This window comes from Paraburkholderia sp., assembly GCF_004298475.1.
Classification (GTDB): Bacteria; Pseudomonadota; Gammaproteobacteria; order Burkholderiales; family Burkholderiaceae; genus Paraburkholderia; species Paraburkholderia denitrificans.
On sequence record NZ_SCRP01000002.1, the window covers coordinates 172,865 to 230,535 of the forward strand.

Sequence of the window (57,671 nt, forward strand, 5' to 3'; positions counted from 1 at the left end):
CCGGCGTGCCGCTTATTGCAACACAAGGCTTCCACGACAGGGCGAGCCAATCAGGAGGCAGAACGAGGCCATGCGCGGCCGGACACGATCCGGCCCGCCGCACGGCCCGGCAACCTGCCGGGCACGCGGCACCCGGTCTCGCCAGCAAATAAAGCCCGACAAGGGCAGCACCACGGAAGGCGCATGGGCATCGGCTGTAGGTTACGTGCCCATGCGCCGGCTGTGGCGACTGCGGCGGTTGTGACGCGCCGCAAGCTGGGTCTGTCGCGTGTTTTGCGTTCTCAGCGGTAAACGATCACCGGAATTTTTGTATGCGTGAGCACGCGCTGCGTCTCGCTGCCGATCAACAGGCTGCCGAGTCCCCGGCGTCCGTGCGACGCCATGAAGATCACGTCGCAGCCGCCCGCTTCGGCCGCTTCGATGATGCCGAGATACGGCGACGGATGAACGCTCGTACGGCTTTCGCAGACGACACCCGCGCTACGCGCCGTGTTCTCGATTTCCTGCAGATGCGCGCGCGCCTCCCGCTCGGCGCGGGTCTGGAAATCGCCGGGTTGCTCGATCACGACGTCCGCGTACGGTGCATACGGATATTGCGGCAGACACGCGTAGGCCGTGACTCGTGCCCCAACGGTGCGCGCCAGGTCGATCGCGCCGTCGACCGCCTTCTTCGACAGATCCGAACCGTCGGTAGGAACGAGAATGTGCTTGAACATGGCGCCCTCCGTTGTGCGCAACGGCCAGTCGCGGCGATCCGGGCATTCCGGGTGTTCGGCATCCGGATCCCGTCAGATCGATTGTAGTGCGCTAAAAACGGGCGCAAGGCGCACATGCGGGTCTCCACGCATATCGGAAACGCGCATGCGGGCGCTCGAACGAAGCCGTCACTCCCCGCCCCAGTACCGCGGATGACCGTACGTATGCTTGAGAAGATCGAGAAAGAGGCGCACACGCAAGGGCAAATGCCGCCGCTGCGGAAACACCGCATGGATGCCGACGGGCGGCGCGGCAAACCCATCGAGCACGGCAACGAGCCGCCCCGCTGCGATGTCCTCACCGACTTCCCACCACGAGCGCCACGCCAGTCCGTGGCCGTCGAGACACCATTCGTGCAGCACTGCACCGTCCGTGCATTCCATCGTGCCCGTCACGCGCATCGACACCACCTTCCCCTCTTGCTGAAAAGTCCAGCCGCGCTGCTGGTTCGCGCCGCTCGCACCGAGCGCGAGACAGTTGTGGCGCGTGAGATCGGCGAGCGTTTCGGGCGCGCCGCGGCGCGCGAGGTAATCCGGCGAAGCGACGCACACGCGGCGGTTCTCGCCGAGCTTGAGCGAAACGAGCGACGAGTCCGGCAGCTCGCCGAGGCGCACGGCGCAATCGAAACCCTCGTTGACGAGATCGACCAGGCGATCGGAGAGATCGAGCGTGATCGAGACGTCGGGATGCGCGCTCGTGAAGGCCGGTACGAGCGGCGCGACGTGACGCCGTCCGAAGCCCGCCGGCGCCGACACGCGCACGTGCCCGCTCGCCTTCACGCGCCCCGCCGAAACGCTCGCTTCGGCGTTCTGCATGTCGTTGATGATGCGCTGGCAGTCCTCGAGGAACGCGGAGCCTTCGAACGTCAGCGTGATGCGGCGCGTCGTGCGTACGAGCAGCTTGACGCCGAGCCGCTCTTCGAGCGCATCGATACGGCGTCCGATGATGGCGGGCGCGACCCCTTCGGCTTGCGCGGCGGCGGAGAGGCTGCCCTTGGCCGCGACGGCGGCGAAAGTTTCGATCTGCTTGAAGCGGTCCATCGGCGGGTAATGAGACGTGAATATGTGAATGAATCGGGTGGTAAAGGCCGTGCGAATGGCCAGATTAGGTGGGCAAAAGTAAAAGATCAAGTGATCGGCGCGCCCTTTTTCAGTGATAGAGCGCATCCATACAATTCAGAACGCCCCCTGAAGATGGAGGATCCGACGATGCCCGCCACAACGGAAAAAAGTGCTGCAAAAAGCGTCGCACGAAGCGCGACCCGATTCCCGACAGCCGTGATTTGCGACGCCTGCGGCACGCTGTTCGACGTGCATTCGGTCGTCGCCGCCACCGAGCAGGTGTTCCCCGGCCACGGCGATGCGCTCTCACAGCTCTGGCGTCTCAAGCAAATCGAATACACGCAGTTGAACACGCTGTCCGATCCGGCTGGCGCACGCTATCGCCCGTTCCGGATCAGCCGCCAGCGACTGCCCGTCGAAGAACTCGGCGTCGCCTCGCACGACACCGGAAGCGGCGTGGCCGAACTCGCCGACTTTCTCGACACCGCAGCGCTGCCCGAACGGACCCCGGCGCGCCCCCGAGCGGGCGCATGACGATCCTGCCCCACCGGGCGACGCACACAAACCCAAGCATTCATAAACCGACCGACCAAGGAGTAAATATGGCTAACACGTTGCAACTGCCGCAAGGCATGCAGATTTCGGCTGACATCAAGCCCGGCTTCGAAACGATCCTCACGCCCGCGGCGCTCGAACTCGTCGCGAAGCTGCACCGCGCATTCGAGCCGCGCAGGCAGGAACTGCTGAAGGCGCGCGCCGAGCGTACGAAGCGTCTCGACGCGGGCGAACGCCCCGATTTCCTCGCGCAAACGAAGGCCATCCGCGAAGCCGACTGGAAGGTCGCGGCGCTGCCGAAGGATCTGGAATGCCGCCGCGTGGAAATCACGGGCCCGGTCGAGCGCAAGATGATCATCAACGCGCTGAACTCGGGCGCCGATGCCTACATGACCGACTTCGAGGATTCGAACGCGCCGAACTGGGACAACCAGATCACCGGCCAGATCAACCTCAAGGACGCGGTGCGCCGCACGATTTCGCTGGAGCAGAACGGCAAGTCGTACAAGCTCAACGACAAGGTCGCGACGCTGATCGTGCGCCCGCGCGGCTGGCACCTCGACGAGAAGCACGTCACGGTCGACGGGCAGCGCGTGTCGGGCGGCATTTTCGACTTCGCGCTCTATCTGTTCCACAACGCACAGGAACTGATCGCGCGCGGCAGCGGCCCGTATTTCTATCTGCCGAAGATGGAAAGCCACCTCGAAGCGCGCCTGTGGAACGACATCTTCGTCGCCGCGCAGGAAGCCGTGGGCATTGCGCGCGGCACGATTCGCGCGACGGTGCTCGTCGAGACGATTCTCGCGGCGTTCGAGATGGACGAAATCCTGTATGAGCTGCGCGAGCATAGCTCCGGCCTGAATGCGGGCCGCTGGGACTACATCTTCTCGGCGATCAAGAAGTTCAAGAACGACAAGGACTTCTGCCTCGCGGACCGCGCCCAGATCACGATGACGGTGCCGTTCATGCGCGCCTACGCACTCGAACTGCTCAAGACCTGCCACCGCCGCAACGCACCGGCGATCGGCGGCATGAGCGCGCTGATTCCGATCAAGAACGACGCGGCTGCGAACGACAAGGCGATGGCCGGCGTGCGCTCGGACAAGGCGCGCGATGCCACCGACGGCTACGACGGCGGCTGGGTCGCCCACCCGGGCCTCGTGCCGATCGCGATGGAAGAGTTCGTGAAGGTGCTCGGCGACAAGCCGAACCAGATCGCAAAGCAGCGCGCCGATGTGAGCATCGCGGGCAAGGATCTGCTCGACTTCCGCCCGGAAGCGCCGATCACCGAAGCGGGCCTGCGCGGCAACATCAACGTCGGCATCCACTACCTCGGTTCGTGGCTCGCGGGCAATGGCTGCGTGCCGATCCACAACCTCATGGAAGATGCCGCGACCGCCGAAATCTCGCGCTCGCAGGTGTGGCAATGGATCCGCTCGCCGAAGGGCAAGCTCGAAGACGGCCGCAAGGTCACCGCCGAACTCGTGCGCAACCTGATCCCGCAGGAGCTGGACAAAGTGAAGGCCGTGGTGGGCGGCGACACGAAGCCGTACGAGCGCGCGGCGCAGATCTTCGAGCAGATGTCGACATCGGAGAATTTCGTCGAATTCCTGACGCTGCCGCTCTACGAAGAAATCTGATGACCGGCTGATCGCCACGCGCGATCACGGCAGAAAAAAAGGCCCGGCGGATTTTCGCCGGGCCTTCGTATTTTTCGGTGCGTTAGCGCATCTGGCGCTCAGGTCGGTCTACGGGTTGGCCTACCGGTCGGCCTTCAGGTTGGCCCACCGGTCGCCCCTCAAGCCGCATCGAGCCGCTCGTGCGAGACGAGCACGCCGTCGATATCGGCATAAATCCAGTCGCCCGTGCGCACAGCCGCGCCCGGCATGCGCACCGTCACTTCACGTTCGCCAACGCCGCGCCGGAAACTGCGCTGCGGATGCGTCGCGAGCGCGACAATGCCCACATCGAGCGCATTCAGTTCGAGCGTATCGCGCACGCAGCCGTTGACCACGATACCCGCCCAGCCGTTGTTCTGCACCAGTTCGCCGAGCTTGCCGCCAACCAGCGCGCAACGCAGGCTGCCGCCGCCATCGATGACGAGCACGCGGCCCTCGCCCGGCGTCTCAAGCGTTGCACGCACGAGCGAGTTGTCTTCGAAGACCTTCAGCGTGAGCGCCGGGCCGCTGAAGGACGGCAAGCGGCCAAACCGGCGAAAGACGGGATCGAGTACGTGCAGCGTACCGGCTGCGAGCCGGTCTTCGTGTGCGTCGCAGAGATCGGCGGTGGCGATATTCATGGTGTCTCCATTCGGATACGTTCGATACATTGGGATAGGGTGAATCGTCCGTATTATGCCTGCCCATATGGCAGTTCGGACGCCTCTGCCGAACAGCCATCGCATGTCATCGCAGCCCATGCACCCGTGCGCCTGCAGCCGGATTGCACCTAAAATGAGCGCGAGCCGTCCACCTGGCGCGCATCTGCGCGCGCGTCCCTTCCACCATGCCCTTGCAACCGCCGCTGCACGCCAACCCGCACGCCACTCCGCACGCCGACCCGCGCGCGGAATTCGCCGATATTCCTCCGGAGTTCGAGCCCACGCCCGCACATCCCGTGCGTGTGCGCTCGCGTCCGATGGGAACCGGCGTGCGGATCTCGCAGCACACGCACGCCTGGGCGCAGCTCGCGTATGCATCGCGCGGCGTGCTGCGCATGATGACGCCCGGCACGACCTGGATGGTGCCGCCATCGCGTGCAATCTGGGTTCCGCCTTACGTGACGCATGAAGTGGTGATCGTCGAGGATGCTTTCCTGCGCACGCTCTATGTCGACGAATCTGTGATTCCGCCTGGGCTCGACGCATGCCGCGTGGTGGAAGTCTCGGGGCTCCTGCGCGAAACGATCGCCGCATTCGATGAACGCCGCATCGCACCCGCGCGTGAACGGCTGCTCGGCGCGCTCGCGCTCGACGAGATCACGCGCTCCGCACCGTTGCCGCTCTCGGTGCCGATGCCCGAGGAAAAGCGCCTGCGCTCGCTGTGCGAGGCGCTGCTCGCCGATCCGGCCGGACCGGGTTCGCTCGAATATTGGGCCGCGCAGGTCGGTGCGAGCACGCGCACGATCGCGCGCCTGTTCCGGCAGGAACTCGGCGTGAGTTTTTCTCAGTGGCGCCAGCAAGCCATTCTCGCGCGAGCGATTCCGCTGCTCAATCAGGGGCGGCCGATGGCGATCGTCGCGCAGGAACTCGGCTACCAGAGCCAGAGTGCGTTTTCGGCGATGTTCCGGCGTGCTTTCGGGGAGAGTCCGCGTGCGTTCATCGCGCGCGGCACGGACGATCGTGTGGAAGAAGGCACGGAAGACTCGGTGCTGCGCGATGCGAGGGACGCCGCTCGCGATGCGTCCGACAAAACAGACAAAACAGACAAAACAGACGAAACAGACGAAACGGACGAAACGGACGAAACGGACGAAACGGACGAATAGACATCGCACAACTTATCGACGCAACGACTGAACGCAACGTCGATCCTGCGTCGCAAGCCGCAACCGAACCGTGTGGATGGCGACGCACTCAGACCGGCCGCGTCATGTGCCGTATCGAGCCGAGCCTCGCGAGCCTGGGTCCTGCCACGCGATAACCCATGCGCAGATAGAGCCGCGCAGCGGGGTTATCGATGAACACGCGCAACTGCAATTCGCGCAGCCCGCGCTCACGTGCCCAGCGATGCGACATGTCGAGCAGGAAAGTGCCCGCGCCGTGGCCGCGATAGCCCTCGGCGATCTGCACGTCGCGAATGTGCAGCGAGTCCCCCTCTTCGGTGATGCGCAGCACGCCGATCGCCTGGCCATCGAGTTCGAGAATGAAGTTCTCCGACTCGCGGTAGCTCGCAAGAAACAGATCGCCGCGCCAGATGAGATGGTGCCGCCGATAGTAGCCCCCCATGTTGTTGCGCGTGAGCGCCTCGGCGAACTCGAAATCGTCCATGGAGGCCTGGCGCAACTGGAAACGCGATGGGATGTCGTTCGGTGCGAACATGGGATGCAAGCGGTGCGCGGGGTTGAATCTCGCGGGGTTAAATCTTGATTACGCTACGATACCGCGCACGCGCCGGCAATGACAGATTGTCCGTATGGCCAGACGAAAGGGAAACCGCAGGGAAACGGAAGTCCAAAGGAAAAAAGCCCACTGGAAAATCCCAGTGGGCTTCGTTCGTCTGGCTGGCGGAGCGGACGGGACTCGAACCCGCGACCCCCGGCGTGACAGGCCGGTATTCTAACCAACTGAACTACCGCTCCAGTCCTGCTGCTACCGGCGGGCGTCGGTTGATTCCCGCTGGCTGCGTCGCCGTCCTGCGATGGCGCCGCTGTTGTCTTTGGCGTCCCCTAGGGGATTCGAACCCCTGTACTCACCGTGAAAGGGTGATGTCCTAGGCCTCTAGACGAAGGGGACAACACGGGCTTACGCCCTTACTGCTTCAACTAAAAAGCCCGCTCAAGTTATAGCCTGAACGGGCTTCATCTGGCGGAGCGGACGGGACTCGAACCCGCGACCCCCGGCGTGACAGGCCGGTATTCTAACCAACTGAACTACCGCTCCAGTTCGACATACACAGATGGGTGTCGGCTGATTCCCACCTGCTGCTTCACCGATCTCATCGACGACGCTTATGTCTGGCGTCCCCTAGGGGATTCGAACCCCTGTACTCACCGTGAAAGGGTGATGTCCTAGGCCTCTAGACGAAGGGGACATGATCTTTTCAGATAATGCCTTGCTGCACTTTACTGCTATTTTCCTGCATTCCGCTATTTAATCTGCTTAACAGCGAAAAACAAGATTTTAACTTCTTTACCGCATTATGTGAAGATTTTTTTCTTCACATCCGCTTTCGCGGAGAAAATCTTACTCTGCTCTGTTGGTGGAGGTAAGCGGGATCGAACCGCTGACCTCTTGCATGCCATGCAAGCGCTCTCCCAGCTGAGCTATACCCCCTTGCAGAACAGAAGCGAAATTATAAGGAGCAATTTCGCTTTTGTAAAGAGCTTTTGGATCGTTTCTGGCGACGTTCTTGAAACTTCCGTTCTTGAAACTTCGCCGATCCAGCCACTCCGTCGTGAACTTTGCAACCCGCTCATTGAGCATGTTCACGCTCCGTTTTCAACGGAGCGTGAATACTACAAGAACTCCTGCGCCAGCGCTAGTGCCGGCGCCGAAAATCTTGAAAAAAGATCAAGCCGATTTCGCGAGACCCCGCTCGATGCGACTCACCACCACATCACGGGTGAAGAGCGAGAGCACCGCATCGATGCCGGGCGTATGCGTCGTACCCACCACGAACAGGCGCACCGGCATCGCCAGTTGCGGCATCTTCAGCTTGTGAGCGGCAAGCGTCGCCTTCATCGCAGCCGAAATGCCCTCCTTCGTCCACTCAGCCGCCTTGAACGCGCCAGCGAGGTCGGCGAGCGCCGGACGCACGGCGTCCGTGACGTGCTGCGCGAGCGCCCCGTCTTCGGGCTGCGGCTCGCGATAGAACATCTGTGCGCTCTCAGCGATCTCCTTGATCGTGTTCGCGCGGTCCTTCAGAAGCGTGATCGCGCCTTCGAGCGACGGCCCCTGCGCGAGCGACGCATCATCGATGCCGAGCGCCCCGAAGAACGGCTTCGCGAGTTGCGCGACACGCGCGCTATCGGCTTCCTTCAGGTAGTGGTTGTTGAGCCAGTCGAGCTTGTTCTGGTCGTACTGCGCCGGCGACTTGCCGAGGTGCTCGAGATCGAACCACTCGACAAACTGGTCGCGCGAAAACACTTCGGCGTCGCCGTGCGACCAGCCAAGCCGCGCGAGATAGTTCAGCACCGCTTCCGGCAGATAGCCCGAATCGCGATAGCCCATCACGCTCATCGCGCCGTGGCGCTTGCTCATCTTCTCGCCCTGCTCGTTGAGCACGGTCGGCAGGTGCGCGTAGACCGGCGGCTCGGCGCCAAGTGCACGCAGGATGTTGATCTGGCGCGGCGTGTTGTTCACATGGTCGTCGCCGCGGATCACGTGCGTGATCTTCATGTCGAGGTCGTCGACCACGACGCAGAAGTTGTACGTCGGCGTGCCGTCCGGACGCGCGATCACGAGGTCGTCGAGCTCCTCGTTCGAGATCTCGACGCGGCCCTTCACGGCATCGTCCCACGCAACGACGCCCGACAGCGGGTTACGGAAGCGCAGCACCGGCTTCACGCCCTCCGGCGGCGCCGGCAGGACCTTGCCCGGCTCGGGACGCCACGTGCCGTCGTAGCGCGGCTTCTCGCCCGCAGCGCGCTGGCGCTCGCGCAGCGCGTCCAGTTCTTCCGTCGACATGTAGCACGGATACACGAGGCCCTGCTCGGCCATCTGCGCGAGCACTTCGCGATAACGGTCCATGCGCTGCATCTGGTAGAACGGGCCTTCGTCGATATCGAGGCCAAGCCACGCCATGCCTTCGATGATCGCGTCGACCGCTTCGGACGTCGATCGCTCGACGTCGGTGTCCTCGATCCGCAGCACGAATACGCCCTTGTTGTGGCGCGCGAACGCCCACGGATAGAGCGCGGAGCGGATGTTGCCGAGGTGGATGAAGCCGGTCGGGCTCGGCGCGAAGCGGGTACGGACAGGAGTCGTGGTCATGTGCAATTACTCGGAGACGGTACGGCCGCGCGACTGCGGTCGGCGACGGTCGGCGGGGTTCGCCAACGGCGCGGCGCGACCCAACGCGACACGCGTGCGAACGAAGAACCGGGAAAATTCGAGACCGGATTATACCCGCCGCAGGCGCCTTCGGCCCGGCCTCGGGGCGCGCACACGCCCGGCGCGTGGGGCACGGGCCGCTTTGCCGCACATCGCCACCGTGCTCGTATCCTGGGCCGATGCGTGGAGCGCCCCGTGAACCCATACCTATGCCGACACAACGCGTTACAAGCGCATTTTGAAAACCGGCGCGGCAATGCCTTATGATGTCGGCGCGCCGCATCCATCGCCCGGCGCCGCGGGAAACGCCAGGCGCTGCCCACGCGACCAGATTGCGGCCCACGGACCGTTCGCGGCGTGTGATCCGGGTGTGATCCTGTGATTGCGCGCCCTAACGACAGCCTGTCCGGTGCCGGTTGGAGAACCCGTTTGAAGCCGTTATCGCCCTCTTTGAGCCGCCGCAGCTTTACACTCGCGGCAGCGTCCACTGTCCTTGCAGCCTGTACGACCGCAGTCACCGAAACCGCCAAAGTCGCTCCGCCCGTGAGCGAGACGACGGCCCCGCCGCCAGGCGGCGTAACAAGCGCCGTGCCGCCCGTCGCGCGACCGGCTCGCCCGGTCCGCATCGGCCTCGCGCTCGGCGGCGGCGCAGCGCGCGGATTTGCGCATATCGGTGTGATCAAGGCGCTGGAAGCGCGCAATATCCACGTCGATGTGGTTTCGGGGACGAGCGCGGGTTCGGTGGTCGCGGCGCTCTACGCCTCGGGCATGAATGGTTTCGCCCTCAACAAGCTCGCGCTGAAGATGGACGAAGCGTCGATCAGCGACTGGGCCATGCCGTTCAGCACGCGCGGCTTCCTGCACGGCGTCGCCCTGCAGAATTACCTGAACACGACCCTGCGCAACCGCCCGATCGAAAAGATGGCGAAGCCGCTCGGCATTGTCGCCACCGATTTGCACAGCGGCGAGGCGATCCTGTTCCAGCGCGGCAATACCGGCACGGCAGTGCGCGCGTCGTGCAGCCTGCCGTCGATTTTCGAGCCGGTAAAGATCGGCGGCCACGAGTATGTCGACGGCGGCCTCGTGAGTCCCGTGCCGGCTGCGTTTGCGCGCAAGATGGGCGCCGACTTCGTGATCGCGGTGGATATCTCGTCACGCCCGGAAACGGCCCCGACCGTCAGTCAGTTCGACGTGCTGATGCAGACCTTCACGATCATGGGCCAGTCGATCAAGAACTACGAACTTGAGAAATACGCGGACGTGGTGATTCGTCCGGCCCTCAACGCGATGTCGGGCAGCGATTTCGGCCAGCGTAACGCGGCCATTCTCGCGGGTGAGGAAGCGGTAGCGAGGATGATGCCGGAGCTGGAGCGCAAGATGGCCGCCGTCCACGCCTCGTTTGCCTGAGAGAACGCGGGCTACGGCCCGCGCCAACGCAAAAATGGAAAAAGCCTGCTTCAGATGAAGCAGGCTTTTCGAAAACTCAAGCCGCCTGGTTGGGCTTGGCTGCCGCTTGGTTGCCGCTTAGTTGCCGCCAGAATTGCCGCTGAGCTGAACGCTCACGCGCTGCTTGAGGTCCTGCTGCTGTTGCGGCGTGAACGACGCTTCGATGCGGCGGGCGCCGGTGAAGCGCTTTTCCCAATAGCCGTCGTCGAGATCGTCAACGCGGATCGTGCTGCCGGTGGACGGCGAATGCACGAACTTGTTGTCGCCGATATAGATGCCGACGTGCGAGAAGGTGCGGCGCATCGTGTTGAAGAACACGAGATCGCCCGGCTTGAGATTTCTCATGCTGACTTTCTCGCCAACACGGCTCATCTCTTCTGCGCGGCGCGGCAGCGACATGCCGAGCGTGTCCTGGAACACGTAGCGCACGAAGCCGCTACAGTCGAGGCCCGAATCCGGGGTGCTGCCACCCCAGCGATAACGGACGCCGATCATGTTCAGTGCGCCCACAACGACGTCGCCCGCCTTGCCGGCCATGCCGGAGAGGAACGATCGGGCGCCGCTGCCAGCCGTAGCCGGGGTCGCGTGTTCAGTGGAGAGGGATTGCGTAGCCTGGGCGTTCGCCGCAATGCTGGGCGAACCGGAGACATCCTGGGTAGAGCTGCCTACTTCGTCGGCGAAAGCGCCGGGCGCCGCGGCCACCAGTATGCCGATGAACATCCCGGCGACGACGCGCGCGCAAGCCTGGGTCAAGGATCGGTACTGCATTGTTCGGTAGAAAATGCCCACGAAACAGGGGGTTAGAAAAAAACTCTGGACGATACTAGCCAGTAAGTATTTGCGTGTCAAAACAAATAGAAAAAAACAATCGCAATAACCACATCATTGGCGCAGGTTTCTGCGCATTCGTCATCGCGACAGCGCCGCTTTCAATAACTTCTGCGTGTAAGGATGAGCCGGCTCGCCGAAGATCCGATCGACGTCCCCTGCCTCCACAATCGCCCCGTTTTGCATCACTGCGACCCGGTGCGCCATCGCGCCGATCACCTCGAGATCGTGGCTGATGAACACATAGCCGAGGTTGTATTTTCGTTGCAAATCCGTCAACAATCGCAACACCTGTTGCTGAATCGAAACGTCGAGCGCGCTGGTCGGCTCATCGAGCACGATCACGCGCGGCTCGAGCACAAGCGTGCGGGCGATGGCGATACGCTGGCGCTGCCCGTCCGAGAATTCGTGTGGATAGCGTTGCAATGCCGTGCGGTCGAGCCCGACTTCGCGCAACGTCGCAACGATGCGTTTGCGGCGCTCCTCGCCGCCAAGATCGGGCCGATGCAGCGCGAGCCCTTCGCCGACGATGCGCTCGATGGTCTGCCGAGGCGAAAGCGAACTGAATGGATCCTGAAAGACAACCTGCAGATGCGAGCGCAACGAAAGTTTTTCGCGCCCCAGATAACTTTTGAGCAGTTTGCCCTGGAACTCAATCTGGCCTGCGGCAGTTCGTTGCAGGCCCAACATTGCCATCGCAAGGGTCGACTTGCCGGACCCGGACTCGCCGACGATGCCGAGCGTCTCGCCCTGGCGCACCGAAACGGTTGCGTCGTTCACGGCCCGAAAGCGTCCCTTGTGCCACCAGCCCTTGAAGCCGGGCAACCGGGTCGGGAAGTCCACGACGACGCCCTTCGCCTCCAGCAGCACCGGCGCGATGGGCAGCACGGGCACGACGTTGCGCTCGGGCCGGCTCGCGATCAGCCGCTGCGTGTACGGATGTTGTGGCGCTTCGAAAATCTGCTCGACGGTGCCGGTCTCCACGAGCTTGCCGTGCTCCATCACCGCGACACGCTGTGCAAAGCGGCGCACGAGGTTCAGATCATGCGTGATGAGCAGCACCGACATGCCGCCGCCGGGTTTCTCCGCTTCTTCACGCTGCAGTTCGAGCAGCAATTCGACGATCTGGCCGCGAATCGTCACGTCGAGCGCCGTGGTCGGTTCGTCTGCGAGCAAGAGGCGCGGCCGGCACGCGAGCGCCATGGCAATCATCACGCGCTGGCGCTGGCCGCCCGACAACTGGTGCGGGTAATCGAAAATGCGCCTGCGCGGCTCCGGAATGCCCGTGCGTTCGAGCAACCCGATCGCGCGCCCGTAAGCCTCCTTCTTCGTCACGCCGTCGTGCAGCACGATCGTCTCCGCGATCTGCTCGCCGATCGTATAGAGCGGATTGAGCGCCGACATCGGCTCCTGGAAGATCATCGCAATGTCGCTGCCGCGCAGCCCGCGCATCGCGCGCTCGCTCTTCACGAGCAGATCTTCGCCGTCGAAGCGGATCGACCCCGTCACCTGCGCGTCGCGCAGCAGCCGAAGGATCGCGAGCGCCGTCACGGTCTTGCCCGACCCCGATTCGCCGACCAGCGCCACACGTTGATCGCGTCCGATCTCCAACGCGATGTCGTCGACGGCGACCGTGTCGTTAAACCGCACGCTCAAGCCCTCGATCGCGAGCAGCGGCGTGCCGGATTCCTGCCCAGGCGCGCTCACTGATTGCCTCCGGCCTTCATCGCATCGGAGATGCGCGTGTCGAGCGCATTGCGCAGCGCGTCGCCCATGAACGTGAGCAGCAGCAGCGTCACGACCAGCACGCCGAACGTCGACATCGAAATCCACCACGCGTCCAGATTGCCCTTGCCCTGCGCAAGCAGTTCACCGAGGCTCGGTGTCGGCGGCGGCACGCCGAGGCCGAGAAAATCGAGGCTCGTGAGCGCGAGGATCGAGCCGCTCATGCGAAACGGCAGGAACGTGATGACCGGCGTGAGGCTGTTGGGCAGCACGTGGCGCCAGATGATCTGCCAGTTCGAGAGGCCCATCGCGCGTGCTGCGAGCACGTAATCCTGATTGCGGTTGCGCAGGAATTCGGCGCGCACGTAGTCGGAGAGTCCGATCCAGCCGAACAGCGACAACAAAATGATCAGCAGGATGAAACCCGGCTCGAAAATCGACGCGAAGATGATCAGCAGATACAGCTCGGGCATCGCGCTCCAGATTTCGATGAGCCGCTGCCCGACGATATCGACCTTGCCGCCGAAGTACCCCTGCACGGCGCCCGCGAGCACGCCGATGATCGTGCCGATCGCGGTCAGCACGAGCGCGAACTCCACCGAGACGCGAAAACCGTAGACCAGCCGCGCGAAAAGGTCGCGGCCGCTCGCGTCGGTGCCGAGCCAGTTCTGCCGCGACGGCGGCGCCGGATTCGGCACCTTCGAGAAGTAGTTGAGCGTGTCGTAGTAGTACGGATTCGGCGGATAGATCGCGAAGTTGCCGGGCGCATCGAAGCGATGGCGGATATACGGATCGAGATAATCGGCGGGGGTCGGGAAATCGCCGCCGAACGTGGTCTCGGGATACGCCTTGAAGAGCGGGAAATACAGGTGAGCGTCGTAGCGCACGACCAGTGGCTTGTCGTTGCTCCAGAGCGGGCCCGCGAGGCTCGCCGCGAACGCGACGAGAAACACGATCAGGCTCCAGTAGCCGAGCCGCTGCTGCCGAAAACGCGCCCAGACGCGCGAGGCCGGCGTGGGTGACTTGAAAGCGCGCACGGACTCGGTGCGCAATGCCGATTCTGCGCCGGAACGGACTCGGTTCAACTCAGCGCTCCAGTTGTTCGAATTGGATGCGGGGATCGACCCACACGTAGCAGAGATCGGAGATCAGTTTCGTCAGCAGTCCGATCAATGTGAAGAGATAAAGCGTGCCGAGCACGACGGGATAGTCGCGCCGCACCACCGACTCGTACGAAAGCAGCCCGAGGCCGTCGAGCGAAAAGAGCGTCTCGATCAGCAGGCTGCCCGTGAAGAACGCGCCGATAAACGCCGCGGGAAACCCCACCACGAGCGGCAGCAACGCATTGCGGAAGACGTGCTTCCAGAGCACGGTGCGCTCGGAGAGGCCTTTCGCGCGCGCGGTGAGCACATATTGACGGCGGATCTCTTCGAGGAACGCGTTCTTCGTGAGCATGGTCGTCACGGCAAAACTGCCGACCACCGACGCCGTCACGGGCAGCGTGATGTGCCACAGGTAGTCGAGGATCTTGCCGCCCCACGACAGCGTGTCCCAGTTGTCGGACGTGAGGTTGCGCAACGGAAACAACTGCAGGAATGTGCCGCCGCCAAACAGCACGAGCAGCAGCACGCCGAGCACGAAACCCGGAATCGCATAGCCGATCAGCACGACGAGGCTCGTGACGAGATCGAAGCGCGAGCCGTTGCGCACCGCTTTCGCGATGCCCAACGGCACCGATATCAGATACGTGAGGAAGAAGGTCCATAACCCGATGCTGATCGACACCGGCAGCTTCGAAACGATCAGCGACCACACGCTCTGGTGATGGAAATAGCTCTGCCCGAGATCGAAGCGAGCGAAACGCCGGAGCATCAGGAAATAGCGTTCGAGCGGGGGCTTGTCGAAGCCGTAGAGCGCCTTGAGCTGCGCGATCTGCTGCGCATCGACGCCCGAGTGCGCGCGCATGCCGAACGGCATGCCCTGCTCGGCGCCGCGGCGCAGTTCCCGCACCGCCTGCTCGACGGGGCCGCCCGGCACAAACTGAATCACGGCGAAGGTCAGCGTCAATACGCCGAACAGCGTCGGGATCATCAGCAGCAAGCGTTTGACGATATAGCTCCACATGCTCCTGGCGTCCGTGAGTGATGACTGCGTGGCAAGGCCGCGTCAGGGCGCGACGCTCTGGTGCGGCTTGAACCACCATGTCGAGGTGATCCAGTCGATCGCGCCGTAATAAAGCGGCAGCTTCGCCGGGTAAGCCAGCGTGTTCCGGAACGCGACGCGGTGCGTCGTGTTGTACCACTGCGGTACGACATAGTAGCCGCGCATGAGCACCCGGTCGAGCGCGTGCGCGGCGTCGAGCAGTTGATCGAGCGTTTGCGCCTGCGTGAGCGCCTTGAGAATCGCATCGACGGCCGGCGATTTCACGCCGATCAGATTGCCCGAGCCCGGCTCGTCGGCGGCCTTGCTGCCGAAGCGGTCGACCTGCTCCGCGCCCGGCACCTGCACGTCGGGAAAGCGGATCGTCGTCATGTCGAAGTCGAAGGCGTCGAGCCGCTTTTGATAAAGCGCAAAGTCGACCGCACGATAGTTCACGCGAATCCCGAGCCGCACGAGCGCCTGCGTGTACTGCGCCATGATCGGCGCCCATTGCGCCGAAGCGCTCGTGTCGTCGAGCACTTCGAACTCGAACGGCTCGCCTTGCGCGTTGCGCAGCGCGCCGTCGCGATAGGTCCAGCCCGCTGCCGCAAGCAGGCCGCGCGCCTTGAGCAGGTTCGTGCGCAACGAACCGGGCGGATCGGTGTTCGGCTGCATCGGCGGCGGGCCGAACACGGCTGGATCGAGGTCTTTGCGCCACGGTTCGAGCAAGGCCAGTTCGCCCGATGAGGGCAGCCCCTTCGCCTGCAACCCGGTATTCGCGAACCAGCTATCGAGCCGCGTGTACTGGCTGTAGAACAGCATGCGGTTAAGCCACTGGAAATCCAGCGCGAGATCGAGTGCCTGCCTCACGCGCACGTCCTGGAAAATCGGCTTGCGCAGGTTGATGACGAAGCCTTGCATGCCCGTGCCGTTGTGCTGCGGGAACTCGCGCTTGATAAGCTCGCCGCTGTCGAAGCGCTTGCCGACGTCGCGCCGCACCCAGTTGCGCGCGACGTTTTCGACCAGCGCATCGTATTCGCCGGCCTTGAACGCTTCGAGACGCGCGACGTCGTCGGAATAGAGCTTGTAGGTGATGCGCTCGAAGTTGTTCGTGCCGACGCGCACCGGCAAGTCCTTGCCCCAATAGTGCGGATCGAGCTTGTAGGTGATCGTGCGGCCATTCGAGTGGTGCTCGATCACATACGGCCCGCTGCCGATCGGCTCCTCGAACGCAATCTGATCGAACGCAATGCGGCTGCCGTCGGCGCGCATCCCCCACTTCTGGGAGAACACCGGCATGCCGCCGGCGATCAGCGGCAGTTCGCGATTGCGGGTGCGAAACTCGAAGCGGATCGTCGCTGGATCGACCACTACGGCGCGCGTGATTTCGCTGAAATTCGCCTGCACCGATGGCGAAGCCTGCCGGCTCTTGAGCGTGTCGAGCGAGAATTTGACGTCGGCGGCCGTGACCGGATCGCCGTTCGAAAAACGCGCGCGCGGATTCAGATGGAACGTCACCGAAAGCCGGTCGGGCGCGATGCGAATGTCGTCGGCAAGCAGGCCGTATGCGGATGCCACCTCGTCCATGCTGCCTGCTGTCAGGCTCTCGAACATCAAGCCGAGGCCGGGCGCCGCGTTGCCGCGCATCGTGAAGGGATTGAACTTGTCGAAGCTCGTGAGGCGATCCGGATTCGCGAGCACGAGCGTACCGCCCTTCGGCGCATCCGGATTCACATAGTCGAAGTGCCTGAAACCGGGCGGATATTTCGGCTCGCCGAATTGCGCAATCGCATACGCGGCGTGCGCGAACGGCATCGCCGCGAATGAAAACGCGAGCGCCAGACAACAGGCCGCCCCCCTCTTCGCCCACGCGCAAAGCCGCGTCGCAACCGTTTGCCCGCGCTGCGCGCGCGCTGCCCTTGCGGGCGTTCCTGTCGTCATGGGTGGCGATTTGTCCAGTCAGCGGTGTCTTGTGAGAGAATTCTACCCAAACCGCGCGGCACGGCACTCGGGGCGCGCGACGCATTGACCTGATTAGGAGAATCCATGGGCTTCCTCGCTGGCAAACGCATCCTGCTGACCGGGCTGCTGTCGAACCGCTCGATCGCATATGGCATCGCGCAAGCCTGCAAACGCGAAGGTGCAGAGTTGGCGTTCACGTACGTCGGCGAGCGTTTCAAGGACCGCATCACAGAATTTGCGAACGAGTTTGACAGCAACCTCGTGTTCCCTTGCGACGTCGCCGACGACGCGCAGATCGAAGCCCTCTTCGTTGATCTGAAGCAGCACTGGGATACGCTCGACGGCCTCGTCCACGCGATCGGCTTTGCGCCGCGCGAGGCGATTGCGGGCGATTTTCTCGACGGCATGACGCGCGAAAATTTCCGCATCGCGCACGACATTTCGGCGTACAGCTTCCCCGCGCTCGCGAAGGCTGCGGAGCCGATGCTCGCCAACAACGCATCGCTCGTCACCCTGACCTACCTCGGCGCCGAACGCGCGATTCCGAACTACAACACGATGGGTCTCGCGAAGGCCTCGCTCGAAGCAAGCGTGCGCTATCTCGCGGTTTCGCTCGGCCCGAAGGATATCCGTGTGAACGGCGTTTCAGCCGGTCCGATCAAGACGCTCGCGGCGAGCGGCATCAAGAGCTTTGGCAAGCTTCTCGGCTTTGTCGAGGCGAACGCGCCGCTGCAGCGTAATGTGACGATCGAACAGGTTGGCAACTCGACTGCGTTCCTGCTTTCCGATCTCGCGAGCGGCATAAGCGCCGAGATCATGCACGTCGACGGTGGCTTTCACGCCGTGGTCGGCGTCATGGCCGGTCTCGGCGAATAACGTATTGCCGACGCACCGCCCGCGCTTCGTTGCGCGGGCAACTTGCAAGACACAAAAAAGCCGCCCTCCAGGGCGGCTTTTCTTTTGCGGCGCTTTTGCGTCACCAGGCGCCGCGCACGACGCGCTTAGTGCCAGCGGCCGTGATCGTGATCATGATCGCCCCAGCGGCCACGATCTTCACCGCGGCCATGATGGCGATACCAATCGTCGCGGCCCCAGTAGCGGCGACCATCCCAATAGCGGTCTCCGTGCCAGCCAATGATGACTGCCGGCCCCGGTGCGACATAAACCGGCGCGGGCTGATAGACGACGGGCGGCGGCGCGTAAACCGGCGCCGGCGCGACATAAACCGGGGCAGGAACGCCGATATTGACACCAACATTCACGCCAGCCATGGCTGCACCCGACGCACCGATAGCCACACCCCCGACAAGCATTGCAAGAACACGTGCGAACTTCATGGACTCACCTTTTTGCGAATGATTTTGTTGCATGCAATATAGCGCAGCCTCGGGCAGCGAACATTTCACGTTTGTAATAACTGATGCACAGAGCGCCTCTGGGCAAGCCGTCGTAACGTCTCGTTACAAGGGTGTGGGCGGAGCCACACCTCAGTGCCCGCGCAGCATGGCGTGAAACGCATTAACAACTTTCCCGGCATTCACTGCCCATGCGCCGAAACTGCGCGCTACTGCAACGCCCGGCAGCATAACATCGCTCACGATGCCCTGGAGGCAAGTCTCGCAACGTTTGCGAGCTGAAGTTGTCACACTCCACAATCGGCCATTCGGGATTTCTACAACGGCGCGCCAGGCGAAACGGTACATCGCCGCACATCGCTGCGCAGTCCTGACATTTCCGCCAGTCACGGATTGATTTCGCGAAACCACATTTTCCCGCCGAAAAACAAAAACCCCGCAAGTCCGAGAACTTGCGGGGTTTCGCCACCATATGACTGGCGGAGACGGAGGGATTCGAACCCTCGATCCAGGTTTTGGCCCAGATGCTCCCTTAGCAGGGGAGTGCCTTCGACCTCTCGGCCACGTCTCCCGAAAACTTCGCTCGCGCCAGGGAGGCAGCGCGACGAAGCCAAGATGATAGCGGGTTAGCGCGTCGCGGTCAATTTGTGGGATGTATTTTTTTGCAGGATTTCAGCCGGTAAGCAGTCAACCGCGCAGTCAACCGCGCGACCAACTTCGCAAATAAACTTCGGCCACCATACTGCTACGTCCACGAGACCTGTCAAACGCGCGTCACATGGCGCTCACTCGTGCTCGAGATCGAATGCCTTGTGCAGCGCGCGTACCGCCAGTTCCATGTACTTCTCGTCGATCAGCACCGAAATCTTGATTTCGGAGGTCGAGATCATCTGGATGTTGATGCCCTCTTCCGACAGCGTGCGGAACATCTTGCTCGCGACGCCGACATGCGAGCGCATGCCCACGCCAACCACGGAAATCTTCGACACCTTCGGGTCGCCGAGCACCTGCTCGGCTTTCACGTGATCCTTCACCTGGCTCGTGAGGATATCCATCGCGCGCGTGTAATCGCCGCGGGCCACCGTGAACGTGAAAGCGGTTTTGCCCTCCACGCTCTGGTTCTGGATGATCATGTCGACGTCGATGTTCGCATCCGCCACCGGGCCGAGGATCTGATACGCAATTCCCGGCTTGTCGGGCACGCCCATCACGGCGATGCGGGCCTCGTCGCGCTGGAACGCGATACCCGAAATAACTGCTTTTTCCATGGTGTCGTCTTCTTCAAAAGTAATCAGGGTGCCCGATTTCATTTCCTCGTCGAGCGGCATCATCGGGTCGGTCAGGCTGGAGAGCACGCGCGTCTTCACCTGATACTTGCCTGCGAATTCGACCGAACGGATCTGCAGCACCTTCGAACCGAGGCTGGCCATTTCCAGCATCTCTTCGAACGTGATGCGATCGAGGCGGCGCGCGTCGTCCACCACGCGCGGGTCGGTCGTGTAGACGCCGTCGACGTCCGTGTAGATGAGGCATTCGTCGGCCTCCAGCGCCGCGGCCACCGCGACCGCCGAAGTGTCCGAGCCGCCGCGGCCAAGCGTCGTGATGTGACCTTCGGGATCGATGCCCTGGAAGCCCGTGATCACGACCACCTTGCCCGCATCGAGGTCGGCCAGCACGCGCTCGCCGTCGATTTCGCTGATACGCGCCTTCGTGAACGAACTGTCGGTTTTGACCGGGACTTGCCAGCCGGTGTAGCTGATGGCGTCGACGCCGGCTTCGTGCAGCGCGATGGACAGCAGGCCGACGCTGACCTGCTCGCCGGTTGACGCGATCATGTCGAGTTCGCGCGGATTCGGCTGCGCGGAAATCTCTTTCGCGAGCCCGAGCAGGCGGTTGGTTTCGCCGGACATCGCCGAAGGCACGACGACCATTTTGTGGCCTGCCTTGTGCCATTTGGCAACGCGCCTGGCGACGTTCTTGATGCGCTCGACCGAGCCCATCGAGGTGCCGCCGTATTTGTGTACGATGAGTGCCATTGTCGTTCTGAACTGGAGATGTTACTGCGCTGGCGCACTGAAGACAGCGTCGCCACCGGGCCTCTGGCCCCTGGCTTGGCGACGGCTTGCATGCAGCGCGTGCAGCACGCGCGGAATTTGTCCGGCGCGCGAAAATGATTGGGTTCCGGCGCCCCTGCCCGCATGTCGCGACGATGTCCCCGCAACCGACGCTTAACCGCCGAAGGAAAGATCGCGCCCTCTTCACTGCATGCCGCTTTTGGCGGCGTCCGTGAACACGAAAAAGCGGACTGGACAAACGAGTTAACCTACCCGATCAGCGCAGAAATTTCAAGACGAAATTGGCTATTCATGGGCGAAAAAGGCTTGTGCAGCAAGGATTTGCAGCAATTGGCGCTATTAATTGAACCCTTTTTACCAATATCGACCTCGTACAGGCGCGCATAATGGGGGCCGATTAATTTTTATAACGTCAGGCGATCTGCAGATCCTCGCGCCATTCGATGCGCCGCCAGGTCGATGTCGCCTTAACGGAAGATGCATCGCCGTGCGCGGCAGATCCCCACTCAGGGAATGCCGCGCGATTCACGCCGATACGCGGCACGAACAAGAGCGTCTCGCCGCTGAAAAGCAGCGGCACGTCGCGCTCCCAGGCGGGAATGCCCTGCCGCTGAAACAGATGCTTGAGCGTGCGGCTCACCCCCGCTGACGCGTCGCGCACGCGCTCGCCGCCGGAGCGCTCGCGCGCGACGAGCGGCTGGCTGGCGAGCAGCGCTTCAGGCACTGCATCGGGATCGGCGGCGTCGGCCGGCGCGAACACGAAGGTGCCGCGCCACTGCGGCAAGCGCCAGATTTCCTCGCCGCGCCAGATCAGTTCGGCCGGTTCACGCGTCGATTGCGCAACGTTCGGCTCACGCGCCATCTCCCAGAAAACTTTCCCGCGATAGCAGCGTAGCCGTTGGCCGGCGTGATCGACACCCAACGCATGATCGCCGCCGGTGCCGTCATCGCGGGCGATCTCGCGCAACTGGCGCAATGCGTCGGCGATACGCGCGGTCGACGCCGCAGGCAAACTGAGCGCGCGCATCCAGTAACGCAGTACGTTGAGCGCGCGCGCATCGTCGAGCGCGATCAGCTTCGCGTGCGACAGCGACTCGGCATCGTGGCCGACGGCGATATTGGCAAGGTCGATCTGGGCCAGCTCGTCGAGCAGGCGCTGCGCCGACGCCGCGTGCGCCGCCGTGCGCGCGAGTGCATCGCGATAGCCCGGAAAATGTGTGGCGAGCGCGGGAATCACGTCGTGGCGCAGCGCGTTGCGCGCGTAGCGCGTATCGACGTTCGATTCGTCCTCGACCCAGCGCACGCCGTGCGCATGCGCATACGCCTCTAGTTGCGAGCGCAACAGATACAGGAACGGCCGCACGCGCGGCACGCCGCCAGCGGGCGTGCGCGCCGGCGCCATGGCGGCCAGGCCCGCGAGCCCTGCCCCGCGCAGCAACTGCAGCAGCACGGTCTCGGCCTGATCGTCGGCGTGCTGCGCGAGCCACAGCGACTGCGCGCCATGCACGGCGCACATCGCGTCGAGCGCGCCGTAACGCGCCTCGCGCGCCGCCGCCTCCACACCAGCGCGATCGTCGCGCGCCACTGCGATGTACCGCGCGTCGAACGCCACGCAGAGCGCGCTCGCCGTCGCCGCGCAATGCGCGAGCCACTGATCGGCGTTCGAACTCAGACCGTGATGCACGTGAAGCGCGACACAACGCGACGCGCCCGCGATGCGCACAGCGGCATCGAGCAGCACGGACGAATCGACGCCGCCGCTATAGGCAACGGCAATGATGCTGTCGTTCGGGAGGCTGGAAAGCACGACGCCGAGCGCATCGAAAACGATGCGCCCGGCGTCGGTATCAGGATGGGCAGTCACAGCGTGACGGCGCGTTCGCGCCGGCCATTAGACGCGAGGCTTACGCGCCCGGCGTCGTTTCCTTGAACTTGCCGTAGGCCATCAGGCGCTCGTAACGACGCTCCTTCAGATCGGCGATGCTCATGCCCTGGAACTGGCGCAGCGAGTCGGAGAGCGCGCGGCGCAGCAATGCGGCCATGCCCTTCGGATCGCGATGCGCGCCGCCGAGCGGCTCGTTCACGATCTTGTCGATGAGACCGAGCGCCTTCAGGCGGTGCGCGGTGAGGCCAAGCGCTTCCGCAGCCTCCGGTGCCTTCGCGGCGCTCTTCCACAGAATCGACGCGCAGCCTTCCGGCGAAATAACCGAGTAGGTCGAGAATTGCAGCATCAGCACGGTATCGGCCACTGCAATTGCGAGCGCGCCGCCCGAGCCGCCTTCACCGATGATGGTCGTGATGATCGGCGTCTTCAGTTCGGCCATCACGTACAGGTTGCGGCCAATCGCTTCCGACTGACCGCGCTCTTCCGCGCCGATGCCCGGGTAGGCGCCCGGCGTGTCGACGAACGAGAAGATCGGCAGACCGAATTTCTCGGCTAGGCGCATCAGGCGCTCGGCCTTGCGATAGCCTTCGGGGCGCGGCATGCCGAAGTTGCGCGCAGCGCGCTCCTTCGTGTCGCGGCCCTTTTGCTGCCCCATCACCATGCAGGCCTGGCCGTTGAAGCGCGCGAGGCCGCCGACGATCGCCAGGTCGTCCGCGTACGCGCGGTCGCCGTGCAGTTCGTGAAAATCGGTGAACAGCTCGTGAACGTAGTCGAGCGTGTAGGGACGCTGCGGATGGCGCGCGATCTGCGAGACCTGCCACGGGCTCAGGCTCGCATAGAGGTCCTTCGTGAGCAGCTGGCTTTTCTTCGAAAGCCGGTCGATCTCCTCCGAGATATCGACGGCCGAGTCGTCCTGAACGAAGCGCAGTTCTTCGATTTTCGCTTCGAGTTCAGCGATCGGCTGTTCGAAATCCAGAAACGTGGTTTTCATGTGTTGGAATCCTTGCACTTGCCGGCAGCGCGTATTCTAACCGCGACTGCCCGCATCGAAACGGGCGCAGAACTATCGGTTGGCGATTGACGATAGTCAATCACTTAACCGCATTCGCACCTTCAAATTCGCACCTTCAAATGCCGTCAAACCGAAGCACGCGGCTCACGCGGGCTCGAGACTGCGCCACATATACCACGTCGCGACGGTACGCCACGGCTCCCAGTTGGCCGCGACTTCGCGTGCTTCGCTGCGCGTGACCGGTTCGCCGCTGAAGTAGTTGACGCTGATCGCGCGGATCAGTCCGAGGTCGTCGAGCGGCAGCACATTCGGACGCGCGAGATTGAAAATCAGGAACATCTCCGCAGTCCAGCGGCCGATGCCGCGAATCTGCGTAAGCTCGGCGATCACGGCCTCGTCGTCCATCGACTTCCACTTGCCGACGTGCAATGCGCCCGACACGAAGTGTTGCGCAAGGTCAAGAATGTATTCCGTCTTGCGCTTCGACAGTCCGCATGCCGCGAGCTTCTCGTGACCGAGCTTCAGGAACTGCTGCGGCACGAGCCTGGGGCACGCATCTTCGACACGCCGCCACATCGCCTGCGCAGCCGCCGTCGAAATCTGCTGGCCGACCACCGAGCGTGCGAGCGTGACGAACGGATCGTCCTGGCTCATGAGATGCACGGGGCCGAACTTCGGAATCAGCTTCTTGAGAATGCGGTCGCGCTTGACGAGATCGGCGCATGCGCGATCCCAGTAGTCGGGGCGCTGCACTTCAAGCTCGAACGCGTCAGACAGATGATCAGCCGATGCATCGAGCGCCGCTGCGCCATCGGGCTGGGCCGCGGGCGCGGCATGCAGCGCGTCGGCATCGAGCGGCACCTGTGCGCCGTTGGCCTTCATGCGCGCCGATTTCGCGCCCGCTTTGGGCGCCGGCTTCGCCTCGCCGTTGAGCGCTGCCCCGCTTTGCTTGCCAGCCGTCTTGTTGGCCGGCGCCGTCTTGCCATCGAGCACGTCTTTTGCGGTCTTCGCCGCCGCGGCGCCGCGCACCGCGCGCTTGCCCGCCTCGCCTGCCGCGCTCGTTAGTGACGCAGACCGCCTTGCCTGCGTCTTTGTGGCCGTTACCATCCTGCCTCCTGCCTCGCGAATCGATCAGTGGAAACTGGACAGCCCGCTCAAACGCGGCGCCACTCGGTCAATCCGCCCGGTTTGTCTTCCAGCGCGACACCGGCATCGAGCAGTTCGGCCCGGATCCGGTCCGCCTCCGCATACTGCTTCGCCTGCTTCGCGGCGGCGCGCGCGGCGATCTTCGCTTCGATTGCGGCGACGTCGAGCGCGCCTGCTTCGGCCGCGCCCACCGCCTGCTGCAGAAACACGCGCGGCTCGCGCACCAGAAGCCCCATCACGCGCGCGAGGCGTTGCAGCTGACGCGCGAGCACCGCATCGCGCGTCCGGTTCACTTCAGTTGCAAGATCGAACAGCACGGCAATCGCGACCGGCGTATTGAAGTCGTCGTTCATCGCCGCGCGAAAACGCTGCGCATACGGCTCGTTCCAGTCGAGTTCGCCCGCATCCGGCGTTACGTCCTTCAGCGCCGTGTAAAGACGCGTGAGCGCGTTGCGTGCATCGTCGAGGTGCACGTCGCTGTAGTTCAACGGTGAACGATAGTGCGCGCGCGCCATGAAGAAGCGCACCACTTCGGCATCGTATTTCGCCAGCACGTCGCGGATCGTGAAGAAGTTGCCGAGCGACTTCGACATCTTCTCATTGTCGATCTGCACGAAACCGTTATGCATCCAGTAGTTGACGAACGTCTTGCCGGTTGCACCTTCGCTTTGCGCAATCTCATTCTCATGGTGCGGAAACTGCAGATCCTGGCCGCCGCCATGAATGTCGAAATGCTCGCCGAGTAATGCGCAGCCCATCGCCGAGCATTCGATATGCCAGCCCGGACGTCCGCGGCCATAGTTCGAATCCCAGCTCGTATCGGCCGGCTCTTGCGGCTTTGCCTGCTTCCAGAGAACGAAGTCGAGCGGATCCTGCTTGGCGTCGTTGGCGGCCACGCGCTCGCCCGCGCGCAAGTCTTCGATCGACTTGCCAGAGAGCGCACCGTAGTTCGCGAACTTGCGCACCGCGTAATTCACGTCGCCGTCCGTGCCCTGATACGCGTAGCCATTTTTCTCCAGCATGCCGATCATGTCGAGCATCTGCGGGATGTATCGCGTCGCACGCGGCTCGTGATCGGGACGCGCCACGCCGAGCGCATCGGCGTCTTCGTGAAGCGCGTCGATGAAGCGGTCGGTGAGCGACTTGATCGTCTCGCCGTTTTCCACCGCGCGGCGAATGATCTTGTCGTCGATATCGGTGATATTACGCACGTACGTCACGTTATAACCGAGCGCGCGCAGCCATCGCTGGACGATATCGAATACCACCATCACACGCGCGTGGCCAACGTGACAATAGTCATACACCGTCATACCGCAGACGTACATTCTTACGACGCCGGGCTCGAGGGGCACGAAAGGCTGCTTGTCACGTGCGAGCGTGTTGTAGATGCGCAGTGATTCCATAAAGAAGATGGATACGTGGTTCGAAGAAAATCCGCAACGGCGTCGATCGCTGCCGGCCGGTGCGACGCACCGCGGCGCTCAGGCTGCAATCTGGGCGGAGACGACCACGAGGAGCAAAGACAGCCAGGCGTCTCACGCTGCGCGCCCGGAACATACCGGATGCAACCGGAACAAGCGCGCGACGAAAACGCACAGACCTTTTGTTAGAATGGCTCGGAGTATAACACCGCGAACTCACCCTATGAAACCTTCCAGCGGCCGCGCGCCTCGCGTTGCGACCCTTGCCGCAGCGGCGCTTGCGAGCGTCGCGTTCGTCCTTGGCAGCGCGCAAATCGCACAGGCTGCGACGCTTGCGACGACGGACAGCACGCCCGAAGCCGACAGCGCCATCGCGCAGCATAACTGGGCGGCAGCGCTCGAAGCCCTCGACGCGCGCATCAAGACCAACCCGCGCGACGTGCAGGCGAAGTTCAAGCGCGCCACGATCCTCGCGCGCCTCAATCGCGACGACGACGCAATCGAGGCGTTCGCCGCGCTCACGCAGCAATATCCCGAACTGCCCGAGCCGTACAACAATCTCGCGGCGCTCTATGCGAAGCACGGCCGCTTCGAAGATGCGCGCGTCGCGCTGGAAACGGCGGTCAAGGCGAACCCGTCCTATGGGCTTGCCTGGGAAAACCTCGGCGACCTCTATCTGCGCCTGGCCGATGCGTCATACCGACACGCAACGGCGCTCGGCCATGCAAGCAGCACGACGCAGCAGCGCCTCAGCGACCTTCAGAATATCGTCGCGCCGTCCAGGACGTCGGGGAAGCCGCACGCGGCGCACGCGGCACAAGCGGCAGCCGAGAGCGCCGCGCCTGTCGCTTCGCCCGTGCTGAACAGCCCGACATTCCAGTTCGGCGGCCCGAGCGGGCCGCTCGCGATGCCGCCGTTCATGGCACCTTCGCAGTAAGCCGCGTCGCGCTGCACACGCAGCGCCGCACCCTGTTTTTCCGCTACCCGCTTTTCCGAGGATACTCATGAAATGGTTGATGTTGGCGCTCGGCAGCGCCGCCCTGATCGCGAACGCGCCCGCCTTTGCACAACCGGTTGCGCAGGCCGCGCATCCGCAGGTGCTGATCAAGACCAGCGAGGGCGACATCCGCGTCGAGCTCTATCCCGAGAAAGCGCCGAAGACCGTCGACAACTTCCTCCAGTACGTGAAGTCAGGCCAGTACAACGGCACGATTTTCCACCGCGTGATCCGCGGGTTCATGATCCAGGGCGGCGGCTACACGACGAGCTATGTCGAGAAACCCACGCGCGCGCCGATCCCGCTCGAGAGCAAGACCGGCCTGAAGAACGTGACCGGCACGATCGCGATGGCGCGCACGGGCGACCCGGATTCGGCGACGGCGCAGTTCTTCATCAACACCGTCGATAATGCCGGCCTCGACTATCCGAATCCGGACGGCAACGGCTACGCCGTGTTCGGCAAGGTCACCCAGGGCATGGACGTCGTATCGAAGATCGAAGCGGCGCCCACCACCACGCGCGGCCCGATGTCCGACGTGCCGCAAACGCAAATCGTGATTCAGTCGGCGACCGTCGTCGGCAAATAAAAAATAACGCCCCACTCATCGCACGGCGCAGCGCCGGCACACGCGAGAGCGCAACGCTTCGCCTCGTGCCGCTGCCGCGCCGTCCAATCACCCCTGCCACAGCAAAGGATTGAATCATGGTCGAACTGCATACGAACCACGGCGTCATCAAGCTCGAACTCAACGCCGAAAAGGCCCCGAAGACGGTCGAAAACTTCCTCGCCTATGTGACGAAGGGCCACTACGACGGCACCGTCTTCCACCGCGTCATCGACGGTTTCATGATCCAGGGCGGCGGCTTCGAAGCCGGCATGAAGCAAAAGCCCACTGATGCCCCGATCGAAAACGAAGCGAACAACGGCCTGAAGAACGAGCGCGGCTCGATTGCGATGGCGCGCACCAACGACCCGCATTCGGCATCGGCCCAGTTCTTCATCAACGTCGCCGACAACGACTTCCTGAACCACTCGTCGCCGTCGCCGCAAGGCTGGGGCTACGCCGTGTTCGGCAAGGTCGTCGAGGGCCTCGAAGTCGTCGACAAGATCAAGAAGGTCAAGACCGGCTCGAAGGGCTTCCATCAGGACGTGCCGGTCGACGACGTCGTGATCGAGAAGGCTGTCATCGTCGACTGACAACACACCGCGCACGCTTCATTCATGCTGCAGGAAAAGGCACTACGACACGCCGCTGCGGGCGTACCTGGCGAGGGCAAGCGCCCTCACGCGGCACGCCCGTTCATGTTCATTTCGGACCTGCATCTGAATGAGGCGATTCCGCGCACGGTCGCCGCGTTCGAGCGTTTTATCCGCGTCACTGCCGATCACGCGGACTCGGTGTTCATTCTCGGCGACCTCTTCGAATACTGGATCGGCGACGATATGCTCGACGATCCATTCGTCGCGCGCATGACCGCGCTGCTGCACTCGCTTTCGGAGCGCGGCATCGCACTCTACGTCATGCACGGCAATCGCGACTTCCTGATGGGCAGGCGCTTCATGAAAGCGTCGGGCGCAATCTGGCTGACCGATCCGATCGCGATCATGGCTTTCGGCACGCGCATCGCGCTCGCGCACGGCGACGCGCTGTGCACCGAGGATCACGGCTACCAGCTGTTCCGCAAGTTCGCGCGCAATTGCCTCGTGCAACTGCTCTTTCTCGCGTGGCCGCTGCGCTGGCGGCGCGCGCTCGCCGAGAAGATGCGGAGCAAAAGCGAAGCAGGCCGTTCGCGGCCCATCCTGCCGCGCTACGACGTGACGGCGCGCGGCGTCGCGGCGCTCTTCAAGCGCAGCCGCGCAGGGACGATCATTCACGGTCATACGCACCGCCCGGCCCGCCACGAGGAACCCGGCGGCGTGCGCTGGGTGCTGCCCGACTGGGATCTCGATCACGGCAAGCCGCGTGGCGGCTATCTGCGCGTCGATGCGGAGGGATTCAGGATGATGCCGCTCGAGTGAGCGGCATCGAAAGACCGGCTGGCAAACGGCGCAGATCGAACAGCGCTGCGTTTGCGTAGCCGGATAGAGGCAGTGCGCGCAAAGCGCGGGCCGTACGCGGGCTAGCGCGCTTCGTCGTCTCGCCCTTTGATCTGAAGGATGTTTTTCGCAATGCCGCGCACGATGTTGACCTCCTCGCGCTCGAGGCCGGAGCGTGCGAAGAGCCGCCGCAGCCGCGACATCAGTTTCTTCGGATTGGCCGGATCGAGAAAGCCGAGCGAGATCAACGCGTTCTCGAGATGGACGTACATGCGCTCGATGTCGTCGCTCGTGGCGAGCGGAGACCCCGCGGACACGGCGCCCGCAGCGGGAAGCGCGGCCCCCGCTTCGCCCGCGGCGAGGTACGCGAGCCGAAGCTCGTAGGCAAGCACCTGGACCGCCTGCGCGAGATTGAGCGAGCTGTACGCCGGATTCGCCGGAATATGGGCGAGCGCGCTGCAGCGCTCGACATCGTCGTTCGAGAGGCCCGTGCGCTCATTGCCGAACACGATCGCAATATCGCCGTGCGCGCCCACCTGGCGGGCGGCGTCCTGCACCGCCTCGCGCGGCGTGCCGGGCGGCGGCCCGTACTCGCGCGTGCGCGACGTCATCGCAAGCGACCAGCGCGTGCCCGCGAGCGCGTCCGCGAGCGTCGGCACGACGTGGGCGCCCGCCAGCACATCGTCGGCGCCGCTTGCCATCGCGACGGCATCGGGGTCGCTCTGCGCCTGCGGCACGCGCGGCGAGACAAGCACGAGCCGCGAAAAGCCCATCGTTTTGAGCGCGCGCGCAGCCGCGCCGATATTGCCGGGATGGCTCGGCTCGACAAGCACGAAACGCGTGGAAGTGAAGCCGCCGCGCAGCGGCTCGTGGGCGTCGCCTGAGGCGGCGTGAAGATCGGAATGCACCAAAATAAGTCTCGAACGGCAGCGAATTGAAACGAACACGTATGCGTATGGTAGCGCGCCTTGCGGCTGGCCCGCAGGCCGATGCGGAACGCGTCAAGCAAGACCCGGCCGGACTCGGGTAAAATGCCGGATTCGCACGCGGTTGCGCTCCTCTTTTCGGTGAGCGCAAGGCGTCGGCGCCCTTTATCGACGGCTTACTAACGGCTTGTCGGCGGGCGCCGGCATCCGGCCGACCGGCCCGCCGCACCTCGCTCTTATTCAATTCGTCTCCGTTGGCGGGACAGGTCCGCGCAAGCGCCTGTCCATCGTTAGACGCTTTTATCTTCTGCAAACTGGCGCGCCGCCCCGTGGCACGCGCCGGATAAAAAGGATCCAGGCTCATGCATCCCATGCTCAACATTGCTGTCAAGGCCGCGCGCCGCGCCGGGCAGATCATCAACCGCGCGTCGCTCGATCTCGAGCTCGTGCAGGTCTCGAAGAAACAGCACAACGATTTCGTCACGGAGGTGGACAAGGCGTCGGAAGCGGCAATCATCGACACGCTCAAGACCGCCTACCCCGATCACGCCATTCTCGCGGAAGAGTCGGGCCGCTCGGACAACGAATCCGAATACCAGTGGATCGTCGATCCGCTCGACGGCACCACGAACTTCATCCACGGCTTCCAGTACTACTGCGTTTCGATTGCGCTCACGCACAAGGGCATCGTCACGCAGGCAGTGGTCTACGATCCGACCCGCAACGACCTCTTCACCGCCTCGCGTGGCCGCGGCGCGTTCCTGAACGACCGCCGCATCCGCGTAGGCCGCCGCGACCGTCTCGCCGACGCGCTGATCGGCACCGGCTTCCCGTTCCGCGAGAAGGACAGCCTCGAGCGCTACACCGATCTGTTCGCCGATATGACCCGCGCCTGCGCGGGCCTGCGCCGCCCGGGCGCAGCGGCGCTCGATCTGGCCAACGTCGCGGCAGGCCGCATGGACGGCTTCTTCGAGCAGGGCCTGAGCCCGTGGGACGTCGCGGCTGGAGCGCTCCTCGTGACGGAGTCGGGCGGCCTGATCGGCAACTACACGGGCGACTCGGATTACCTGCATGTGGGCGAAGTGGTCGCGGGCAACCCGAAGTTGTACGCGCAGATGGTGCCGATCCTCTCGAAGTACACGCGCATCAACGCGGCCTGACTTCATGAAAACCGTGTGTGCCGTGGTCCGGTCGTAAACCGGCGCGGCCATGCGGTGATTTCGTCGCAGGCAATCCGGCAGCAGCGAGCGGCTTCGGCCGCTCGATCGCTTTCCGGGCTGACGGGCTGAACACGCCCGGCTGCCCGCTGATGCTGACGATCGCGTGCGGCGTGTCCGGATTCCGCGTGGCAGGTTGCCCGTTCGCAAAGTACGGAATCCTTACCGAATTACGCTCTCGATAATCGCCGGCACGATGCCCGGCGGCGCGCACGGTGACGAACCAGCACGCACGTACGCACGGCGCTGGCCGTTCGGCCAGGTTCACATGCGCACGGCGCGAGTTAAACTCACGCCCTGAACCCCTAGCAAGACTCCGAGGATGGCTACACACACCGAAGGCGACATCGCGCAACATACGCCGATGATGCGCCAGTACCTGAGCATCAAGGCCGACCACCCGGGCACGCTCGTGTTCTACCGGATGGGCGACTTTTACGAGCTGTTCTTCGAAGACGCCGAGAAGGCCGCGCGCCTGCTCGATCTCACGCTCACGCAGCGCGGCGCGTCCGCGGGCAATCCGATCAAGATGGCAGGCGTGCCGCACCACGCCGTCGAACAGTATCTTGCGAAGCTCGTGAAGCTCGGCGAATCGGTGGCGATTTGCGAGCAGATCGGCGATCCGGCCACCTCGAAGGGGCCCGTCGAACGCAAGGTCGTGCGCGTGGTCACACCGGGCACGCTGACCGACGCAGCCCTGCTTTCCGACAAGAACGACGTCTATCTCATGGCCGTCTGCCCGGGCCACAACCGGCGCGGCGTCACGGTGAACGTCGGCCTGGCATGGCTCAATCTCGCCAGCGGCGCGCTGCGCCTCGCCGAAGTCGCGCCCGACCAGGTCGCCGCGGCCTTCGAGCGCATCCGCCCGGCGGAAACTCTCGTCGCGGAAATGCCCGCCGACACGGCGGGATGGACGGTGCCCGCCGGCATCGGCGCACTCACGCGTGTACCGGCGTGGCACTTCGACGTTTCATCGGGCAAAGAGCGGCTGCGCGGCCAACTCGACGTCGCCAGTCTCGACGGCTTCGGCGCCGAATCGCTGACGAGTGCGTGCGGCGCAGCGGGTGCGCTGCTGCTCTACGCGGCGGCTACCCAGGGACAGCAACTGCGCCACGTGCGCAGCCTGAAGGTGGAAGCCGAATCCGAATATATCGGGCTCGACCCGGCCACGCGCCGCAATCTCGAATTGACCGAGACACTGCGCGGCACCGAATCGCCCACGCTCTGCTCGCTGCTCGACACCTGCAGCACGACGATGGGCAGCCGCCTGCTGCGTCACTGGCTGCATCATCCGCCGCGCGATGCGTCGGTTGCGCAGATGCGTCAGCAGTCTATCGGCGCGCTGCTCGATGCGCCGCCGCCCGCGACTGTCGACGCCTTGCGCGCCGTACTGCGCCAGGTCGCCGACGTCGAACGCATCACCGGGCGCCTCGCGCTGCTCTCTGCCCGTCCGCGCGACCTGTCGAGCCTGCGCGACACCTTCGCCGCCCTGCCCGCGCTGCGCGAGCAAGTCGCTGCGGCCAGCGGTGCAGCGACTGCGCTTGCGCGCATCGCCCTCGCCCTGGAGCCGCCCGCCGCATGCACGGACCTGCTGCAGCGCGCAGTCGCGCCGGAACCGGCTGCGATGGTGCGCGACGGCGGCGTGATCGCACGCGGCTACGACGCCGAACTCGACGAACTGCGCGACATGTCGGAAAACTGCGGCCAGTTCCTGCTCGATCTCGAAACGCGCGAACGCGCGCGCACGGGCATCGGCAATCTGCGCGTCGAGTACAACAAGGTCCACGGTTTCTATATCGAAGTCACACGCGGCCAGACGGATAAAGTCCCCGAGGACTATCGCCGCCGCCAGACGCTCAAGAACGCCGAGCGCTACATCACGCCTGAATTGAAGGTGTTCGAGGACAAAGCGCTTTCGGCGCAGGAGCGCGCACTCGCGCGCGAGCGCGCGCTTTACGACGCGCTGCTGCAGGCGCTGCTGCCCTTTATCCCCGATTGCCAGCGCGTCGCTGCGGCGCTCGCGGAACTCGACTTGCTCGCAGCATTCGCGGAGCGCGCCCGCGCACTCGACTGGAACGCACCAGCGTTTTCGGAAGCGCCCGGCATCGAGATCGAACAGGGCCGTCATCCAGTCGTCGAGGCGCAGGTCGAACAGTTCATTGCGAACGACTGCTCGCTGAACACGGACCGCAAGCTGCTGCTCATCACCGGCCCGAATATGGGCGGTAAATCGACGTTCATGCGCCAGACTGCGCTGATTGCACTGCTCGCCTACGTGGGCAGTTACGTGCCCGCGAAAAGCGCGCGCTTCGGCCCGATCGACCGCATCTTCACGCGCATCGGCGCCGCCGACGATCTCGCGGGCGGGCGTTCGACCTTCATGGTCGAGATGACCGAGGCGGCAGCAATCCTCAACGACGCCACGCCGCAAAGTCTCGTGCTGATGGACGAGATCGGGCGCGGCACCTCGACGTTCGACGGACTTGCGCTCGCATGGGCAATCGCGCGCCACCTGCTCGCGAGCAACGGCTGTCACACGCTCTTCGCCACGCACTACTTCGAACTGACGCAGCTGCCGACGGAATTTCCCCAGGCGGCCAACGTCCATCTCTCGGCGGTCGAGCACGGGCACGGCATCGTGTTCCTGCATGCGGTCCAGGAAGGCCCGGCGAACCAGAGCTACGGCCTGCAGGTCGCGCAGCTCGCAGGTGTGCCCGCTGCGGTGATCCGGGCGGCGCGCAAGCATCTCGTGCATCTCGAACAGATGTCGGCCGGACAGCCCACACCGCAACTCGATCTGTTCGCGGTGACGACTGACGACGACGAACTGCTCGAAGTCGAGGACGCACGAGAAGCGCCGGACCCTTGCGCGTCGCTCGTCGCCGAACGGCTGCGCGCGCTCGATCCGAACGAACTGCGACCGCGCGATGCACTCGATCTGTTGTACGAACTGCATGAACTGGCAACGGCGCCGCACGCGAAAAACTAGGCGTCTGCGCATGACGCCACCACGGCCGGTGCGCCATGGGTGCACCGCACCGTGTCGCGCGTGCGCGCTGTACGTCCTGCTGCACGTTCTGGTGGCGACGCTGGCCCTTGCGCTGCCGATCGGCACTGCGTGGGCGCAGTCGCCGCGCTATACGTTCGCGGTCGTTGCGAATGTCTTGACCTCGCAACGCGAGGAACCCGCCGCAAACCGGCTCATCGACGCGATCAGCCGTGAGCCGCAACCGGCGTTCGTCGTCTACGACGGCAACCTCAAGGGTCCGCGCGAAACCTGTGCGGATTCTCTCTACGACCGGCGCCGCGAGATGCTCGACGCGTCGCGTGCGCCGCTCGTCTTCGTGCCCGGCCAGCACGACTGGGTCACATGCGGCACGAGCGGATCGGGCGGATACGATCCGCTCGAGCGGCTCGACCTGATGCGGCAGACCTTCTTTTCCGATCCCGCCGCACTCGGGCAGAGTCCGCTCCCCGTCACACGCGAAAGCGAGGTACCGCGATTCAGGCCGTACCGGGAAAACGTGCGCTGGCAGGTTGGCGATACCGTGTTCCTGGCGCTGAACGTGCCGGACGGCAACAACCATTATCTGAATGCAGGCGGGCGCAACGGCGAGTTCGAAGACCGTGTGATCGCCAACGGCTTCTGGCTCGAGCATGCGGCCGAATATGCGAAGCGCCGCGATGCGCGTGCGATTGTGATCTTCATTCAGGCCGACCCGCTGCCCGAACGCGACGAGCGAGCCGACCGCTTCGCGTGGCTACGCTTTGGCCGCCGAACGCACGACGGCTACCTCGAATTAAGGCGCAGTCTGATCAAGCTGGCCGAAACGTTCCGCGGCCCGGTCGTGCTCATCCATGCCGACGACACGAAGCTCGCACGCGGCTACATCATCGATCAGCCGCTGCGCACGGAAAAAGGCGGGAAGGTGACGAACGTCACGCGCATCGCATTCGACTTGCGCGCCCCGCTCACGCAATGGCTGCAGATCGATGCGGATATGACGCGGCGCACGCCGCTGCGCGTGAGCGTGCGCGAAGTCCCGAAGCATCTGCCGCCTCTCGCGCCATCGCTGCCGGACTTCAACCAGCCGACGCTACAGCCCGGGATGCCGGAAATGTCGTCGATGCCCGATGTCACGGAAATTCCCGGCATGCAGCAGGCGCCTGGCGTCCTGCCGGAGAACACAGAGCAGCCCGCGAGCAGCGCAATGCCCGCGCCCGCGCAACCGGTACCCGGTACGCTGCCGAACAGCCAGCCCCCGGTACCGCAAATGCTGCAAGATCAGTAGATTTTCAGCCGGGCGTGCGGGCGCATGCACCCGCACGTGGCATAGCAGGCGCCGGCCAAAGCCGGCGTGGTGGACAGATTAGTGGAGCGTGGGTTTGGAGCCGTCTTCGCCGCCGTCCTCGTCGTCTTCGTCGATCACTTCGAGACCGTCCGCGCCGTGCGCATGCTCATGCTCGATCTCATCGTCGGTCGCCTGACGCACTTCCTTGACAGTCAGCGCGAATCGCAGGGCCATGCCCGCAAGCGGGTGATTGCCGTCGAGCACGACCTTGTCTTCGGCAACGTCCGTGACGGTGTAGATGAGCGTGTCGAGATCTTCATCGCCCTCTTCCGGCGTACCCTCGAACTGCATGCCGACTTCGAGTGGCTCCGGGAAACGGTTGCGCGGCTCGATTTTCACGAGTTCGGGATCGTACTCTCCGAACGCATCCTGCGGCTCAAGCTGGATCTGGGTCTCGAAGCCCGGCTCCTGGCCGTCCAGCACTTCCTCGATCTTGGGGAACGTGCCGTCATAGCCGCCGTGCAGATAAACCATCGGCTCGTCGCTCTCCTCGATCAGATTGCCCTGCGCATCCGATAGCTTGTAAGCGACCGACACGACGGTGTCCTTTGCAATTTTCATTCGATCCTCCAGAATACTGCCGCTATTATACGATGCGATGGCATCCCCTTGACCATCCGACGGACGCGCTCAAACGGCGCGCCAGGCGCGCCGCCCCGCGGCAGATATCAACACCGGATCGCTGTCCACAGCACACGACCGTGTTGCACGCTCGACCGGCCCGCCAGGCTTTCACTCCCCTTCCAGTTATTAATTGATATACCAATTTCGCTACTGGCTCTTACAGCACCGCGTGAGTTCGAAGGTGGCTATGCCAAAGTGCTGTCGCGCGCGTAATGAGTGGGCCGTTTCTGACGCAGGCTCTCGTCGCCTGGCTGGATATGGAACGCGCAAAAAGACGCTCAAAAATCCATCACCGCGATGCTGATGTATCTTATTTTTCGGGGCGGTGATTAAGCGGATCGAAGTACCTGTCGTCTTCGCCCACCCAAACGGTAGGCCCGTCGGTCGCCTGGTGAGGCACGATTGCAGTTTCACGCGTCAAAATCTGAGGGAAACGCTCGACCGCCGGTCAATCCTGCATTACGATGCGCGCTCGTACTGTCTGAGCGGGGAATAATCCCTGCTCGGAGCAGCAGGAAAGTGGCTGCCAGAACTGGCTGATTAGCGGCTCGCCACGGCGCGATGGAAGGGAAACGCTTTGTAACACTCTCGCATGCCGCGCCGATGACAGCTTTGCTTTACGAGTGGTATCGTGCGGGCTGGATACGGGCTGGAGCGCTTGCATAAGTGCTCTGGACTGCTATACCGTACCAGGTTGTTATACCGTACTAATATGATGCTAGTATGAGAAAGACAACGTATTGGCCCTGGATTGGTCGACGGTCGATACGAAAGTGCCTATAATTTCCGCCCAAGCTGTTGGGAAGATTCGCGCACTTGAAGCGCGCCTCCTTCAGCCGAGGTCGGTGTTGGGGCACATTACCGGTATTATTTGCGCTGTTGCTTACCTTTAACCATAAAAGGACGTGATCATGAAGAAATCCCTCCTCGTAGCATCCCTGCTGGCAGTTGTCGCACTGGCTGCGTGCAACAAGAGCAGCGATCAGGCTGCCGCGCCGGCAGACGGTGCGTCGGCCCCGGCCGCCGCTCCGGAAGCCGCTTCGCCTGCTGCTCCCGCTGCAGCTGCTGCGAGCGACGCTTCGGCACCGGCCGCTGCTGCTCCGGAAGCCGCATCGCCGGCAGCTCCGGAAGCTGCATCGCCGGCTGCTGGCGCAAGCCAGTAAGCTGTATTGCTGCAACGCCCGTGCGGAGTTCAGCTCCGGCGGGCATCGCAGTGCGTCGGCACACAACGTGGCGCTATCGCCAGGTGTGTGCCGCGCAAGCAGAAAAGCCACGAACTTTCGTCCGTGGCTTTTTTGTTTTTGCTGACCCATCCTCGACATGCGGCGCGCATATTCCGCACGTCCAACGAAGCAGCCCTGCCTTTGGCGAAGCGGTCCCACTCCCGGCAGCGCCACCCGGCTCGCCGCTTACTGCGCGTCCTCGTCCTCTTGCCTGCCGAAGAACTCCCTGACCACCTCGATTTCGCGCGTCCGCTTGAACGGCGGCAGACTTTGCCAGATGCGACGTCCATAGGGTTTATCGACGAGACGCGTATCGCAGATCATCAGCACGCCTCGATCCGTTTCGGCACGGATCAACCGGCCCGCGCCCTGCTTTAGCGTGATTACCGCTTGAGGCAACTGATGGACAGCGAACGGGCTCAAACCCTTCTTCGTGAGCGCATCGAGACGCGCCGCGAGTACGGGATCGTCGGGCGGCGCAAACGGCAGCTTGTCGATCACCACGAGCGATAGCGCGTCGCCACGCACGTCCACACCCTCCCAGAAACTCTGGCTGCCAACGAGGATTGCGTTGCCGTAGCTCCGGAAGCGTTCAAGCAGCTCCGTGCGGCTCGCGTCGCCTTGCACGAGGAGCGGCGTATTCCAGCCGCGCGCGTCGATCGTCTCGCGCAGTTTCGTGGCGATGCGATCCACCGCGCGCAGCGTCGTGCACAGCATGAATACGCCGCCGCCCGAGGCCTCGATCACCGGCATCGCGGCTTCGAACACGGCGTCCGTGAACTGCGGCGACGACGGCTGCGGCAGGTTGCGCGGCACGTAGAGCAGCCCTTGCGACGGATAGTCGAACGGGCTCGGCAGCGTCATCGAACGGCGCGAACTGAGGCCCATCTGCGCCGCATAGTGCGTGAAGTCACCGCGCACGGAGAGCGTCGCCGACGTGAAGATCCACGTACGCGGCACGCCTGCACGCTGCTTCGCGAAAATCGGCGCGACCGACAAAGGCGTTTCGTGCAATTGCACGGTGTGCGAGAACACCTCGACCCAGCGGACCTTCTCGTCGGCATCGGCGTGTTCGTCGTCATGCTCGCCCTGCACTTCGGGCTTGCGCGCGTCGGTCTTGCGCACATCATGCGACGGCGCGGGGGCCGCCACGGGCACCGTCCAGCCCGCCAGCACGCCCTGCAAGTCGCGCGCGCGGCGCAAGCACGCGCCGAGCGATTCGGCACGTTCCGCCTGGCTGGCGAGCGCAGTCACGAGCGTTGCAAGCTCGGTTTGCAATGCATCGAGCGAATCGAAGAGCGGATGATCGCCGGGCAACTGCGCGATCGACAGGCGCAGCGAATCTTCCTTGAACGCAAGCCGCACGTCGCGCGCGGCGCGTTCCAGCGCTGCGCCGAGCTTCACCCACTCGACGGCGTCGCGCGCATGGCTCAGGCCTTCGGTCACGCAGTCGCGCGCGAGTTCGAGGAACTGCGAGGTGGAAAGTGTTTCGCCGAAGAACAGCGTCGCTGTCTCGGGCAGCTGGTGGGCTTCGTCGAAAATGATCGTGTTCGCGCTCGGCAGCAGTTCGGCCATGCCGGTGTCGCGCAGCATGATGTCGGCGAAGAACAGGTGATGATTGACGACGACGATATCGGCCTGCTGCGCCTCTCGGCGCGCCTGCATCACGAAGCAATCCTTGTAGTGCGGACATTCCTGACCCAGGCAGTTGTCGCGCGTCGACGTCACCATCGACCACACCGCCGCCGTCTCGGGCACGCTCGCGAGTTCGGCCTTGTCGCCCGAGCGCGTGATCTTCGCGAAGCGCACGATTTCCTGCAGATACGCCGTTTCCTGGCGCGACGGCAAGCGGCCGTTATCGGCCGTGCGCTGCAGATAGTAATGGCACAGATAGTTCGAGCGCCCCTTGAGCATCGCAACGCTCACCGGCACCGCGAGCGCGTCGCGAACCGTCGGGATGTCGCGCTGGAACAACTGGTCCTGAAGGTGCTTCGTGCCCGTCGAGACGATCACCTTGCCGCCCCAGAGCATCGCCGGCACGAGGTAGGCGTAGGTCTTGCCGGTCCCCGTGCCCGCTTCGACGATCAGCGTGTTGTCGCCCGCTTCCGCGATGGCCTTCGCTGCTTCGTCCGCACGCTCCGGCGCAGCAGCGTCGCCTGCGCCGCCCCGCTGCCGACGCGCCGGCCGCGACTGCAATTCGAACGCGGCAGGATCGGGCAGCGCCTGCGCCGCCGCCTCCATCGCGGCGGCCACGGCGCGCGCCATCTCGATCTGCGACGCGCGCGGCCGATAGCCGTCGATTTCGCGGGCGAGCAGCCCGTCGGCGGCGAACAGGTCTTCGAGTTCGGCGGCGCGGCGCGTGCTCAGCGCCGCTGTCGAGGCGGACACCGCAGACGCCGAGGCGCCGGACGCAGGACGTGCGTCAGCCGGCACACCGCCTTCAGGCGCCGGCCGCGATCGGGATACGGGTGTTGAATTCAAGGCAAGCGGTTCCTGCTCGGTCCGGCGGGCGCGGCGGTCTTGAAGCCGCGCCCCGGCGCCTGCCAGGACCCGGAATCAGGCGTGCCCGTCCGAAATCTTCGTTGAATCGGGTTCCAGCTGCAGTTGCAGCAGGATGATGTTGTCCTTGACCTTGAGCTTGCGCTTCTTGAGCCGCTGCAATTCGAGATCGTCGCTTCCCGGCGTCTCGGCCATCCGTTCGATCAGCCGGTCCAGATCGCCGTGCTCCGACTCCAGCTGCAGAATGCGGTCCTGAAGAACCGCCGCCTTGACTTCACGTTGCTGCTCGCGCATGCTCGCCTCCTCGTTCTGAACGGCGCGCTCCTCGCGTATCGGATCGCGCGCCTGAGGTGCTGTACGGCTCAAAAAGCGTGCTACTGGTCCTGCTGCTGCATCTGCTTTTGCTGCTGTAGTTGCTGCTGCTCTTGTTGCTGCTTTTGCTGGGCCTTTGCGGCCGCCTGCTTCTGACGTTCTTCGACGTCAGCCTTGTGCTTCGCCGCGTCCGACTGCTTCTGCTGAAAGCGCTCGGCCTTCTGGGTCCGTTCCTGCGCTTTTTGCGCGCCCTGCTGACGCGCCTCGTTCAGCTTCTTCTGGAAATCCGACTGCTTCTGGTCGTACGCGGCCTGGTTCGCCGCGCGTTGCTTCTGCGACTGCTCGCCGGCGCGTTGCGCCTCTGCGAGCGCGTGCTGTTGCTGCTTCTGTGCATACGCCTGCTCGTTGGCGGCGCGCTGCGGTGCTTCAGCGGCGCGCTGCTGCACATCGAGTGCATGTTGCTGCTGCTTCTGTTCGAATGCCGCGGCGTTGCGCGCCTCATTGGCGGCGCGCTGCGGCGCATCAGCCGCATCCTGCGCGCGTTGCAGCGCCGCCTGCTGGTCGCGAGCGCGCGCGCGCTCCGCGCGCTGTTCATCGTCGAGCTTGAGCTGCTGGCTGCGGATATCCGCCTGCACGACCCGCATGCGGTCGCGCGCCTTGCCGATGCAATGATTCACGAAGAACGTGCTATAGCAATCGTGCTGCGCCACCCCATAGCGATAATTGTTCTCCGCCGTGCGCCGGTCGAGTTCCTTCTGACGCGCCTCGAAATCCGCCTGCAAACCCGCCTGCACGCCCGCAGCCGATGTATCCGACGCGTCCGGCGACACTTCCGGCGCCGTGTGGTCCTGCGCCTTGACCGGCGCGCTGACCGACGCGCACAACACAATGGCGCAAACCGCCAGACAGGCGGCGGTCCGCCGGCCAGCATCCTGACGCGGGCGGGTCGGTACGAGGGTTGAGCCGGGGAGCAAGCGGAAGGTCGTCAACGTCTTCTGGAGGCAGCGGAACATGCGCCAAATTCTAACACCCCCCGGGTTGAGCGCTCCGGCATTTATGGCAAAATGCGCCGCTCCAGCAGAGCGCAGACGCGCCGCAAGGCCACAGCGTTCAGGGCACGGGAAATGCAGCCTGAGGCAACCTGAGCAACCCGATCATCGCAAGAATATCCAGACCCTATGACGGAAACCGTAGCACTCAAGATCGTCCAGCGTATCGCCACCGAACTGGCCGTTCAGCCGCGCCAGGTGGCAGCCGCCGTGCAGCTTCTCGATGAAGGCGCGACCGTTCCGTTCATCGCCCGCTACCGCAAGGAAGTCACGGACAATCTCGACGATACGCAGCTGCGCACGCTCGAAGAGCGGCTCCTGTACCTGCGCGAACTCGAAGAGCGCCGTGCCGCCATCCTCGCGAGCATCGACGAACAAGGCAAGCTCACCGACGAACTGCGCACCGCAATCGTTGCCGCGGACAGCAAGCAGGTCCTCGAAGATCTGTATCTGCCGTACAAGCCCAAGCGCCGCACGCGCGCGCAGATCGCGCGCGAAGCCGGTCTGCAGCCGCTCGCCGATGCGCTGCTCGCCAATCCGCTGCTCGATCCGCAAACCGAAGCCGCGCAATACGTGGACGCCGAAAAAGGCGTCGCCGACGTGAAGGCCGCGCTCGACGGCGCGCGCGACATCCTCTCGGAGCAATTCGGCGAAACGGCCGAGCTGCTCGGGAAGCTGCGCGACTGGCTGCACGATCAGGGCGTCGTGACGTCGAGCGTGGTCGACGGCAAGGAAAGCGAAGAAGGCGAGAAATTCCGCGACTACTACGACTATTCCGAGACCATCAAGACCGTGCCGTCGCACCGCGCGCTCGCACTCTTTCGCGGGCGCAACGCAGGCGTGCTGATGATCAAGCTGGGCTTGGGCGCCGAGCAGGATGCGCTCGTGCCGCACCCCGGCGAAGGCATGATCGCGCGTCATTTCGGCATCGCGAATCAGGGCCGCCCGGCGGACAAGTGGCTCTCCGACGTGTGCCGCTGGTGCTGGCGCGTGAAAGTGCAGCCGCACCTCGAAAACGAACTGCTCACGGGCCTGCGCGAGCAGGCGGAAACCGAGGCGATCCGCGTGTTCGCGCGCAACCTCAACGATCTGCTGCTCGCAGCGCCGGCAGGACCGAAGGCCGTGATCGGCCTCGATCCGGGCCTGCGCACGGGCGTGAAGGTGGCTGTCGTCGACCGCACCGGCAAGCTGCTCGCGACCGATACGATCTACCCGCACGAGCCGCGCCGCGACTGGGACGGCTCGCTCGCGAAGCTCGCGCGCATCGCCCGCGAAACGCAGGCCGAACTCATCAGCATCGGCAACGGCACGGCCTCGCGCGAAACCGACAAGCTCGCCAGCGAGCTGATCTCGCGTCATCCCGAACTGAAGCTGCAGAAGATCGTCGTGTCCGAAGCGGGCGCATCGGTTTATTCCGCATCGGAACTCGCGGCGAAGGAATTCCCCGAACTCGACGTGTCCTTGCGCGGCGCCGTCTCCATTGCGCGCCGTCTTCAGGATCCGCTCGCCGAACTCGTGAAGATCGAGCCGAAAGCCATCGGCGTCGGTCAGTATCAGCACGACGTGAACCAGCGTGAGCTAGCGCGCGCACTCGACGCCGTGGTCGAGGACTGCGTGAATGCCGTCGGCGTCGATGCGAACACGGCCTCGGTCGCCCTGCTCGCGCGCGTCTCGGGTCTGAACGCGACGCTCGCGCGCAACATCGTCGACTATCGCGACGCCAACGGTCCGTTCCCGTCGCGCGCGCATCTGCGCCACGTGCCGCGCCTCGGCGACAAGACCTTCGAACAGGCCGCGGGCTTCCTGCGCATCAACAGCGGCGAGAATCCGCTCGACCGCTCGTCGGTCCACCCGGAAGCCTATCCGGTGGTCGAGCGCATGCTCGCGAAGATCAAGCGCACCATCGGCGACGTGCTCGGCAATCGCGAAGCGCTTTCGGGCCTCGCGCCGAACGAATTCGTCGACGAACGCTTCGGTCTGCCGACCGTGCGCGACATCCTCAGCGAACTCGAAAAACCGGGCCGCGATCCGCGTCCCGAGTTCAAGACCGCTACGTTCCGCGACGGCGTCGAGAAGGTCTCCGATCTCGTACCGGGCATGCTGCTCGAGGGCGTCGTGACGAACGTGGCCGCATTCGGCGCGTTCATCGACATCGGCGTGCATCAGGACGGTCTCGTACACGTATCCGCGATGTCCACGAAGTTCATCAAGGACCCGCACGAAGTCGTGAAGGCTGGCCAGGTCGTGAAGGTGAAGGTGCTCGACGTCGACGTGAAGCGTCAGCGGATCGCACTGACGATGCGCCTCGCCGACGATCCCGCGAGCGTCGCCGCGCAGCGCGGCGGCAGCGGCGGGAACGCTGGCGGCAGCGGCGCGGGCAACCGCAACGGCGGCGGCAATTCAGGCCGTGGGCAGCGTCCGCGCGAAGCGGAGCCCGCAGGCGCGATGGCAGCCGCTTTCGCGAAGCTCAAGTCACGCTGACCGGGCACGTGGGCCTGCGACGGCCCACGCAGCATCGACCCATGAAAAACGGCACCGCAGTGCCGTTTTTCATTGCCGTAAGAGAATCGAGCATCGCAGCGAAACAACCCGCGATCAGATCTCGATCTTCGTCCCAAGCTCCACCACGCGATTCGCGGGGATGCTGAAGAAGTCGGTCGGCTTCGCGGCGTTCTGGTGCATCCACGCGAACACACGCTCGCGGAAGAACGACATGCCCGGCAACTGCGTCGGCACCACGGTCTCGCGCGCGAGGAAGAACGACGTGTCCATCATCTCGAACGTCATGCCGTGCGAACGTCCGACTTGTTCGAGCACCGCCTGGACGTCGGGCGTTTCGTTGAAGCCGTAGTCGGCCTTCACAAGATACAGCCCGCCGCCGATGTCCTTCACGCTCACGCGCTCCGAATCGGCGACATACGGAATATCGCGCGTCACGAACGTCAGGAAGATCGTGCGCTCGTGCAGCACCTTGTTGTGCTTGAGGTTGTGCAGCAGGCTCACTGGCACGAGCGCATTGCTGCCCGTCAGGTAGATCGCCGTGCCCGAGACGCGATGCGGCGGATGCGCGAGCAACCCTTGCAGGAACGGCATCAGCGGAATGCCGTCGGCGGCCGTGCGCGCCTTCACGATCATGCGGCCCTTGTACCAGGTCATCAGCAGGAAGAACAGCAGCGCGCCGATGCACAGCGGCAGCCAGCCGCCCTCCTCGACCTTCAGCAGGTTCGCGCCGAAGAAGCCGAGATCGACGGTCATGAGCCCCCCGATGATCAGCCCGACGAGCACCTTGTTCCAGTTCCAGACCTTCACCATCACGACGCACGCGAGCACCGTCGTGATCACCATGGTCGCAGTCACGGCGATGCCGTACGCGGCGGCGAGATTGTCCGAACTCTTGAAGCCCATCACGATGCACAGGATGATGAAGAGCAGCATCCAGTTCACGACCGGCACGTAGATCTGGCCGATCGCGAGTTCGGACGTATGCAGCACCTTCATGCGCGGCACGTAGCCAAGCAGGATGGCCTGGCTCGTGAGCGAGTACGCGCCCGAGATCACGGCCTGCGATGCGATGACCGTCGCCACCGTCGAGAGCACGACGAGCGGCAGCAGCGCCCAGTCGGGTGCGAGCAGGAAGAACGGATTTTCGATGGCGTGGTGGTTCTGCATCAGCAGCGCACCCTGGCCGAAGTAGTTGAGCACGAGCGACGGCATCACGAGCACGTACCAGGCCATGCGGATCGGCTTCGCGCCGAAATGGCCCATGTCCGCGTAGAGGGCTTCCGCGCCGGTCAGCACGAGCACGACGGAGCCCAGCACGACGTACGCCTGCAAGAGGTGCTCGCCCATGAAGCTGACCGCGTAGTACGGATTGAGCGCAGCGATGATCGCCGGAGTTTGCACGATATGCGAGAGGCCGAGCGCGGCAATGGTCACGAACCACAGCACCATGATCGGTCCGAACAGCCGGCCGACGAGCGCCGTGCCATGCCGCTGGATCCAGAAGAGCGCAATGAGGATCAGCATCGTGAGCGGCAGTACGAGATGCGCGAGCTTGGGCGCTGCGATTTCGAGACCTTCAACCGCCGAAATCACCGAGATCGCCGGGGTGATCACCGCATCGCCGTAGAACATGCAGGCGCCGAAGATGCCGAGCCCCGTCAGCACGATGGCAAATCGGCTCGTGCGGTTGAACGGGCGCAACGCCAGCGCCATCAGCGCGAGCACGCCGCCTTCCCCGTTGTTGTCGGCGCGCATCACGAACAGCACGTACTTGATGCTCACGACGATGATGATCGCCCAGAACAGGAGCGAGATGACGCCGAGGATGGAAGTGTTGGTGAGCGGGATCCCGTGAGACGGGCTAAACGCCTCCTTCAGCGAATAAAGCGGGCTGGTGCCGATATCGCCGAAGACCACGCCGATCGCTGCCATGGCGAGAGTCGGCAGAGGCTGCTTGGCCACGTGTGTGCTAGTTGTCATAAACGCGGAAGTCCGTTTCCGAGGCGGAGAAAAAACGACCGCCATTCTAAACCGGGCGACGCGGCGCGCTAGGGCGCATCGTTGTGGGGATGCCACGTCGTTCGTTCCGGCGAAGTGTAGCATTGGCCCCATTCGGCGTCTGCCCGGGTGCGTGGCGCGGTGCGCAGCCACGCGCAAACCCCCGCCCCAAAAGAAAACGGAGCCCCGAAAGGCTCCGTTCTTCATTCGCCATGCCACGCAATTTCACGTCATATCGCGTCATACGCAACGACGACAGGCATTGCGCATCCGCATCAGGACACGAGGCTCTGCCCCGACTGCTTGAGGCCGCGCTTGATCCACGCACCGAGATTATGCGGACGTACCGTGTCCCATTCCTCGAATGGCTGGTGGATCCACGGATTGGTCGGCAGGTGCTGCACGAAGTAGTCGGGTTTGACTTTCGAGCAGCCCTTGTACCAGAGCACCGCCGAACGCACGCCGGTCACGGCCGGATAGCGCTCCTTGAGATGATCCTGCACGCGCGCGAGCGTGACGCCCGAATCGACGAGATCGTCGACGAGCAGCACGTTGCCCGAAAGCTGGCCGCGCGTCATCGTGATGTACTGCGCAATGTCGAGGTCGCCCTGCTGCGTGCCGGCCGCTTCACGGTACGAGCTGGTCGCGAGAATGGCGAGCGGCAGGTCGTAAATGCGCGAGAGCTGGTCGCCCACGCGCAGGCCGCCGCGTGCGAGACACAGGATCTGGTCGAACTTCCAGCGCGATTCGTGCACGGCGAGCGCCAGCAGCTCGATCAGCCGATGGTACTCATCCCAGCCGACCCACAGGTTCTTTTCGTCGTTGCGCGGGTCCGTCATCTGAATCATCGTGCACGTTCCTCTTACACCTTGAACGGATGACGCAGCAGGATTGTCTCGTCGCGATCCGGGCCTGTGGAAACCATGTCGATCGGCACGCCTGCCACTTCCTGCACGCGGCTCAGGTACGCCTGCGCGCTCTTCGGCAGCGCGTCCCACTGCGTGATGCCGATGGTGCTTTCCTTCCAGCCGGGGAACGTTTCATAGACCGGCTCGCAGGCCGCAACCTGCGATGCGCCGCGCGGCAGGATGTCGATGTCCTTGCCGTCCACCCTGTAGCCGACGCAGAGCTTCACTTCGTCGAGCCCGTCGAGCACGTCGAGCTTCATGATGCACAGGCCCGTCACGCCGTTGATCTGGATCGAGCGGCGCAGCGCGGCGGCGTCGAGCCAGCCCGTGCGGCGCGGACGGCCCGTGACCGAACCGAATTCCTTGCCGACGTTCGCAAGCGTCACGCCTGCCATATCCTGGCGATCGGGGTTGTCGGCGTCGTAGAGTTCGCTCGGGAACGGGCCCGAGCCGACGCGCGTGCAGTACGCCTTCGTGATGCCGAGAACGTAGTTCAGCTGCTGCGGGCCCACGCCCGCGCCCGCCGACGCAGCACCTGCGACGCAGTTGCTGGAAGTGACGTACGGATAGGTGCCGTGATCGATGTCGAGCAGCGTGCCTTGCGCGCCTTCGAACAACAGATTGCCGCCCGCGCAGTTCACATCGTAAAGACGACGCGAAACGTCCGTGACCATCGGCTTCAGACGGTCGGCATAACCGAGCATCGTGTCGAGCGTTTGCTGGAAGTCCACCGCCGCCGCGCCCAGATACTGCGTGAGCACGAAGTTGTGATAGTCGAGGCTCTCGCGCAGACGCTCCGCGAAGGTTTCTGGTTCGAACAGATCCTGTACGCGCAGACCGCGGCGCGCGACCTTGTCCTCGTAGGCCGGGCCGATGCCGCGGCCGGTCGTGCCGATCTTCGCGGCACCGCGGCGCGCTTCGCGAGCCTGGTCGATGGCGATGTGATACGGGAGGATGAGCGTGGTGGCTTCGGAGATGAAGAGGCGCTTCTGGACGTCGACGCCCGCGCTTTCGAGTTCGCCGATTTCCTTGAACAGGGCTTCGGGCGAGAGCACCACGCCGTTGCCGATGTAGCATGCGACGCCGGCGCGCATGATGCCCGACGGGATGAGACGGAGAATGGTCTTCTTGCCGCCGATGATGAGCGTGTGGCCGGCGTTGTGGCCGCCCTGGAAGCGCACGACGCCTTGGGCGTGGTCCGTCAGCCAGTCGACGATCTTGCCCTTGCCTTCATCTCCCCACTGGGTGCCCACGACGACGACGTTGCGTCCCGGGGTTACATTCACTGCGCTGGCAGACATGGTGTTTCGTAAGCTGGTTAAAAACGCATTTTATATGGGTTCCGGGGCGCGCTCGTGGTTTTTCCCGAAAAAACTGTGGGATTTTCCTTTGCGCTCAACGGTATGGACGAAAAAAACGGGAACGTGCCGCCCCGTTTCGCCCCGTTTGAATCCGCCCGCGGCCTTGCCCAGACGCGTGCTCAGGTGCGTGCTCAGGTGCGTGTTTCGACAACCCACGCGCCGTTGCGCTCGACCAGCACGCGGTCGCACGCGAATTCGTCCATCGTGTGCTCATGGCCCGGCAGCGCCTGAATGACGACCTCGCCCGCGTCGCGCAGCGCAGCGACGGCGGCGCACAGCACGTCGTCGTGACGCCACGGCGCGAGGATCGCGCTGCTGCGCGCTTCGACCGGTGAAATCCGGGCCACTTCGCGCAAATCGAGCGAGAAACCCGTCGCGGCGCGCGCCCGGCCAAACGCCTTGCCCACCTTGTCGTAACGGCCGCCGCGCGCGACCGCATTCGGCACGCCGTCCACGTACGCCGAGAACATCACGCCGGTGTGGTACGCATAGCCGCCCAGATCGGCCAGATCGATCATCAGCTCGGCGCCGTCGATCTCGCCGCCGATGTCACCGATGAGGAAGGCCAGATCGTCCAGCGCCCGCGTGATGCCATCGAGCGCCGGCAGACGCTTGCGCGCCTCGTCGAGCACGCTCGCGTCGCCATAGAGCGACGGCAGCGTGCGCAGCGCGTCGCGCGTAACCGGCGCGAGGTCAGCCGTGAGTTCCGCGAGCGTCGGCACATCCTTGCCCGCGAGCGCCTCATAGAGCGAATCGCCGAGCGCCGCTGTGCCCGGATCGCTCTCGATCAGGGCAGCAAGCACGCCTGCGTGGCACAGGTCGAGACGCACTTTGGCGAGCCCGGAGAGCCGCAGCGCGTCGAGCATCAACTGCTGGATTTCGAGGTCGGCTTCGAGCCCCGCATGACCGTAGATTTCCGCGCCGATCTGAATCTGCTCGCGCGTGGCGTGCAGGCCGCGCGGACGCGTATGCAGCACATTGCCCGCGTAGCACAGGCGCGTCACGCCCTGGCGGTTCAGCAGGTGCGCGTCGATGCGCGCAACCTGAGGCGTCATGTCCGCACGCAAACCAAGCGTGCGGCCCGAAAGTTGATCGACGAGCTTGAACGTGCGCAGGTTCAGATCGCGACCGCTACCCGTCAACAGCGACTCGAGATATTCGAGCAGCGGCGGCATGACCATTTCGTAGCCGTATGCGCGGAAGCGGTCCAGCAGGCGACGGCGCAATTCTTCGATCTTGCGCGCCTCGGACGGCAGCACATCGGCGATATTTTCGGGGAGTAACCAGGTCGACATCGATTGAGTCCTACCACTATGAAGGCGGCGCGCGAAGCGTGGCGCGCGAGCCGCAGTACCGGAGCGCACGGCACAGTCCGCGCGCGCGCATTTGCAATCAGGCCATCAGGTTGCGAGCATGAGCAGCACGAGGCCGAGCCCCATCACAATCAACCCGCCGATCCGGATATGGTGCGGCGGCCGTTCCGCGATTTTACGGAAGGTGTCGCGCCACGCCGTCGGAAAGACGAACGGAAACATGCCCTCAATGATCAGCATCAGCGCGACCGCGAGCAGGAGGGAACCGGCTATGTCCATGCTAAAGAACGTGCCGCGCAAGCGCGCGGCCCTTCGTTTGTCTCGTATTGTTTAATGTTTGCGCGGCGCGGCGGGAGCCGGTGCGGCCTCGCCGTTGGGACCGCGCATGAAGCGAAAGAATTCGCTCGACGAATCAACCACGACGACATCGCTCGGCTTGAAGGTCTCGCGATACGCCTGCATGCTCTGGTAGAACTGATAGAACTGCGGATCGCGGCCGAACGCCTCGGCGGCAATGGCCGCGGCTTTGCCGTCGCCTTCGCCCTTGATGGCCTGCGCCTGGCTGTATGCATCGGCGAGCACGCCCTGCTGACGGCGCACCGCATCGTCCTTGATCTGCTGTGCTTCGGCCGCACCCTGCGCACGCTCGTTGGCGGCGTCCTGCTCGCGCGCGGCGCTCATGCGCTTGAAGACCGCGTCCGCGAGTTCGGGCGGATAGTCGATGCGCGAGAACTCGATGCCGACGACTTCGACGCCAAGCGGCGCCGCCGCCTCGCGCAGCGTATCGCGCGCGCCATTGGCAATCGCTTCCTGCTGCGCGAGCGCGTTGGTCAGCGTGACCTTCGCAAAGGCGCCGCTGAGCGCATCGCGCGAAAGCGAGGCGAGCCGTTCGGACAGCGTCTGCGCGTCGCCGCGAGTCTCCGCGAAGAACTTGAGCGGATCGGTGACGCGATAGCGGATCACCGGGTTCACGAGCAATTCGGTCTTGTCGGACGTCGAGTACCGGACCGCGTCGGGCGTAGCGAACGCCTGGACGCGCGTATCGATGAACGTCGTAGTCTGGAACGGCGGCGGCAGCTTCACGTGGATGCCGGGTTCGGCAAGCGAATCCGTACGGCCGCCCGTGGACGCAATGACGGCCACGTGGCGCGGATCGACGACGAACACCGACGACGAGATGACCAGCACGGCCACGACGACAACGACTGCAAGCGCAATGATTCGGTTCATATGAGCGCTCCGTTACTGCACGTCGTCTTCGCGACCGCGATTGCGGAACGCGTCACGCGACCGTAACGACTCGTTGCCGGGGGCGCTCGCCGACGCTGCGGGCGAAGCCGCGGCGCCCGGCTGCGCGGCGCCGGACTGCTGCGCTTCGCTCGCGGCGGGGGCCGATGCTCCGGGCGCGGCTGCTGCAGCGCCCGGCGCTCCGGTAATCCCCGCGGCGGCAGCGGCGGCAGCCGTGCGCTGGCGCGTCGCTTCGGCGATCTTGTCGAGCGGCAGATTGATCACACTGTTGCCCGCCTTGCTGTCGACGAACACCTTCGTCGTATTCGAGTAGATATGCTGCATGGTCTCCAGATACATGCGCGTGCGAATCACGGCCGGCGCCTTCGAGTATTGCTCGTACACCTGCTTGAAGCGCTGGGCGTCGCCCGTTGCCCGCGCGACGACACGCTCGCTGTAGGCCTTGGCATCGTCGATCATGCGTGCGCCGTCAGCCTGCGCTTGCGGGAGCAACTGGTCCGCGTAAGCCTGAGCGTCACGCTTCGCGTGCTCGCGCTCCTGGTGCGCGCGCGCGGCGTCGTCGAATGCAGCCTGCACCTGTTCGGGCGCCTGTACGCTCTGAATCGTCACGCCGGTCACGGCGAGGCCGGTCTTGTATTGGTCGAGCGCATGCTGGATCGCATCGGCAAGCTGCGCGCGGATCGGCTCGCGGTCCGCGTAGAGCAGATCGCTCGTGCTGCGCGCGCCCACGACCGTGCGCACCGCGTTCTGCGCGACCTGCGTGACGGTGAGATCGGGATCGGCGCTGCGGAAAAGATAATCGGTGGGCTGCTTCACCTGGTACTGTACCGTGAAGCGCACGTCGAGAATGTCGCCGTCGTGCGTGAGCACCGCCGCATCTTTCACGTTGGCCGGACGCACGAGGTTGCTGCGGCCGATCTCGACAGCACGGATCTCGCCGACGTTCACGATTTCCTGCGTCTGGAACGGAAACGGCAAGCGCCAGTGCACGCCCTGGCCGACGGTCTGACGATACTGGCCAAACTGAAGCACGACACCGGCCTGCCCGTCCTGGACGACAAACACCCCGCTGCCGAGATAGATCGCAATCAGCACGCCGAGCACGATGCCGACGCCGATGCGCGCCCCGTGCCCGTTGTCGGGGCGAGGACCGGGAGCGCCCGGGCCCTGGCCCTTGCGTCCGAAGAATACCGTGAGGCGGCGGTTGAAGTCGCGCCACATTTCGTCGAGATCGGGCGGACCGTCGCCCTGATCGCCGCCCCTGTCGTCGTTCCGCCCGTTCTTGCCGGGCGGGCGGCGCGAATCGTCCGCGCGGTGACCATTGCCGTCACCACGGCCCCAGCGAGGGTCGTTCAACGTGAGAATGGCGCGCGCACGCTGCCAGCCAGTCCGCTTGTTGTAATCGTTCACCTGTGTTCGTTCACCAGAGTAGACAGCGGGTCAATGCGTGTGGCTTTCGCCAGTTTTCGCCTGCTTTTGCCAGGTATTGCGGGGTGGCCGCACGGTTCAAGCCTTCCGGTTCGAGCCGTTCCGAACCAGGCTGATTGTGGCTCATTGTGGCTGATCGTAGCTCAGCGGCCGTGTTCCGGTTCCCTGCGAGGCTCATGGGGCAGCGCGTCCCAGTCGGCGCCAAACCGCTGCGAAGGCTGCGAAGCGTCGACAAGCGGCTCCGCAGTCGCAATTTCTGCGATGGCAGCGCGCAGCGTATCCAGCCCGACGCCTGTTCGCGCGCTCAAAAAGACGCGCGAAATATTACCATATTCGTCCCGCTCGACCGTCCCGCCGCGGGCCGCCAGTTCAGGCACGGCATCGATCTTGTTGAACACCAGCACCTGGCGGATCGAATCCGCCCCGATATCGTGCAACACTCCGTTGACCTGATCGATCTGGTCAAGACGCACCGCACTCGACGCATCGACCACGTGCAGCAGAAGATCGGCCTGGATGGTTTCCTCGAGCGTCGCACGGAACGCGGCAACCAGCTGGTGAGGCAGCTCGCGGATGAAACCAACGGTGTCCGACAGCACGATCTGGCCGACCTCGCCGCCGAGCCACAGGCGCCGCGAAGTCGTATCGAGGGTTGCGAACAACTGGTCGGCGGCATACGCCTGCGCCTTGGTGAGCGCATTGAACAGCGTGGACTTGCCCGCATTCGTATAACCGACGAGCGATACCGACATCGTCTGGTTGCGCTGGCGCTGGCGGCGTTGCGTGCCGTGCTGGCGGCGCAGCTTCGCGAGGCGCCCCTGCAGCATCTTGATGCGTTCGCCGATGAGCCGGCGGTCGGTTTCGAGCTGGGTTTCGCCTGGGCCGCGCAAGCCGATACCGCCTTTCTGACGCTCAAGGTGGGTCCATGCGCGCACGAGCCGTGTGGCGAGGTACTGGAGCTGCGCGAGCTCGACCTGCAGCTTGCCTTCGTGGCTGCGGGCGCGCTGCGCAAAGATATCGAGGATCAGGCTCGTGCGATCGACCACGCGGCGGTCGAGTGCGCGCTCCAGGTTGCGTTGCTGGGCGGGCGACAGCGCGTGATTGAAGATGACGATTTCGACGTCGTTCGCCTCGCAGGCGAGACGCAGTTCATCGGCTTTGCCGCTGCCGATGAACATGGCGGCGTCGGGGCTCGAGCGTCGGCCGGTGAGCGTAACGGCGGGACGGGCGCCCGCACTTTGTGCGAGCAGGCTGAGTTCTTCGAGGCCGGCTTCGAAATCGGTCTTGCCAAAGTCGATGCCGACGAGTGCGGCGTTGGTCAAATTAGCGGGTATCAAAATGGAAACGGCCGGGCCGGCTCGCCTTTCGGGCGCCCCGGACCGGCCGTGCCGTGGGTCAGGCCGTTTCCGAATCCGGGTGGAAGTTCACCGGACGGGCGGGGACGACCGTGGAAATGGCGTGCTTGTACACCATCTGCGTAACCGTATTACGGAGCAACACGACGTACTGGTCGAACGATTCAATGTTCCCTTGAAGCTTGATGCCGTTGACCAGGTAGATCGAAACAGGCACGTGCTCCTTGCGCAGCGCGTTCAAAAACGGGTCTTGTAACAGTTGCCCTTTGTTGCTCATAGCAAACTCCGTATTTTTTTGCGGGTTTAACTTGGGACGACGCCGACGAAAAAGGGATTCGGCGCCAATCGCTACACTATAGCTGATTCTCGTTCACCCGCGCGGATCACACCCGTCCGGCCAGGACGGTGTGCGCGCCAGCGAACGCAGCCTAGTTTTTCTCGGTGTAGGGGTTCGTCGAGGAACGAAACTCTATGCGCAATGGAGTCCCGGTCAGCGAGAAAGTTTCCCGGAAGCGATTTTCCAGATAGCGCTTGTAGGTCTCCGTGACGGCATCGAGCGCATTGCCGTGAATCACGATAATCGGCGGGTTCTGTCCCCCCTGGTGCGCGTAGCGCAGCTTCGGACGCACCGGGCCGCGGCGGCGCGGCTGCTGGAACTGCACGGCCTCGATCAGCGCACGCGTGAGGCGCGGCGTGGGCAGCTTGGCCATCGCAGCGGCATAGGCCGCGTCCACCGAGCGCATCAACGCGCCGACTCCGAAATTCTCCGTTGCCGAAATGAAGTGAAACTTGGCGAAGTCGAGGAATTTCAGCTTGCGCTCCAGATGGTGCTTGACGCGATCACGGGCGTGATCGTCGAGACCGTCCCACTTGTTCACGCCCACCACGAGCGCACGGCCCTGCTCCACCACGAAACCGGCGATGTGCGCATCCTGGTCGGAGATTTCCTGCTGCGCGTCGAGCATCATGACCACGACATTCGCATCCGAAATCGACTGCAGGGTCTTCACGACGGAGAACTTCTCGATCGCCTCGAACACCTTCCCGCGCCGGCGCAGGCCCGCCGTGTCGATGAGCGTGTATTTCTTGCCCCCGCGCTCGAAGTCGATGTAGATCGAGTCGCGCGTGGTGCCCGGCATGTCGAACGCAATCACGCGGTCTTCGCCGAGCAGCGTGTTCACGAGCGTCGACTTGCCGACGTTCGGACGCCCGACGATTGCGATCTTCACGCCATGCTTTTCGGCGTCCTCTTCACTTTCTTCCGGCTGACCGGCGTAGGCGTCGTCGAGCGCCTCGTTGATCATCTCGGTCACGCCGTCGCCGTGCGCGGCGGAAATCGCACGCGGGTCGCCCAGTCCGAGTTCGTAGAAATCGGCGGCGACGGCACTGTATTTCATGCCCTCGGCCTTGTTGACTACGAGGTAGATCGGCCGGCCGGTTTTGCGCAGATAGTCGGCGATGTGCTTGTCCTGCGGCGCGAGTCCGTTGCGGCCGTCGCAGATGAACACGACGATGTCCGCCTCTTCCACCGCCTGGCGCGTCTGGCGCGCCATCTCGTGCAGGATGCCGTCTTTCGCGACGGGCTCGAAGCCGCCGGTATCGACCACGAGGTACGGACGATCGCCCACGCGCCCCTCGCCGTAGTGACGGTCGCGCGTGAGGCCGGGCAGGTCGGCCACCAGCGCGTCGCGCGAGCGCGTGAGCCGGTTGAACAGCGTGGATTTCCCCACATTGGGGCGCCCGACAAGGGCGATTACGGGTTTCATCTGATGTTTTCTACGGTAAGGCGCGGCAACGCTCTGCGCTTGCAGGGCTGCATCACTTGCAAATTATCACGAAAATCGCCCGATGCCGGGGCGAGGCGTGCGACCGGTATATCGCACCAGTCCGGCCGGTGCCGGACAGACGGGCGGGCCGCAGCCGGGAAGCCCGCGCCCGCTTTCAACGCATCAGTTCAAAAAATGCGTGCGGCCGGCATAAGCCGGCCTGGATCAGGCGACGTGCGGTCTGGCCGACCCGCCGCCTTCGAAGAATGACTCTGGCGCCGCCTGGCCACACGAGCCGGGCAGCGCGGGTTGCCGCTTACTGCGGACGCAGACCGAACAGGTTGCCCTTCTTCGTCTGGACGACGAGCGTGTTGCCGGCCAGGACCGGCGCTGCGGTAATCGGGCTGCCGTCGGTTTTCACGCGCGCCACGAAGCTGCCGTCGTCCAGCGACAGGAAGTGCACATAGCCCTGGAAGTCGCCGAGCACGACCGCGTGGCCGAGCACGACCGGCACGCTGAGACCGCGGTCCTTGAGCTTGTTCGTGACCCACGTCTGCGTACCCGTCGAAACGTTGTACGCATGCACGATCGACGTATCGTCTGCGCCGACCACGGTGTTCTCGTCCTGGGCGATGCCGCTCACGCTCGAGAACGGCTTTTGCCAGATTACGCGGCCCGAATTCGCATCGAAGCAGGCGAGCTGCCCCTGGAACGTGACCGCGCACGTCATGGCGCCAACCAGCGTCGGCGGGCCGCTCACGTCGTTGATGCGCTCGACTTCCGTCACGCCCTTCGGATAGGACACCGGCGTTTCCCAGAACGCGTCGCCCGTCGTGAGGTTGAGCGCGGCGAACCCGCCGCCCGGGAAGCCTGCGAGCACGGCCTGGTCGCCCGCGAACGTCATGCCGGCCGACACGCGCAGATTGAGCGGAACCGCACGGTTGCGGTAGGTCCACTTCTGCTCGCCCGTCTGCGCATTGAAGCCGACGATCTGACCGTCGATCGTACGCACGACCACGAGGCCGTTGCCGACGAGCGGCGGCGAGATGATTTCGCCGGGCGCGGTGGCTTGCCACGAAAGCTTGCCGTTCGCGTCGAGCACATAGACCTGGCCCTTCAGGCCACCGACAGCGGTCAGATTGCCGTCGCTGCCGACACCCGCCGAAATGTCGTCCTTGAGCTTCGTGCTCCAGATTTCCTTGCCGGTCTGCGCGTCGAACTTCGCGACCGAGCCGTTCTCGCCCGCCGCAAACACGGCGTCGCCGACGGCGACTGGCGAGAACAGATAGCGGCCGGCCTTGCCGACGCCCGCTTTCCATACCTGCTGGACGTTGAGCACCGGCTTGAACTGGGTGAGCGGCGTCGGCACGTGGCTCGCGCCCTTGCCCGACGAGCAGGCCGTCAGCGCCAGGACCGTCAATGCACAGGCGGCGGGCACAACGTATCGTTTCAGCAGATTCATCGGTGAACGAAGCATCAATGTAGTTGGTTTATGGAGAATGGCTGAGAGCACGCGGATTAGCCGCCGAGCGCGTCCAGCTTGAACTGGACCAGCTGACGCTCGGACGCATCGCTTTTCGGCAAGCTGTCGAGCGCGAGCTTGTAGGCGGCGCGCGCATCGTCGTGCTTGCCGGCAGCGGCAAGCAGGTCGCCGCGGCCATCGGCGACGAGGCCCTTGAACGGACCCGAATCCGGCTGGGGAATCAGCGCGAGGCCCTGATCGTAGGCCTTTTCGTCGAGCAGCAGCGACGCAAGACGCAGTTTCGCGATCTGGCGGAATTCATTGTCCTTCGCATGGTCGGCGGCCCACTGCAGTTGTGCTTTCGCGCCGGCCGTGTCGCCCGCCACATAAAGCGACTTCGCCACCGTCAGCGCCGTCATCTGCGCGTACGCAGTGCCGCCAAAGCGGTCTTCCATGTCGGATGCAACGCGCGTCAGCACGGCCTTATCACCACCCATCGCACCACCCATCGCACCACCCGAGGCCGCCTGCTGCACCTGGTCGTACAGCACGGCAGCCTCGGCCGCGTGGCGGCGCTGCCAGAAATTCCAGCCGTTCCACGCAGCGAGCCCGAGCAGAACGATCAGCACGGCCCACGTGGTGGAGTTGCCCCACTGCGCCCACCATGCCTTGAAGCTCTCGATCGATTCCTGTTCGTCGTGGTAACTCATCGCGTCGCGATTCCTCGTTTTTTAGCCATCCTGGCGCATCCGTTTCGTCTATCAGGTGCGCCGTGCGGGTTGTTCAAGCCGGCCGCGATCAGTCGTCGCCATCTTCGGCGGATGCAACCATCGCATTGATTAGATATTCGGTCAAGTCTTCAAGCGCGACGGTTTGCTGCTCGTTGCGCGCGTCGGCAGCGGTCCCGCGCAACGGCTTCACGCCCACCACGCCCTGCGCCACCTCGTCCTCGCCGAGCACGACGGCGAACGCTGCGCCGCTTGCGTCCGCGCGCTTCATCTGCGACTTGA

47 protein-coding genes, 6 tRNA genes and 1 pseudogene (1 of these 54 cut by a window edge) are annotated in these 57,671 nt (G+C 64.2%); 14 read left to right on the forward strand and 40 right to left on the reverse strand.

Features of this window, described 5'->3' with window-relative positions; translation table 11 throughout:
- Positions 1-281: 281 nt before the first annotated feature.
- Both EPN59_RS00910 and EPN59_RS00915 read right to left on the reverse strand, forming a co-directional pair.
- Positions 282-716, reverse strand: coding sequence for a universal stress protein (locus EPN59_RS00910; protein WP_293041036.1), 435 nt, complete (start codon positions 714-716; stop codon positions 282-284).
- 168 nt (positions 717-884) lie between these two features.
- Positions 885-1,796, reverse strand: coding sequence for a LysR family transcriptional regulator (locus EPN59_RS00915; protein ID WP_293041039.1), 912 nt, complete (start codon positions 1,794-1,796; stop codon positions 885-887).
- 168 nt (positions 1,797-1,964) lie between these two features.
- Here EPN59_RS00915 and EPN59_RS00920 point away from each other — a divergent pair.
- Both EPN59_RS00920 and aceB read left to right on the forward strand, forming a co-directional pair.
- Positions 1,965-2,207: pseudogene (locus EPN59_RS00920) on the forward strand (haloacid dehalogenase); the annotation flags it as partial.
- 212 nt (positions 2,208-2,419) lie between these two features.
- Positions 2,420-4,012: a malate synthase A gene (aceB, locus tag EPN59_RS00925; RefSeq protein ID WP_293041042.1), complete on the forward strand. Its 1,593-nt coding sequence runs from the start codon at positions 2,420-2,422 to the stop codon at positions 4,010-4,012.
- A gap of 158 nt (positions 4,013-4,170) precedes the next feature.
- On the opposite strand, the gene rraA is transcribed toward aceB, so the two are convergent.
- Positions 4,171-4,671 (reverse strand): ribonuclease E activity regulator RraA, encoded by a 501-nt coding sequence (gene rraA / locus EPN59_RS00930; protein ID WP_293041045.1) that lies wholly within the window; start codon positions 4,669-4,671, stop codon positions 4,171-4,173.
- A 206-nt stretch (positions 4,672-4,877) separates the two neighbouring features.
- Here rraA and EPN59_RS00935 point away from each other — a divergent pair, with 206 nt between their 5' ends.
- Positions 4,878-5,858: a helix-turn-helix transcriptional regulator gene (locus EPN59_RS00935; protein WP_293045359.1), complete on the forward strand. Its 981-nt coding sequence runs from the start codon at positions 4,878-4,880 to the stop codon at positions 5,856-5,858.
- 88 nt (positions 5,859-5,946) lie between these two features.
- Here the strand turns inward: EPN59_RS00935 and EPN59_RS00940 are convergent, their stop codons facing one another.
- The 7 genes from EPN59_RS00940 to gltX all read right to left on the reverse strand — a co-directional run bounded on the left by EPN59_RS00940 (position 5,947) and on the right by gltX (position 9,024).
- A complete protein-coding gene (locus tag EPN59_RS00940) occupies positions 5,947-6,411 on the reverse strand; it encodes a GNAT family N-acetyltransferase (RefSeq protein ID WP_293041051.1) in 465 nt (154 codons plus the stop codon).
- A gap of 183 nt (positions 6,412-6,594) precedes the next feature.
- Positions 6,595-6,671: transfer RNA gene (locus EPN59_RS00945), tRNA-Asp, on the reverse strand.
- Between the two features lie 78 nt (positions 6,672-6,749).
- A tRNA-Glu gene (locus tag EPN59_RS00950) sits at positions 6,750-6,825 on the reverse strand.
- A gap of 70 nt (positions 6,826-6,895) precedes the next feature.
- Positions 6,896-6,972: transfer RNA gene (locus tag EPN59_RS00955), tRNA-Asp, on the reverse strand.
- A 75-nt stretch (positions 6,973-7,047) separates the two neighbouring features.
- Positions 7,048-7,123, reverse strand: a tRNA-Glu gene (locus tag EPN59_RS00960).
- Positions 7,124-7,289: 166 nt separating this feature from the next.
- Positions 7,290-7,365 (reverse strand) — tRNA-Ala (locus tag EPN59_RS00965).
- A gap of 237 nt (positions 7,366-7,602) precedes the next feature.
- The gene (gltX, locus tag EPN59_RS00970) at positions 7,603-9,024 is read right to left on the reverse strand and encodes a glutamate--tRNA ligase (RefSeq protein WP_293034727.1); all 1,422 of its coding nucleotides are present in this window, start codon (positions 9,022-9,024) and stop codon (positions 7,603-7,605) included.
- Positions 9,025-9,513: 489 nt separating this feature from the next.
- Here gltX and EPN59_RS00975 point away from each other — a divergent pair, with 489 nt between their 5' ends.
- The gene (locus EPN59_RS00975) at positions 9,514-10,491 is read left to right on the forward strand and encodes a patatin-like phospholipase family protein (RefSeq protein WP_293034725.1); all 978 of its coding nucleotides are present in this window, start codon (positions 9,514-9,516) and stop codon (positions 10,489-10,491) included.
- Between the two features lie 117 nt (positions 10,492-10,608).
- Here EPN59_RS00975 and EPN59_RS00980 read toward each other — a convergent pair whose 3' ends face one another.
- The 5 genes from EPN59_RS00980 to EPN59_RS01000 all read right to left on the reverse strand — a co-directional run bounded on the left by EPN59_RS00980 (position 10,609) and on the right by EPN59_RS01000 (position 17,037).
- Positions 10,609-11,298 (reverse strand): C40 family peptidase, encoded by a 690-nt coding sequence (locus EPN59_RS00980; protein ID WP_293034723.1) that lies wholly within the window; start codon positions 11,296-11,298, stop codon positions 10,609-10,611.
- Between the two features lie 141 nt (positions 11,299-11,439).
- Positions 11,440-13,065: a dipeptide ABC transporter ATP-binding protein gene (locus tag EPN59_RS00985; protein ID WP_293045361.1), complete on the reverse strand. Its 1,626-nt coding sequence runs from the start codon at positions 13,063-13,065 to the stop codon at positions 11,440-11,442.
- Positions 13,062-14,168, reverse strand: coding sequence for an ABC transporter permease (locus EPN59_RS00990; RefSeq protein ID WP_293034719.1), 1,107 nt, complete (start codon positions 14,166-14,168; stop codon positions 13,062-13,064). The genes EPN59_RS00985 and EPN59_RS00990 overlap by 4 nt, the downstream gene beginning before the upstream one ends.
- Before the next feature lies 1 nt (position 14,169).
- On the reverse strand, positions 14,170-15,207 hold the full coding sequence (locus EPN59_RS00995) for an ABC transporter permease subunit (RefSeq protein ID WP_293034717.1): 1,038 nt from the start codon (positions 15,205-15,207) through the stop codon (positions 14,170-14,172).
- A 42-nt stretch (positions 15,208-15,249) separates the two neighbouring features.
- Positions 15,250-17,037 carry an extracellular solute-binding protein gene (locus tag EPN59_RS01000; protein WP_293045363.1) on the reverse strand — a complete coding sequence of 596 codons (1,788 nt, stop codon included), beginning with the start codon at positions 17,035-17,037 and terminating at the stop codon, positions 15,250-15,252.
- 231 nt (positions 17,038-17,268) lie between these two features.
- Between EPN59_RS01000 and fabI the strand changes: the two genes are divergently transcribed.
- The gene (fabI, locus tag EPN59_RS01005; RefSeq protein WP_293040541.1) at positions 17,269-18,060 is read left to right on the forward strand and encodes an enoyl-ACP reductase FabI; all 792 of its coding nucleotides are present in this window, start codon (positions 17,269-17,271) and stop codon (positions 18,058-18,060) included.
- Positions 18,061-18,185: 125 nt separating this feature from the next.
- On the opposite strand, the gene EPN59_RS01010 is transcribed toward fabI, so the two are convergent.
- The 7 genes from EPN59_RS01010 to cysS all read right to left on the reverse strand — a co-directional run bounded on the left by EPN59_RS01010 (position 18,186) and on the right by cysS (position 26,063).
- Positions 18,186-18,521, reverse strand: coding sequence for a hypothetical protein (locus EPN59_RS01010; protein ID WP_293040538.1), 336 nt, complete (start codon positions 18,519-18,521; stop codon positions 18,186-18,188).
- Between the two features lie 495 nt (positions 18,522-19,016).
- A tRNA-Ser gene (locus EPN59_RS01015) sits at positions 19,017-19,110 on the reverse strand.
- 214 nt (positions 19,111-19,324) lie between these two features.
- Complete coding sequence (locus EPN59_RS01020) at positions 19,325-20,575, reverse strand: aspartate kinase (protein ID WP_293040535.1); 1,251 nt, start codon at positions 20,573-20,575, stop codon at positions 19,325-19,327.
- 451 nt (positions 20,576-21,026) lie between these two features.
- Positions 21,027-22,478, reverse strand: coding sequence for a tRNA lysidine(34) synthetase TilS (tilS, locus tag EPN59_RS01025; RefSeq protein WP_293040532.1), 1,452 nt, complete (start codon positions 22,476-22,478; stop codon positions 21,027-21,029).
- A gap of 40 nt (positions 22,479-22,518) precedes the next feature.
- Positions 22,519-23,490, reverse strand: a complete 972-nt coding sequence (locus EPN59_RS01030; RefSeq protein WP_293040529.1) for an acetyl-CoA carboxylase carboxyltransferase subunit alpha — start codon at positions 23,488-23,490, stop codon at positions 22,519-22,521.
- Between the two features lie 165 nt (positions 23,491-23,655).
- Positions 23,656-24,618, reverse strand: coding sequence for a DNA-3-methyladenine glycosylase (locus EPN59_RS01035; RefSeq protein WP_293045366.1), 963 nt, complete (start codon positions 24,616-24,618; stop codon positions 23,656-23,658).
- Between the two features lie 47 nt (positions 24,619-24,665).
- The gene (cysS, locus tag EPN59_RS01040; RefSeq protein ID WP_293036336.1) at positions 24,666-26,063 is read right to left on the reverse strand and encodes a cysteine--tRNA ligase; all 1,398 of its coding nucleotides are present in this window, start codon (positions 26,061-26,063) and stop codon (positions 24,666-24,668) included.
- 241 nt (positions 26,064-26,304) lie between these two features.
- On the opposite strand from cysS, the gene EPN59_RS01045 reads away from it, so the two are divergent.
- From EPN59_RS01045 to EPN59_RS01060, 4 genes are all read left to right on the forward strand, one after another.
- Entirely contained in the window at positions 26,305-27,018 is a 714-nt protein-coding gene (locus EPN59_RS01045) for a tetratricopeptide repeat protein (protein WP_293036332.1), read from the forward strand.
- A gap of 67 nt (positions 27,019-27,085) precedes the next feature.
- Entirely contained in the window at positions 27,086-27,667 is a 582-nt protein-coding gene (locus EPN59_RS01050) for a peptidylprolyl isomerase (protein ID WP_293036329.1), read from the forward strand.
- 116 nt (positions 27,668-27,783) lie between these two features.
- Positions 27,784-28,278, forward strand: coding sequence for a peptidylprolyl isomerase (locus tag EPN59_RS01055; protein ID WP_293036326.1), 495 nt, complete (start codon positions 27,784-27,786; stop codon positions 28,276-28,278).
- Between the two features lie 24 nt (positions 28,279-28,302).
- Positions 28,303-29,100 (forward strand): UDP-2,3-diacylglucosamine diphosphatase, encoded by a 798-nt coding sequence (locus EPN59_RS01060; RefSeq protein ID WP_293045368.1) that lies wholly within the window; start codon positions 28,303-28,305, stop codon positions 29,098-29,100.
- A 101-nt stretch (positions 29,101-29,201) separates the two neighbouring features.
- Here EPN59_RS01060 and EPN59_RS01065 read toward each other — a convergent pair whose 3' ends face one another.
- Positions 29,202-30,026 (reverse strand): RNA methyltransferase, encoded by an 825-nt coding sequence (locus EPN59_RS01065; protein ID WP_293033540.1) that lies wholly within the window; start codon positions 30,024-30,026, stop codon positions 29,202-29,204.
- A gap of 380 nt (positions 30,027-30,406) precedes the next feature.
- On the opposite strand from EPN59_RS01065, the gene EPN59_RS01070 reads away from it, so the two are divergent.
- From EPN59_RS01070 to EPN59_RS01080, 3 genes are all read left to right on the forward strand, one after another.
- Positions 30,407-31,204 (forward strand): inositol monophosphatase family protein, encoded by a 798-nt coding sequence (locus EPN59_RS01070; protein WP_293033538.1) that lies wholly within the window; start codon positions 30,407-30,409, stop codon positions 31,202-31,204.
- Between the two features lie 379 nt (positions 31,205-31,583).
- Positions 31,584-34,250 (forward strand): DNA mismatch repair protein MutS, encoded by a 2,667-nt coding sequence (gene mutS / locus EPN59_RS01075; RefSeq protein WP_293033536.1) that lies wholly within the window; start codon positions 31,584-31,586, stop codon positions 34,248-34,250.
- 10 nt (positions 34,251-34,260) lie between these two features.
- The gene (locus EPN59_RS01080; RefSeq protein ID WP_293033534.1) at positions 34,261-35,553 is read left to right on the forward strand and encodes a hypothetical protein; all 1,293 of its coding nucleotides are present in this window, start codon (positions 34,261-34,263) and stop codon (positions 35,551-35,553) included.
- Positions 35,554-35,631: 78 nt separating this feature from the next.
- On the opposite strand, the gene EPN59_RS01085 is transcribed toward EPN59_RS01080, so the two are convergent.
- The gene (locus EPN59_RS01085; RefSeq protein WP_293033532.1) at positions 35,632-36,174 is read right to left on the reverse strand and encodes a peptidylprolyl isomerase; all 543 of its coding nucleotides are present in this window, start codon (positions 36,172-36,174) and stop codon (positions 35,632-35,634) included.
- Positions 36,175-37,148: 974 nt separating this feature from the next.
- Between EPN59_RS01085 and EPN59_RS01090 the strand changes: the two genes are divergently transcribed.
- Positions 37,149-37,400 carry a hypothetical protein gene (locus EPN59_RS01090; RefSeq protein WP_293033530.1) on the forward strand — a complete coding sequence of 84 codons (252 nt, stop codon included), beginning with the start codon at positions 37,149-37,151 and terminating at the stop codon, positions 37,398-37,400.
- Positions 37,401-37,646: 246 nt separating this feature from the next.
- Here EPN59_RS01090 and EPN59_RS01095 read toward each other — a convergent pair whose 3' ends face one another.
- The 3 genes from EPN59_RS01095 to EPN59_RS01105 form a co-directional block, all read right to left on the reverse strand.
- On the reverse strand, positions 37,647-39,893 hold the full coding sequence (locus EPN59_RS01095; RefSeq protein ID WP_293033528.1) for an ATP-dependent DNA helicase: 2,247 nt from the start codon (positions 39,891-39,893) through the stop codon (positions 37,647-37,649).
- A gap of 123 nt (positions 39,894-40,016) precedes the next feature.
- The gene (locus tag EPN59_RS01100; RefSeq protein ID WP_293033526.1) at positions 40,017-40,253 is read right to left on the reverse strand and encodes a DUF465 domain-containing protein; all 237 of its coding nucleotides are present in this window, start codon (positions 40,251-40,253) and stop codon (positions 40,017-40,019) included.
- A gap of 80 nt (positions 40,254-40,333) precedes the next feature.
- Positions 40,334-41,155 (reverse strand): colicin transporter, encoded by an 822-nt coding sequence (locus EPN59_RS01105; RefSeq protein WP_363928524.1) that lies wholly within the window; start codon positions 41,153-41,155, stop codon positions 40,334-40,336.
- Between the two features lie 294 nt (positions 41,156-41,449).
- Here EPN59_RS01105 and EPN59_RS01110 point away from each other — a divergent pair, with 294 nt between their 5' ends.
- Positions 41,450-43,801, forward strand: a complete 2,352-nt coding sequence (locus tag EPN59_RS01110) for a Tex family protein (RefSeq protein ID WP_293034074.1) — start codon at positions 41,450-41,452, stop codon at positions 43,799-43,801.
- Between the two features lie 114 nt (positions 43,802-43,915).
- Here EPN59_RS01110 and EPN59_RS01115 read toward each other — a convergent pair whose 3' ends face one another.
- The 13 genes from EPN59_RS01115 to hisS form a co-directional block, all read right to left on the reverse strand.
- Complete coding sequence (locus EPN59_RS01115; RefSeq protein WP_293034075.1) at positions 43,916-45,802, reverse strand: potassium transporter Kup; 1,887 nt, start codon at positions 45,800-45,802, stop codon at positions 43,916-43,918.
- A gap of 293 nt (positions 45,803-46,095) precedes the next feature.
- Positions 46,096-46,668, reverse strand: coding sequence for a phosphoribosyltransferase (locus EPN59_RS01120; RefSeq protein WP_293034076.1), 573 nt, complete (start codon positions 46,666-46,668; stop codon positions 46,096-46,098).
- Between the two features lie 14 nt (positions 46,669-46,682).
- On the reverse strand, positions 46,683-48,029 hold the full coding sequence (locus EPN59_RS01125; RefSeq protein ID WP_293034077.1) for an adenylosuccinate synthase: 1,347 nt from the start codon (positions 48,027-48,029) through the stop codon (positions 46,683-46,685).
- Positions 48,030-48,220: 191 nt separating this feature from the next.
- Positions 48,221-49,384 (reverse strand): ATP phosphoribosyltransferase regulatory subunit, encoded by a 1,164-nt coding sequence (locus tag EPN59_RS01130; RefSeq protein ID WP_293034078.1) that lies wholly within the window; start codon positions 49,382-49,384, stop codon positions 48,221-48,223.
- 105 nt (positions 49,385-49,489) lie between these two features.
- Positions 49,490-49,681 (reverse strand): DUF2065 domain-containing protein, encoded by a 192-nt coding sequence (locus tag EPN59_RS01135; RefSeq protein WP_293034096.1) that lies wholly within the window; start codon positions 49,679-49,681, stop codon positions 49,490-49,492.
- Positions 49,682-49,732: 51 nt separating this feature from the next.
- Complete coding sequence (locus EPN59_RS01140) at positions 49,733-50,632, reverse strand: protease modulator HflC (protein WP_293034079.1); 900 nt, start codon at positions 50,630-50,632, stop codon at positions 49,733-49,735.
- Between the two features lie 12 nt (positions 50,633-50,644).
- Positions 50,645-52,060 (reverse strand): FtsH protease activity modulator HflK, encoded by a 1,416-nt coding sequence (gene hflK, locus EPN59_RS01145; RefSeq protein WP_293034080.1) that lies wholly within the window; start codon positions 52,058-52,060, stop codon positions 50,645-50,647.
- Positions 52,061-52,221: 161 nt separating this feature from the next.
- Complete coding sequence (gene hflX, locus EPN59_RS01150; protein WP_363928525.1) at positions 52,222-53,415, reverse strand: GTPase HflX; 1,194 nt, start codon at positions 53,413-53,415, stop codon at positions 52,222-52,224.
- A gap of 58 nt (positions 53,416-53,473) precedes the next feature.
- On the reverse strand, positions 53,474-53,710 hold the full coding sequence (hfq, locus tag EPN59_RS01155) for an RNA chaperone Hfq (protein ID WP_102608263.1): 237 nt from the start codon (positions 53,708-53,710) through the stop codon (positions 53,474-53,476).
- Between the two features lie 151 nt (positions 53,711-53,861).
- Positions 53,862-55,199 (reverse strand): ribosome biogenesis GTPase Der, encoded by a 1,338-nt coding sequence (der, locus tag EPN59_RS01160; RefSeq protein ID WP_293034082.1) that lies wholly within the window; start codon positions 55,197-55,199, stop codon positions 53,862-53,864.
- Between the two features lie 316 nt (positions 55,200-55,515).
- Positions 55,516-56,661 (reverse strand): outer membrane protein assembly factor BamB, encoded by a 1,146-nt coding sequence (gene bamB / locus EPN59_RS01165; protein WP_293034083.1) that lies wholly within the window; start codon positions 56,659-56,661, stop codon positions 55,516-55,518.
- 56 nt (positions 56,662-56,717) lie between these two features.
- Positions 56,718-57,371, reverse strand: a complete 654-nt coding sequence (locus tag EPN59_RS01170; RefSeq protein WP_293034084.1) for a tetratricopeptide repeat protein — start codon at positions 57,369-57,371, stop codon at positions 56,718-56,720.
- Positions 57,372-57,459: 88 nt separating this feature from the next.
- Positions 57,460-57,671 carry the 3' portion of a histidine--tRNA ligase gene (gene hisS, locus EPN59_RS01175; RefSeq protein WP_293034085.1) on the reverse strand. Its footprint extends 1,126 nt past the window's final position, so the window shows 212 of its 1,338 coding nt (coding positions 1,127-1,338); its start codon lies off the right edge, out of view; the stop codon is at positions 57,460-57,462.

Excerpts from the sequence above, each read along its gene's own strand:
- EPN59_RS00910 (WP_293041036.1), bottom strand. The coding sequence starts at position 716 with ATGTTCAAGCACATTCTCGTTCCTACCGACGGTTCGGATCTGTCGAAG.
- EPN59_RS00915 (WP_293041039.1), bottom strand. The coding sequence starts at position 1,796 with ATGGACCGCTTCAAGCAGATCGAAACTTTCGCCGCCGTCGCGGCCAAG.
- aceB (WP_293041042.1), top strand. The coding sequence starts at position 2,420 with ATGGCTAACACGTTGCAACTGCCGCAAGGCATGCAGATTTCGGCTGAC.
- rraA (WP_293041045.1), bottom strand. The coding sequence starts at position 4,671 with ATGAATATCGCCACCGCCGATCTCTGCGACGCACACGAAGACCGGCTC.
- EPN59_RS00935 (WP_293045359.1), top strand. The coding sequence starts at position 4,878 with ATGCCCTTGCAACCGCCGCTGCACGCCAACCCGCACGCCACTCCGCAC.
- EPN59_RS00940 (WP_293041051.1), bottom strand. The coding sequence starts at position 6,411 with ATGTTCGCACCGAACGACATCCCATCGCGTTTCCAGTTGCGCCAGGCC.
- gltX (WP_293034727.1), bottom strand. The coding sequence starts at position 9,024 with ATGACCACGACTCCTGTCCGTACCCGCTTCGCGCCGAGCCCGACCGGC.
- EPN59_RS00980 (WP_293034723.1), bottom strand. The coding sequence starts at position 11,298 with ATGCAGTACCGATCCTTGACCCAGGCTTGCGCGCGCGTCGTCGCCGGG.
- EPN59_RS00995 (WP_293034717.1), bottom strand. The coding sequence starts at position 15,207 with ATGTGGAGCTATATCGTCAAACGCTTGCTGCTGATGATCCCGACGCTG.
- EPN59_RS01000 (WP_293045363.1), bottom strand. The coding sequence starts at position 17,037 with ATGCCGTTCGCGCACGCCGCGTATGCGATTGCGCAATTCGGCGAGCCG.
- fabI (WP_293040541.1), top strand. The coding sequence starts at position 17,269 with ATGGGCTTCCTCGCTGGCAAACGCATCCTGCTGACCGGGCTGCTGTCG.
- EPN59_RS01010 (WP_293040538.1), bottom strand. The coding sequence starts at position 18,521 with ATGAAGTTCGCACGTGTTCTTGCAATGCTTGTCGGGGGTGTGGCTATC.
- EPN59_RS01020 (WP_293040535.1), bottom strand. The coding sequence starts at position 20,575 with ATGGCACTCATCGTACACAAATACGGCGGCACCTCGATGGGCTCGGTC.
- EPN59_RS01030 (WP_293040529.1), bottom strand. The coding sequence starts at position 23,490 with ATGAAAACCACGTTTCTGGATTTCGAACAGCCGATCGCTGAACTCGAA.
- EPN59_RS01035 (WP_293045366.1), bottom strand. The coding sequence starts at position 24,618 with ATGGTAACGGCCACAAAGACGCAGGCAAGGCGGTCTGCGTCACTAACG.
- cysS (WP_293036336.1), bottom strand. The coding sequence starts at position 26,063 with ATGGAATCACTGCGCATCTACAACACGCTCGCACGTGACAAGCAGCCT.
- EPN59_RS01045 (WP_293036332.1), top strand. The coding sequence starts at position 26,305 with ATGAAACCTTCCAGCGGCCGCGCGCCTCGCGTTGCGACCCTTGCCGCA.
- EPN59_RS01050 (WP_293036329.1), top strand. The coding sequence starts at position 27,086 with ATGAAATGGTTGATGTTGGCGCTCGGCAGCGCCGCCCTGATCGCGAAC.
- EPN59_RS01055 (WP_293036326.1), top strand. The coding sequence starts at position 27,784 with ATGGTCGAACTGCATACGAACCACGGCGTCATCAAGCTCGAACTCAAC.
- EPN59_RS01060 (WP_293045368.1), top strand. The coding sequence starts at position 28,303 with ATGCTGCAGGAAAAGGCACTACGACACGCCGCTGCGGGCGTACCTGGC.
- EPN59_RS01070 (WP_293033538.1), top strand. The coding sequence starts at position 30,407 with ATGCATCCCATGCTCAACATTGCTGTCAAGGCCGCGCGCCGCGCCGGG.
- mutS (WP_293033536.1), top strand. The coding sequence starts at position 31,584 with ATGGCTACACACACCGAAGGCGACATCGCGCAACATACGCCGATGATG.
- EPN59_RS01080 (WP_293033534.1), top strand. The coding sequence starts at position 34,261 with ATGACGCCACCACGGCCGGTGCGCCATGGGTGCACCGCACCGTGTCGC.
- EPN59_RS01085 (WP_293033532.1), bottom strand. The coding sequence starts at position 36,174 with ATGAAAATTGCAAAGGACACCGTCGTGTCGGTCGCTTACAAGCTATCG.
- EPN59_RS01090 (WP_293033530.1), top strand. The coding sequence starts at position 37,149 with ATGAAGAAATCCCTCCTCGTAGCATCCCTGCTGGCAGTTGTCGCACTG.
- EPN59_RS01100 (WP_293033526.1), bottom strand. The coding sequence starts at position 40,253 with ATGCGCGAGCAGCAACGTGAAGTCAAGGCGGCGGTTCTTCAGGACCGC.
- EPN59_RS01110 (WP_293034074.1), top strand. The coding sequence starts at position 41,450 with ATGACGGAAACCGTAGCACTCAAGATCGTCCAGCGTATCGCCACCGAA.
- EPN59_RS01115 (WP_293034075.1), bottom strand. The coding sequence starts at position 45,802 with ATGACAACTAGCACACACGTGGCCAAGCAGCCTCTGCCGACTCTCGCC.
- EPN59_RS01120 (WP_293034076.1), bottom strand. The coding sequence starts at position 46,668 with ATGATTCAGATGACGGACCCGCGCAACGACGAAAAGAACCTGTGGGTC.
- EPN59_RS01125 (WP_293034077.1), bottom strand. The coding sequence starts at position 48,029 with ATGTCTGCCAGCGCAGTGAATGTAACCCCGGGACGCAACGTCGTCGTC.
- EPN59_RS01130 (WP_293034078.1), bottom strand. The coding sequence starts at position 49,384 with ATGTCGACCTGGTTACTCCCCGAAAATATCGCCGATGTGCTGCCGTCC.
- EPN59_RS01135 (WP_293034096.1), bottom strand. The coding sequence starts at position 49,681 with ATGGACATAGCCGGTTCCCTCCTGCTCGCGGTCGCGCTGATGCTGATC.
- EPN59_RS01140 (WP_293034079.1), bottom strand. The coding sequence starts at position 50,632 with ATGAACCGAATCATTGCGCTTGCAGTCGTTGTCGTCGTGGCCGTGCTG.
- hfq (WP_102608263.1), bottom strand. The coding sequence starts at position 53,710 with ATGAGCAACAAAGGGCAACTGTTACAAGACCCGTTTTTGAACGCGCTG.
- der (WP_293034082.1), bottom strand. The coding sequence starts at position 55,199 with ATGAAACCCGTAATCGCCCTTGTCGGGCGCCCCAATGTGGGGAAATCC.
- bamB (WP_293034083.1), bottom strand. The coding sequence starts at position 56,661 with ATGAATCTGCTGAAACGATACGTTGTGCCCGCCGCCTGTGCATTGACG.
- EPN59_RS01170 (WP_293034084.1), bottom strand. The coding sequence starts at position 57,371 with ATGAGTTACCACGACGAACAGGAATCGATCGAGAGCTTCAAGGCATGG.